The organism is Jeotgalibacillus campisalis (assembly GCF_000829515.1).
In the GTDB taxonomy this organism is placed as follows: Bacteria; Bacillota; Bacilli; order Bacillales; family Jeotgalibacillaceae; genus Jeotgalibacillus; species Jeotgalibacillus campisalis.
Genome location: NZ_JXRR01000008.1, coordinates 288,358 through 343,590 on the forward strand (window position 1 = coordinate 288,358; position 55,233 = coordinate 343,590).

Annotated in this window: 64 protein-coding genes and 1 pseudogene; 47 read left to right on the plus strand and 18 right to left on the minus strand. The window is 41.1% G+C overall.

Annotated elements, in window-relative coordinates; translation table 11 throughout:
- Positions 1-50: 50 nt before the first annotated feature.
- The 5 genes from KR50_RS04865 (at position 51) to KR50_RS04885 (ending at position 3,401) form a co-directional block, all read left to right on the plus strand.
- Positions 51-752 carry a DUF2294 domain-containing protein gene (locus KR50_RS04865; protein ID WP_041055535.1) on the plus strand — a complete coding sequence of 234 codons (702 nt, stop codon included), beginning with the start codon at positions 51-53 and terminating at the stop codon, positions 750-752.
- Between the two features lie 142 nt (positions 753-894).
- On the plus strand, positions 895-1,707 hold the full coding sequence (locus KR50_RS04870; RefSeq protein WP_041055538.1) for an inositol monophosphatase family protein: 813 nt from the start codon (positions 895-897) through the stop codon (positions 1,705-1,707).
- 13 nt (positions 1,708-1,720) lie between these two features.
- Positions 1,721-2,248 (plus strand): GNAT family N-acetyltransferase, encoded by a 528-nt coding sequence (locus tag KR50_RS04875; protein ID WP_041055541.1) that lies wholly within the window; start codon positions 1,721-1,723, stop codon positions 2,246-2,248.
- A 26-nt stretch (positions 2,249-2,274) separates the two neighbouring features.
- Complete coding sequence (locus KR50_RS04880; protein ID WP_041055544.1) at positions 2,275-2,838, plus strand: phosphoglycerate mutase family protein; 564 nt, start codon at positions 2,275-2,277, stop codon at positions 2,836-2,838.
- Between the two features lie 29 nt (positions 2,839-2,867).
- On the plus strand, positions 2,868-3,401 hold the full coding sequence (locus tag KR50_RS04885) for a GrpB family protein (protein ID WP_041055546.1): 534 nt from the start codon (positions 2,868-2,870) through the stop codon (positions 3,399-3,401).
- 78 nt (positions 3,402-3,479) lie between these two features.
- Here KR50_RS04885 and KR50_RS04890 read toward each other — a convergent pair whose 3' ends face one another.
- Entirely contained in the window at positions 3,480-4,451 is a 972-nt protein-coding gene (locus KR50_RS04890) for a cell wall-binding repeat-containing protein (protein ID WP_052476787.1), read from the minus strand.
- A 200-nt stretch (positions 4,452-4,651) separates the two neighbouring features.
- Here KR50_RS04890 and KR50_RS04895 point away from each other — a divergent pair, with 200 nt between their 5' ends.
- From KR50_RS04895 to KR50_RS18430, 3 genes are all read left to right on the plus strand, one after another.
- A complete protein-coding gene (locus KR50_RS04895; protein WP_041055548.1) occupies positions 4,652-4,870 on the plus strand; it encodes a hypothetical protein in 219 nt (72 codons plus the stop codon).
- A 177-nt stretch (positions 4,871-5,047) separates the two neighbouring features.
- Positions 5,048-6,469: a DUF2254 domain-containing protein gene (locus tag KR50_RS04900; RefSeq protein ID WP_052476789.1), complete on the plus strand. Its 1,422-nt coding sequence runs from the start codon at positions 5,048-5,050 to the stop codon at positions 6,467-6,469.
- Between the two features lie 272 nt (positions 6,470-6,741).
- Positions 6,742-6,909 carry a hypothetical protein gene (locus KR50_RS18430; protein WP_156969461.1) on the plus strand — a complete coding sequence of 56 codons (168 nt, stop codon included), beginning with the start codon at positions 6,742-6,744 and terminating at the stop codon, positions 6,907-6,909.
- A gap of 68 nt (positions 6,910-6,977) precedes the next feature.
- Here the strand turns inward: KR50_RS18430 and KR50_RS04905 are convergent, their stop codons facing one another.
- The 4 genes from KR50_RS04905 to KR50_RS04920 are packed head-to-tail and all read right to left on the minus strand — an operon-like array spanning position 6,978 to position 8,027.
- Complete coding sequence (locus KR50_RS04905; RefSeq protein ID WP_041055550.1) at positions 6,978-7,298, minus strand: spore coat protein; 321 nt, start codon at positions 7,296-7,298, stop codon at positions 6,978-6,980.
- A gap of 13 nt (positions 7,299-7,311) precedes the next feature.
- Positions 7,312-7,500 carry a hypothetical protein gene (locus KR50_RS04910; protein ID WP_041055552.1) on the minus strand — a complete coding sequence of 63 codons (189 nt, stop codon included), beginning with the start codon at positions 7,498-7,500 and terminating at the stop codon, positions 7,312-7,314.
- Positions 7,501-7,523: 23 nt separating this feature from the next.
- Positions 7,524-7,799 carry a spore coat protein gene (locus KR50_RS04915; protein ID WP_041055554.1) on the minus strand — a complete coding sequence of 92 codons (276 nt, stop codon included), beginning with the start codon at positions 7,797-7,799 and terminating at the stop codon, positions 7,524-7,526.
- Positions 7,800-7,811: 12 nt separating this feature from the next.
- Positions 7,812-8,027 carry a hypothetical protein gene (locus KR50_RS04920; RefSeq protein ID WP_041055556.1) on the minus strand — a complete coding sequence of 72 codons (216 nt, stop codon included), beginning with the start codon at positions 8,025-8,027 and terminating at the stop codon, positions 7,812-7,814.
- Between the two features lie 142 nt (positions 8,028-8,169).
- Between KR50_RS04920 and KR50_RS04925 the strand changes: the two genes are divergently transcribed.
- Complete coding sequence (locus tag KR50_RS04925; protein ID WP_052476791.1) at positions 8,170-8,862, plus strand: DUF421 domain-containing protein; 693 nt, start codon at positions 8,170-8,172, stop codon at positions 8,860-8,862.
- Between the two features lie 38 nt (positions 8,863-8,900).
- Here KR50_RS04925 and KR50_RS04930 read toward each other — a convergent pair whose 3' ends face one another.
- Positions 8,901-10,739 carry a DNA ligase D gene (locus KR50_RS04930; RefSeq protein WP_041055557.1) on the minus strand — a complete coding sequence of 613 codons (1,839 nt, stop codon included), beginning with the start codon at positions 10,737-10,739 and terminating at the stop codon, positions 8,901-8,903.
- Between the two features lie 111 nt (positions 10,740-10,850).
- On the opposite strand from KR50_RS04930, the gene ku reads away from it, so the two are divergent.
- Positions 10,851-11,690: a non-homologous end joining protein Ku gene (gene ku, locus KR50_RS04935; protein WP_041055558.1), complete on the plus strand. Its 840-nt coding sequence runs from the start codon at positions 10,851-10,853 to the stop codon at positions 11,688-11,690.
- A gap of 66 nt (positions 11,691-11,756) precedes the next feature.
- Here the strand turns inward: ku and hmpA are convergent, their stop codons facing one another.
- Positions 11,757-12,965, minus strand: a complete 1,209-nt coding sequence (hmpA, locus tag KR50_RS04940; RefSeq protein ID WP_041055560.1) for an NO-inducible flavohemoprotein — start codon at positions 12,963-12,965, stop codon at positions 11,757-11,759.
- Positions 12,966-13,165: 200 nt separating this feature from the next.
- Here hmpA and KR50_RS04945 point away from each other — a divergent pair, with 200 nt between their 5' ends.
- The 6 genes from KR50_RS04945 to iadA all read left to right on the plus strand — a co-directional run bounded on the left by KR50_RS04945 (position 13,166) and on the right by iadA (position 19,005).
- Positions 13,166-13,630 (plus strand): RrF2 family transcriptional regulator, encoded by a 465-nt coding sequence (locus KR50_RS04945; RefSeq protein WP_041055562.1) that lies wholly within the window; start codon positions 13,166-13,168, stop codon positions 13,628-13,630.
- 32 nt (positions 13,631-13,662) lie between these two features.
- Entirely contained in the window at positions 13,663-13,944 is a 282-nt protein-coding gene (locus tag KR50_RS04950; protein WP_052476793.1) for a hypothetical protein, read from the plus strand.
- 187 nt (positions 13,945-14,131) lie between these two features.
- Complete coding sequence (locus tag KR50_RS17930; RefSeq protein WP_052476795.1) at positions 14,132-14,920, plus strand: DUF4362 domain-containing protein; 789 nt, start codon at positions 14,132-14,134, stop codon at positions 14,918-14,920.
- A 93-nt stretch (positions 14,921-15,013) separates the two neighbouring features.
- Positions 15,014-16,060, plus strand: a complete 1,047-nt coding sequence (locus KR50_RS04960) for a bifunctional transcriptional activator/DNA repair enzyme AdaA (RefSeq protein ID WP_041055564.1) — start codon at positions 15,014-15,016, stop codon at positions 16,058-16,060.
- 174 nt (positions 16,061-16,234) lie between these two features.
- Positions 16,235-17,758: a putative basic amino acid antiporter YfcC gene (yfcC, locus tag KR50_RS04965; RefSeq protein WP_084215499.1), complete on the plus strand. Its 1,524-nt coding sequence runs from the start codon at positions 16,235-16,237 to the stop codon at positions 17,756-17,758.
- A gap of 74 nt (positions 17,759-17,832) precedes the next feature.
- Positions 17,833-19,005, plus strand: a complete 1,173-nt coding sequence (gene iadA, locus KR50_RS04970; protein ID WP_041055566.1) for a beta-aspartyl-peptidase — start codon at positions 17,833-17,835, stop codon at positions 19,003-19,005.
- Positions 19,006-19,060: 55 nt separating this feature from the next.
- Here iadA and KR50_RS04975 read toward each other — a convergent pair whose 3' ends face one another.
- The 3 genes from KR50_RS04975 to KR50_RS04985 all read right to left on the minus strand — a co-directional run bounded on the left by KR50_RS04975 (position 19,061) and on the right by KR50_RS04985 (position 19,764).
- Positions 19,061-19,195: a YvrJ family protein gene (locus tag KR50_RS04975; RefSeq protein ID WP_041055568.1), complete on the minus strand. Its 135-nt coding sequence runs from the start codon at positions 19,193-19,195 to the stop codon at positions 19,061-19,063.
- A 99-nt stretch (positions 19,196-19,294) separates the two neighbouring features.
- Complete coding sequence (locus KR50_RS04980) at positions 19,295-19,513, minus strand: DUF2922 domain-containing protein (protein ID WP_041055570.1); 219 nt, start codon at positions 19,511-19,513, stop codon at positions 19,295-19,297.
- A gap of 29 nt (positions 19,514-19,542) precedes the next feature.
- Positions 19,543-19,764: a DUF1659 domain-containing protein gene (locus tag KR50_RS04985; RefSeq protein WP_041055573.1), complete on the minus strand. Its 222-nt coding sequence runs from the start codon at positions 19,762-19,764 to the stop codon at positions 19,543-19,545.
- A 257-nt stretch (positions 19,765-20,021) separates the two neighbouring features.
- Between KR50_RS04985 and KR50_RS04990 the strand changes: the two genes are divergently transcribed.
- Positions 20,022-23,099 (plus strand): cell wall-binding repeat-containing protein, encoded by a 3,078-nt coding sequence (locus KR50_RS04990; RefSeq protein WP_052476796.1) that lies wholly within the window; start codon positions 20,022-20,024, stop codon positions 23,097-23,099.
- Between the two features lie 88 nt (positions 23,100-23,187).
- On the opposite strand, the gene KR50_RS04995 is transcribed toward KR50_RS04990, so the two are convergent.
- Positions 23,188-23,685 carry a DUF3231 family protein gene (locus KR50_RS04995; protein ID WP_041055576.1) on the minus strand — a complete coding sequence of 166 codons (498 nt, stop codon included), beginning with the start codon at positions 23,683-23,685 and terminating at the stop codon, positions 23,188-23,190.
- 663 nt (positions 23,686-24,348) lie between these two features.
- Here KR50_RS04995 and KR50_RS18435 point away from each other — a divergent pair.
- A complete protein-coding gene (locus tag KR50_RS18435; RefSeq protein WP_156969462.1) occupies positions 24,349-24,513 on the plus strand; it encodes a hypothetical protein in 165 nt (54 codons plus the stop codon).
- Positions 24,514-24,574: 61 nt separating this feature from the next.
- Here KR50_RS18435 and KR50_RS05000 read toward each other — a convergent pair whose 3' ends face one another.
- Positions 24,575-24,991: a universal stress protein gene (locus tag KR50_RS05000; RefSeq protein ID WP_041055615.1), complete on the minus strand. Its 417-nt coding sequence runs from the start codon at positions 24,989-24,991 to the stop codon at positions 24,575-24,577.
- A 24-nt stretch (positions 24,992-25,015) separates the two neighbouring features.
- Positions 25,016-26,473 (minus strand): SulP family inorganic anion transporter, encoded by a 1,458-nt coding sequence (locus tag KR50_RS05005; protein WP_041055618.1) that lies wholly within the window; start codon positions 26,471-26,473, stop codon positions 25,016-25,018.
- A 598-nt stretch (positions 26,474-27,071) separates the two neighbouring features.
- On the opposite strand from KR50_RS05005, the gene KR50_RS05010 reads away from it, so the two are divergent.
- The 6 genes from KR50_RS05010 to KR50_RS05035 all read left to right on the plus strand — a co-directional run bounded on the left by KR50_RS05010 (position 27,072) and on the right by KR50_RS05035 (position 30,921).
- Positions 27,072-28,613 (plus strand): methyl-accepting chemotaxis protein, encoded by a 1,542-nt coding sequence (locus KR50_RS05010; protein WP_156969463.1) that lies wholly within the window; start codon positions 27,072-27,074, stop codon positions 28,611-28,613.
- Positions 28,614-28,868: 255 nt separating this feature from the next.
- Positions 28,869-29,306 carry a YwqH-like family protein gene (locus KR50_RS05015; protein ID WP_041055623.1) on the plus strand — a complete coding sequence of 146 codons (438 nt, stop codon included), beginning with the start codon at positions 28,869-28,871 and terminating at the stop codon, positions 29,304-29,306.
- Positions 29,297-29,563 carry a YwqI/YxiC family protein gene (locus KR50_RS05020; RefSeq protein WP_041055626.1) on the plus strand — a complete coding sequence of 89 codons (267 nt, stop codon included), beginning with the start codon at positions 29,297-29,299 and terminating at the stop codon, positions 29,561-29,563. Before KR50_RS05015 ends, KR50_RS05020 begins: the two co-directional genes overlap by 10 nt.
- A gap of 270 nt (positions 29,564-29,833) precedes the next feature.
- Positions 29,834-30,055 carry a spore coat associated protein CotJA gene (locus KR50_RS05025; protein ID WP_041055628.1) on the plus strand — a complete coding sequence of 74 codons (222 nt, stop codon included), beginning with the start codon at positions 29,834-29,836 and terminating at the stop codon, positions 30,053-30,055.
- Positions 30,056-30,070: 15 nt separating this feature from the next.
- Positions 30,071-30,334 carry a spore coat protein CotJB gene (locus KR50_RS05030; protein ID WP_041055630.1) on the plus strand — a complete coding sequence of 88 codons (264 nt, stop codon included), beginning with the start codon at positions 30,071-30,073 and terminating at the stop codon, positions 30,332-30,334.
- 17 nt (positions 30,335-30,351) lie between these two features.
- Positions 30,352-30,921, plus strand: coding sequence for a manganese catalase family protein (locus tag KR50_RS05035; protein WP_041055632.1), 570 nt, complete (start codon positions 30,352-30,354; stop codon positions 30,919-30,921).
- A gap of 89 nt (positions 30,922-31,010) precedes the next feature.
- Here KR50_RS05035 and crcB read toward each other — a convergent pair whose 3' ends face one another.
- The 3 genes from crcB to KR50_RS05050 form a co-directional block, all read right to left on the minus strand.
- Positions 31,011-31,397, minus strand: a complete 387-nt coding sequence (gene crcB / locus KR50_RS05040) for a fluoride efflux transporter CrcB (RefSeq protein WP_041055634.1) — start codon at positions 31,395-31,397, stop codon at positions 31,011-31,013.
- A complete protein-coding gene (locus tag KR50_RS05045) occupies positions 31,394-31,792 on the minus strand; it encodes a fluoride efflux transporter FluC (RefSeq protein ID WP_041055636.1) in 399 nt (132 codons plus the stop codon). Before KR50_RS05045 ends, crcB begins: the two co-directional genes overlap by 4 nt.
- A 202-nt stretch (positions 31,793-31,994) precedes the next feature.
- Positions 31,995-33,122, minus strand: a complete 1,128-nt coding sequence (locus KR50_RS05050) for an NADH-dependent flavin oxidoreductase (RefSeq protein WP_041055638.1) — start codon at positions 33,120-33,122, stop codon at positions 31,995-31,997.
- Between the two features lie 239 nt (positions 33,123-33,361).
- On the opposite strand from KR50_RS05050, the gene KR50_RS18885 reads away from it, so the two are divergent.
- From KR50_RS18885 to KR50_RS05090, 9 genes are all read left to right on the plus strand, one after another.
- Positions 33,362-33,445, plus strand: a complete 84-nt coding sequence (locus KR50_RS18885) for a putative holin-like toxin (RefSeq protein WP_408606141.1) — start codon at positions 33,362-33,364, stop codon at positions 33,443-33,445.
- 236 nt (positions 33,446-33,681) lie between these two features.
- Positions 33,682-33,906: a hypothetical protein gene (locus tag KR50_RS05055; protein WP_041055641.1), complete on the plus strand. Its 225-nt coding sequence runs from the start codon at positions 33,682-33,684 to the stop codon at positions 33,904-33,906.
- 125 nt (positions 33,907-34,031) lie between these two features.
- Entirely contained in the window at positions 34,032-34,301 is a 270-nt protein-coding gene (gene rpsN / locus KR50_RS05060; RefSeq protein WP_041055644.1) for a 30S ribosomal protein S14, read from the plus strand.
- A 49-nt stretch (positions 34,302-34,350) separates the two neighbouring features.
- The gene (locus KR50_RS05065; protein ID WP_041055648.1) at positions 34,351-34,707 is read left to right on the plus strand and encodes a hypothetical protein; all 357 of its coding nucleotides are present in this window, start codon (positions 34,351-34,353) and stop codon (positions 34,705-34,707) included.
- Positions 34,708-34,746: 39 nt separating this feature from the next.
- Positions 34,747-35,904, plus strand: coding sequence for an FAD-dependent oxidoreductase (locus KR50_RS05070; protein WP_041055650.1), 1,158 nt, complete (start codon positions 34,747-34,749; stop codon positions 35,902-35,904).
- A 246-nt stretch (positions 35,905-36,150) separates the two neighbouring features.
- On the plus strand, positions 36,151-37,650 hold the full coding sequence (locus KR50_RS05075; protein ID WP_156969464.1) for a spore germination protein: 1,500 nt from the start codon (positions 36,151-36,153) through the stop codon (positions 37,648-37,650).
- Between the two features lie 6 nt (positions 37,651-37,656).
- Positions 37,657-38,742 (plus strand): GerAB/ArcD/ProY family transporter, encoded by a 1,086-nt coding sequence (locus tag KR50_RS05080; protein WP_041055653.1) that lies wholly within the window; start codon positions 37,657-37,659, stop codon positions 38,740-38,742.
- Complete coding sequence (locus tag KR50_RS05085) at positions 38,739-39,845, plus strand: Ger(x)C family spore germination protein (RefSeq protein WP_052476797.1); 1,107 nt, start codon at positions 38,739-38,741, stop codon at positions 39,843-39,845. Before KR50_RS05080 ends, KR50_RS05085 begins: the two co-directional genes overlap by 4 nt.
- 73 nt (positions 39,846-39,918) lie before the next feature.
- On the plus strand, positions 39,919-40,725 hold the full coding sequence (locus KR50_RS05090) for a phosphatidylinositol-specific phospholipase C/glycerophosphodiester phosphodiesterase family protein (RefSeq protein WP_041055659.1): 807 nt from the start codon (positions 39,919-39,921) through the stop codon (positions 40,723-40,725).
- 151 nt (positions 40,726-40,876) lie between these two features.
- Here the strand turns inward: KR50_RS05090 and KR50_RS05095 are convergent, their stop codons facing one another.
- Positions 40,877-41,851, minus strand: a complete 975-nt coding sequence (locus KR50_RS05095; protein ID WP_041055662.1) for a M23 family metallopeptidase — start codon at positions 41,849-41,851, stop codon at positions 40,877-40,879.
- Positions 41,852-42,067: 216 nt separating this feature from the next.
- Between KR50_RS05095 and KR50_RS05100 the strand changes: the two genes are divergently transcribed.
- The 8 genes from KR50_RS05100 (at position 42,068) to KR50_RS05135 (ending at position 52,139) form a co-directional block, all read left to right on the plus strand.
- A complete protein-coding gene (locus tag KR50_RS05100; RefSeq protein WP_041055664.1) occupies positions 42,068-43,114 on the plus strand; it encodes a fatty acid desaturase in 1,047 nt (348 codons plus the stop codon).
- 125 nt (positions 43,115-43,239) lie between these two features.
- Entirely contained in the window at positions 43,240-44,367 is a 1,128-nt protein-coding gene (locus tag KR50_RS05105; RefSeq protein WP_041055667.1) for a sensor histidine kinase, read from the plus strand.
- Position 44,368: 1 nt separating this feature from the next.
- Positions 44,369-44,968 (plus strand): response regulator transcription factor, encoded by a 600-nt coding sequence (locus KR50_RS05110; protein WP_041055670.1) that lies wholly within the window; start codon positions 44,369-44,371, stop codon positions 44,966-44,968.
- 434 nt (positions 44,969-45,402) lie between these two features.
- Positions 45,403-47,133 (plus strand): thiol reductant ABC exporter subunit CydD, encoded by a 1,731-nt coding sequence (cydD, locus tag KR50_RS05115; RefSeq protein ID WP_041055673.1) that lies wholly within the window; start codon positions 45,403-45,405, stop codon positions 47,131-47,133.
- Positions 47,130-48,845, plus strand: coding sequence for a thiol reductant ABC exporter subunit CydC (gene cydC, locus KR50_RS05120; RefSeq protein WP_041055676.1), 1,716 nt, complete (start codon positions 47,130-47,132; stop codon positions 48,843-48,845). The genes cydD and cydC overlap by 4 nt, the downstream gene beginning before the upstream one ends.
- A 163-nt stretch (positions 48,846-49,008) precedes the next feature.
- Positions 49,009-51,180 carry an ATP-dependent helicase gene (locus tag KR50_RS05125; protein WP_041055677.1) on the plus strand — a complete coding sequence of 724 codons (2,172 nt, stop codon included), beginning with the start codon at positions 49,009-49,011 and terminating at the stop codon, positions 51,178-51,180.
- A 16-nt stretch (positions 51,181-51,196) separates the two neighbouring features.
- Entirely contained in the window at positions 51,197-51,628 is a 432-nt protein-coding gene (locus KR50_RS05130) for a hypothetical protein (protein WP_041055680.1), read from the plus strand.
- Positions 51,629-51,683: 55 nt separating this feature from the next.
- A complete protein-coding gene (locus KR50_RS05135; RefSeq protein ID WP_041055683.1) occupies positions 51,684-52,139 on the plus strand; it encodes a GNAT family N-acetyltransferase in 456 nt (151 codons plus the stop codon).
- A gap of 327 nt (positions 52,140-52,466) precedes the next feature.
- On the opposite strand, the gene KR50_RS18210 is transcribed toward KR50_RS05135, so the two are convergent.
- Positions 52,467-52,613 (minus strand): SDR family NAD(P)-dependent oxidoreductase, encoded by a 147-nt coding sequence (locus KR50_RS18210; protein WP_232304241.1) that lies wholly within the window; start codon positions 52,611-52,613, stop codon positions 52,467-52,469.
- Between KR50_RS18210 and KR50_RS18890 the strand changes: the two are divergent.
- The 6 genes and pseudogenes from KR50_RS18890 to KR50_RS05155 all read left to right on the plus strand — a co-directional run.
- Positions 52,595-52,699 (plus strand): annotated as a pseudogene (locus KR50_RS18890) (3-alpha-hydroxysteroid dehydrogenase); the annotation flags it as partial. The gene KR50_RS18210 and the pseudogene KR50_RS18890 overlap by 19 nt on opposite strands.
- Positions 52,700-52,807: 108 nt before the next feature.
- The gene (locus KR50_RS05140; RefSeq protein ID WP_041055685.1) at positions 52,808-53,407 is read left to right on the plus strand and encodes a hypothetical protein; all 600 of its coding nucleotides are present in this window, start codon (positions 52,808-52,810) and stop codon (positions 53,405-53,407) included.
- A 163-nt stretch (positions 53,408-53,570) separates the two neighbouring features.
- Positions 53,571-53,834 carry a hypothetical protein gene (locus KR50_RS05145; RefSeq protein WP_232304242.1) on the plus strand — a complete coding sequence of 88 codons (264 nt, stop codon included), beginning with the start codon at positions 53,571-53,573 and terminating at the stop codon, positions 53,832-53,834.
- Between the two features lie 187 nt (positions 53,835-54,021).
- Entirely contained in the window at positions 54,022-54,198 is a 177-nt protein-coding gene (locus KR50_RS18630; protein WP_198134230.1) for a hypothetical protein, read from the plus strand.
- A 220-nt stretch (positions 54,199-54,418) separates the two neighbouring features.
- Positions 54,419-54,685 (plus strand): hypothetical protein, encoded by a 267-nt coding sequence (locus KR50_RS05150; RefSeq protein ID WP_041055687.1) that lies wholly within the window; start codon positions 54,419-54,421, stop codon positions 54,683-54,685.
- A 227-nt stretch (positions 54,686-54,912) separates the two neighbouring features.
- A complete protein-coding gene (locus tag KR50_RS05155) occupies positions 54,913-55,107 on the plus strand; it encodes a DUF6980 family protein (protein WP_041055690.1) in 195 nt (64 codons plus the stop codon).
- Positions 55,108-55,233 lie beyond the last annotated feature (126 nt).

Sequence of the window (55,233 nt, forward strand, 5' to 3'; positions counted from 1 at the left end):
GTTCTGCTCGAAATGAGAACGGCTAGTGAATCGGAAAGGGGATTAATTGTATGCCTGTCGGAAAAACAATCCAGCAAGAAGTGAGCGGATACATCTCCACCCTCCTGCGAGATCATTTTGGAAAAGGTCCCAAATCCGTTTATGTGACACTAAAACATCCATTCATTACCATTCACTTCCGCGGCTTTATTGCACCAATGGAGAAAGTCCTCCTTCAACGGAATGAATGGAAAAGGGTGTTGGAAATTCGCGATTTGCTTGTTGAAAAGCTTAAGGAAGATGTCGTAGAAGAACTTCAGAAACTAGCTGATTTAAACATTGAAGAGTTTTATGCTGACTGGAATCTGAAGCATGAAAGCGGCTTATTTATCGGAGTGATGAAAGGCAGAGCTGAAGAGAAAGACTTCGAAGGACCTCCTTCTATTGATAAAAAGGCTTTTGAACAAAGAGTTCGAGATGCGACTGAAAAAGCACAGAAGGTTCCAGGCAGAGTGGACACGTATTGGTTAAGTGAACGTATGATTCTAGTGAAGAGAACGGACATTCTTGTTGGCATTGAAAAAGCCCTCATCAAAGAAGGATACTCAGAGGTTTTAAAGCTTGCGAAACGGCCAATGGAACGCTCTCTCCTAGAAGCTGCTGATTTAGGCGAGACACTCCATAGAAACATTGTAGAAATCTTTTTAGACTGGGATTTTATTAATGACTTTGGCTATGTTGGGCTGATTCTGGAGCCGCAAAAAGATTCATGAATGAGACAGACGTACTTAGATCAGCAGGGCGTCTTTTTTATCGTATTGAAAAAAGTGCTATTGGACTTTTTTTGTGGTGCAGATGGACGTCTGACTGAGCAATTACATGAGCTATATTAACGTTTGAAACTGGGGGGTTCACATGAGAACGCTATTAATCGATGCAAAAAAAGTGGCAGAACAAGCCGTAAGGGAAGCAGGTGCGTCAATTAAAAGCCTGTTTGATCAGGCGATACAGATCCATGAAAAAGATGAGTTTGGAGATCTGGTGACAGAAGCCGATTTTCTGGCAGAAAAAATAATAGTAGAAAAAATTGGAAAAGTCTTTCCTGATCACCAAATTCACAGTGAAGAAGCAGGGGATAATGGACTTGAAAGTGATTGGCTGTGGCAAATTGATCCATTGGATGGCACGAATAATTTTGCAATGGGGTTTCCTGTTTTTTCAGCTTCTGTTGCACTGCTGTATAAAAGGGAACCCGTCCTGGGAGTTACTTATGAACCAATGGCAGATCGTTTATATACAGCTGTTTTAGGTGAGGGAACCCTTTGTAACGAAAAGCGGATAGAGATGAATAGAAAGCCTGACATGTCTCGGTTAACTGTGGCGTGGATCCAGGGTCACCAGGTACAAAACGAAGAAAAAGCTGTGAAGTTAAGACATTATATAGATGTGACATGTAAACGAATGATCCGGCTATGGGCCCCAACATTGCAGTGGGCGATGCTTGCCAAAGGGGACATCGATGGAATTGTTTTATATAACTCTGAAGGTGATGATTTATATGGGGGGTTATTGATGGTGAAGGAAGCCGGAGGAATTATTTTTGATTTTAGCGGGAAGGAGTTCCAGGGGATGAACAGCGAGCCTTATTTAATTGCATGCCATCCTGAACAAAAGGAAGCGTTTTTAAAACTGGTACAGGACGGACTTCGCGGGTTTAATGCACAATGATAGAGGTGATCTCATGACTGCAGGGAAAGAAAAAATTATAATCCGAACTGGAACGTTAGAGGATGCGCAGCCTTCTTTTGTATTACAAAGAGCTGTCGTGTCAGAAATGGATTATTTAGTGACGGTGCCTCAAGAGCTTTCAGCTGACCCCGACCGTCACATTCAATGGATTCAAAAAATAATGAACCATGACAGAGAGACATTTATTGTGGCAGAAGTTAATGGCGAACTCGCCGGCTGGATTATCTTTCAATCACCGGATAGAAAGCGACTGGCTCATACGGGCTCACTTGGGATGATGGTGGACCCTGCGCATAGAGGAAAAGGCATTGGCAGGCTGCTGATAAATGACCTGCTGAAGTGGGCAGAAAGCAATGATGAAATTATGAAAGTGAGTCTGAGTGTATTTTCAGACAATCATCGTGCCATCTCCCTTTATAAAAGTGCGGGATTCAAAGAAGAAGGACGTAAGGTTAATGAAATACAGCGCAATGAAAATGAATATATCGATGATGTGCTGCTTTATAAAATGGTCTGGTGACATTCCGTACATACAGGGGAATCTAAATGAACATTCATCTAATAAGGCACGGGAAATCGACACTTGCAGACACAAAACATATGACTCAAACGGAGTTCAAGGCCTGGTTTGAACAATATAATACTGCGGGTGTCAAAGAAGAAAAACGATATCCTTCTTTGACTGTCAAACAAATTTCTCTTGCTAATGCAGTGCTGACAAGCCATTTAAACCGGACAATTGAATCAGCGGAATTTTTGAATGCTGATGTTCTTATATCTGACTCCTTGTTTCGTGAGGTGGACATTCCGTCATTGCCGTCTGCGTTTGACAGGATACAATTAAAAGCACATGTCTGGGCAATGATTCTGCGTTCTTTATGGTTCATGGGGTATTCACGGGAGTGTGAATCGCTGAAAGAAGCAAAAATCAGAGCAAAAGCGGCAGCCCAAAAGCTGATTTCATACGCACAGGAACACGAGGAAGCAGCCCTTGTCGGACATGGATTTTTCAATCGATTGATAGCAAAAGAGCTTCAGGCAGCCGGGTGGCAAGGAAAAACAAGATCAAGTCTCCGTCACTGGAGATGCTCCACGTACTCTAATTATTAGAGCAATGTTTTAAAAGGAGCGGAAGATAAATGAAGTCTGACATAATTACGATTGAAGCATACAATCCAAAGTGGAAAGAATCTTTTCAACAGCTAAAAGAAGTGATTGGAAGCAAGCTCGGAGACCTTATTTTACGGGTGGAGCATGTAGGCAGCACATCTGTAGAGGGGTTAAGCGCAAAACCGCTTATTGATCTTGACGTTGTAATTCCCAATCGAAAAGTGCTTCCGGAAGTGATTGAAAAACTTTCAGAGATTGGCTATTTACACGTAGGGGATCAAGGCATCAAGGGACGCGAAGCCTTTAAGCGGGCAAATTCAGCCGTTCCATTAGATGAAAAACATACCATGTGGATGGCTCACCATTTGTATGTCTGTACAGAGGATAATGAGGAATTAAAACGCCACCTTGCTTTCCGTGACTACCTGCGCGCGAATCCGGATACCTGTCTGGCGTATGAAAAACTTAAACATGAGCTTGCCGGTACGTCCCCGGATCGCGATGCTTATACTGACGGAAAAGAGGCGTTTGTTCTCTCTATTTTGCAAAAAGCTTTAAAATAATAGCAGAGTAAATTAAAGATTCTATAAAAAAAACCCGGCTCCATAAAAAAACAGGAGTGCCGGGTTTTAATTCTTCTATTATTGGATCAGCTTATTAATGGTGCTATCAGGCAGCACACCTTTGCCTCCGACGATGATATACTCATCAACGTAAGGTCTATACTCTTTGATCGTCGATTTCGTCGTTGGTTTAGGAGAAACAGGATCTGTCAAAATCACCCCGTTAAAAGTAGCAGCTGCGAAAGCAGAAGCTGATAAAGCGTCTGGGAAGTTCTTTCCAGTTGCGATAAATGGATAATCCATATCAAGAATTTCTGCATCCGCAAAATACGAAATGATCTCACTGTTTGTCTCATATCGATCTGCACCGCTTAAGCGTTCAGGATCTGGAAGTGACGACATAACCTTCTTAGAGATTACACCTTCTCCACCAATAACAAATGAGAAGTTCTCCGAGCCTAGTGTTTTTACATAGTCTTTTACTGAGTTAGGAAGCTCATTCTTTTTTGTTAATAGAATAGGCGTCTCAAGTATAGCAGCAACAGGCGCAATAGAGAGAGCATCAGCAAAGCTTTGTCCAGCTGCAACTACGATCCCCTCAGATGATCCGATTTTTTTGGCAATCTTCACCGAAGTTTCGTATCGGTCCGCACCGCTTATTCTCGTAATCTTCGAAACACCCAATCCTTTCAGCTGTTTTTCAACTTCTGCAGAAATAATGGATATACCGCCAATGACATAAACTTCTTTTACACCTAAACGCGTGATTTCTTCTTTAATGCTTGCAGGCAGAGATTTTCCTGTAGTTAATAAAAGTGGAGCGTCATATTTATAGGCTAATGGTGTTGCACTAAGAGCATCCGGATAATTACTTCCAGTGGCAAGTACGGCTATATTGGATGTTTCCCAACCTTCATAAGATAGGTTCGCAGATGTTTCGTAGCGATCCATTCCTGAAATCCGGTAAGTAGACGGACCTTCTTCAGCGTAAGCTTGACTTACCGGAAAACTAAGTGCCAATAACAGAGATAGGGCAATTGATTTTTTCACTTAAAATTGTTCCTCCTAGAATATATTTCTAATAACCTCCTGAATTATACTTTTTCGGGGGTATATTTATCTATAAGTCGTTAGGCCTGTTTTTCTTATTTTTAGATCGAATTATAGTAATAAAATTAAAAGACATTTTTTACATTTTAAAAAACTTTTCACTATAGTGCCCCGTCTAACTTAGTAAAAGGGGAGCGAGTGTGGAGAAGCTGAGCGCAGCAATGATGGAAGCAGAAGAAAAAGAAATATTGATTGATGACCTCATGAATCACTACGGACAGGATGCTACACCTTTTTGCATTCTCTTGAACAAAAAAAGATTATCCAGGCTTACATCTGATTCTGTATGGGAACCTTGTAAAGCACGGATAATAAGAATACCGGCGGCAAAAAATTTCGGCACCACTGTTAAATTGTAAGCAGCGGTAAGAAAACGTCCGTCTAGAACGCAAAATTCGGTTAAAAGAGGTTTGGGACACTTTGTCTCAGCCTTTTTTATGGTAATTTCAATAAGTTTGGGATTTTCAGTTATATTGTTTAGGGAAAAGGGTAGTAAAAGGTGACTTGAATATAAATGAGATAAAGGAAGTGAAATTATGGGATCTCAATTAAAAGAAAATATAAAGTGGTACAGGCAGATGCCAAAAGAAGAAAAATGGCTTTATAAATATTCAAACTTATGGATGACGCCTTTAAAATATACAGTCGTTTCACTTTTATTGTTTGGGTTAACGGTGTGGCTTGATCTGTGGCAGAATTATGGGAGCAAGATGCCGCTAGTTCAGCCTGACTATCAGCTGACAACGACCATTTTAAGCTCTTTGACGACTGGCCTGCTCTCTCTTACTACTTTTACTTTTTATGGTGTATTGACTGCACTGACAACATTTTCAAGCATGTTTTCTCCGAGGATATTGCGGAACTTCATGGTGACAAAAAAAACCCAGCGAACCCTCGGGATTTTCATCGGCAGCTTTCTTTATGTACTTCTTTGTCTCCTGTTTCTAACAGAGGAAACAAGTTACTTTTTTATTCCGGTCACAGCGACTTTTCTGGCTGTCTTTGCATTAGGATCTTTTGTCGTTTTCGTCAATCATATTATTAATTGGCTGCAAATTACGAATATGACGATCGATATGAAAAAAGAATCCATGAGGATTATTGGCAAATCGGCTGTAAGCGAACTCGACGTGAATCAGTTAGAAGCAGGTGCCAAGATCGAAGACCAGCTGCCAAAGAAAAAAGGCATGCCTATCTTACTAAAGGAATCCGGCTATTTGCAATCTATTAATTTTAGAGAGTTATTTGAGCAGTCGCAGAAGGATGGAATTTTAGTTCGTCTTGAGCATAAGGTAGATAACTTTGTCTTTGCTTATTCCCCGGTTTTGACGTATTGGAAAACCGAAGACAGTACAGAAGAACTGGATGAAGAAAAATACGTAAATATGTTTCATATAGGAAAAAAACAGCGGGAGCTTCACGATATTGAATACAGTTTAAATAAATTTGTCGAAATTGCCATTCGTGCACTTGGTAATGATGATCCGAGAACGGCATCTGGAACGCTGTATCAGCTTGGTGATCTGCTGATTAATATTTCGCAGAATGAATGTTTTACATCCTACTTAGTGGATGATGAACAAAAGCTTCGCGTCATGATAAAAAGTCTTAATTTTGATGATTATCTGCATATCTCCTTTGCCTCCATCCGGCAGTACGCGGGGCAAAATATCGTGGTCACAATTGAACTGCTTGCCGTCATGCAAGCAATCGCCAAAGGGGTCAAGGAACGGGATCATGATTCAGTTTGGAATTTTGTCGAGTACATTGTAAAGGGATTTGATTATCAATACCTCCACCGCCTGGATCGCAGAAGGTTTTATGAGATCCTCCAGGAAATTGCGAGTGTAACGGGATATACCTCGCAGTACTCCAAACTGGCTGACAAATCGCTTGCCCATTTGACCGATGATGATGAAATAGAAGATGCGAAAAAATATATTGGAACACTGGAATAAGCATAAGTCTGTGGGGAGTTTCCTCACAGGCTTTATTTAATAGCAGGATGGATTGATCACTCTGCCCTATTTTAACATTTAAAAATTTCTGCATTTTGGAATCCACCCGATATAAAATGAGCGCTGGATAACAAAGGCAGAGTTAAAATCCTTATGCGATCTTTAACTAAAGGGTTCGGTAACAAGGTCAATTTAAAATAGGCTGGTTATCATTTATAAACTTATAAATCTCCACTCAGTTGGTTATATTACCGAGGTGGAGGTGAGACCTAATGAACAACAAACAAAACAACCAAAACGAAAACAAACAACAGCCACAGCGCAATAAAAACCAAGATGCTCAACGCAAAAACGCGAACAACGAGCAGTATCAAACGGAATTTGGCACAGAAATGAACGCAGAACAAGCAAAAGCAAAAAGAAATCAAAAAGATTGCTAATGACAAAAATCCTTGTTCCGTTTGGCGGAACAGGGATTTTTTTATTTAGGCAGTCTCCAGAGAATGGGTTAACTTCCGTGTGCAGAGTCCTGCTTGTAGCCAATTTCCAGAGCGGCATCCATCATTTTTTGATCCGTTTTAAATTGTGCTGAGGTGTTGTGGGGGTAGTAATAACCGCTGTCAATCATATAGTTGGTTAATTCATAATGGAATGCGATTTCTTCTTCTAACTGCTTGCTCAATATGGCTCGTATAACAGGTGAGGCCGTTTCTGTAATCGCAAGTGCGTAGGTTTTGACGCCTGTTTTAGCAGCAATCAGCATATCACTAGCGATCACCTGGTCAGTCATGGGTGACATGCCGGATAGTTTTTCAAAAAGTGAATTCATTTTCCTGCCTCCCTTAATGTAAATGCTTTCGGAGCTCTTCAATTTGACGGATCGACATTGTTACGTCCTGCTGCATCAATTCCTTCAATAAAGGGTCAGATACCAGCCCCTGCATAACAGAGTACTTGGTTAAACATAAACTTTTAAAGGTCAGCAGCTCATGAATTTCGAGCGATTCATGTATTCCTAAAGATTCATTCACAATCGAACACCTCTCTTTTTTCCTTACTCAAATGACTTCACTGCACGTTCTGCGTAGTCCACATCTTTTTTCAGCTGCGCTGGTACATTATAGGCATCGTAAATTCCTCTATCCTGAAAAAAAGTATACATTTTCTCATGGTGAGCAATGGCTGCCTTTAGTTCGTTTACTAAAAACTGGTGAATTTCCTCTGTTGCTGATTCTGTAATGGCAGCAGCCAGTTCTTTTATCGAGGCTTTTACTTCAAACAGCATATCCGCAGCAATTGCATGGTCGGCTTTACTCAATTCATTTTCCATATTTGCTCCTCCTTATTGCGTCATTCGGGTGGCAGATGCTGAAATAAATTCATTCATCTTATCTATGGAAACAGTCAACTGCAGGATGGATTCCTCTGCCAGTTTTTTTAAGTCCTCATCTTTAATCACCTGTACGCGTTGTTTTGCTTCACTTAAGCAGGACCAGTTAAAATTCAAGAGCTCTCGCAGATCCACGATTTCATGAACACCGTAGCGGCTGTTTTTCACTTCATCACCCCCTCAAAACACCTTGTTAGGGTTTGTGGAGAAAGAAAAAAATATACTTCTGCAAAGGAGTAAACAGAAGGTGTATTTCTTTCTTTTGCGGTCATACTAAACCCAACGATGTGCTCGATACGAGGTGGGGCGAATGAATTTTCTAACAGAATACCTGGTGATTCCGTTTATTGTATTTATTGTTGCCTATCTTTGCATGAGGGGAATGGGGAAAAAAGCAGCAAGTGAAATGTCCGGCATAGACTTAATGATTGTCATGATTGTTGGTACAACTATTTCAGAACCCATTGTGACGGAGAAAATCGGCACGGCTATCTGGTACTCCGTTCTTATTGTTCTATTTTATATTCTCTACAGCTATCTGGAGCTGGCCAATTTTTTTAAAAGGTGGATTACCCCTACGCCAACCATCTTAATTGATCAAGGAGAAATAATAAAAACAGGGATGAGAAGGGAACGAATTGAAGTAGAAGAGCTTATCGCTCAAATGCGGATCGAAGGGTACACGGAGATTAATGAAATTGCGAGGGCTACGATGGAACAGACAGGGGAAATCAGCTTTATTCCAACCGAAAAGGCAAGACCGCTTCAGGGGAGTGATCTGAAGCTTGATTTAACCCCGACTTATATTCCGATTCCGCTAATCATCGATGGATCCGTTCAAAAAAATAATCTTCATTATATAAATAAAGATTTGTCGTGGCTTGAAGCCCAGTTGAGACCGCACAACTTAGAAGTTCAGGCGTTGGATTCCATCATGCTGGCCACATACAACGTTAATGGATTCCTGGATTTGTACCGCAGACAAGACAAGAAAAACGAATAACAGGTCCGCTGCTTGTGTAAAAGGGCAGCGGATCTGTTTTATTTTTTCATTAATTCAGCGAGCTGAGCAAGGATCGATCGGAACGGCTCTTCATTTTGCTGATCTGTCATGTCCAAAAACGGATCACCTTGTTTTTTTAAGCGTTCACGTACAGCCGTAAGGGGAAATTGGTCCGGACGCAGTTTTTCGTTTACTTCATGCCAATGAAGCGGAGTGGCGATAAGTGCCTGCTGATTGCCTCTTGGCGAATAGGGGGCAATAATGGTTTTGCCTTCATCATGCTGAAGATAATCAAGATAAAGTTTGTTGTGGCGGTTTTTTTTCAGTCGTTCAATTGTAAACCAGCCAGGTTCCTGTTCAAGTAAAAACTGGCAGACAAATGAAGTGAATCTTCTCGTTTCCTCATAGGAAAATACATCAGGAGGCAAGGGAAGGTAGATCTGAAGTCCTTTTCCCCCTGACGTTTTTACGTAGGAAACCAATCCAAATGAATCGAAAATGGACTTCATTCGAACAGCTGCTTCCACCGCCAGTGAAAATTCAAGGACTGAAGGGGGATCCAGGTCAAAAACAATTTCAGCCGGCTTTTTTGAATGAATCGTTTGGAAAGGAATGTGAAATTCAAGAGCAAGCTGATTGCCAAGCCAGAGCAGTGTATCCTGGTCATTGCACACTATATAGTCGATGCCATCATCATTTTTTGTCTTAACAAATGGCGGTGCATAATCAGGACAGTTTTTTTGATAAAACTTCTCATCACCTGCTCCATGGGGATAGCGAATCACTGTTAAAAGCCTGTCCCTTAAAAGCGGCAGCAATACAGGTGATGCGAGCTGCAGGTATAAAAGATAATCATCTTTTGTAAGATTCAACTCAGGCCACACCGGCTTTTTAGGATGGGTGATGGCGACTCTTTTTGGAATAGGTAATAGCTGGCGGTGAATGGTTTGCCATGTACAGTCATCAGGCTCTATTTCAAAATTAAAGGAATGAAAGCGCGGTTCTCTTACATGTTTGCCATCAAAGTCAATGCAGTCAATATTGACACAGACTGATGGCGGAAGCGTCCAGATGGTTCCTGGCTGTTTATCTCCTCTGGACTTGAAGAGCTCCTGGAGGGTTTTTTCCTGGTCACTTTCGAGGCCGTGGCGAAATTGAACAATTTCTACCGTCTCATTATCTTTCATCACTGCACCGGTAAAATAACCGTTGTTTTTGTCCCATTGAGTGAGAAAGACCGTGACCGTTCGCCAGTTTTTTTCCTTGAGCCAATGCGTGCTTCGTTTTCCAGCTTCCCATTTACTGGTCCTTTTCTTGGCTATAATTCCTTCACCAAAGTGTTTCAAAACAACTTCCTTCACCTTGTCATACTGGCTGAACGTCTCCATGCACTGAATTTTTTCTTTTTTTCTTATTTGAATAGTTAGTGGAAAAGACAGCTCAGAAAAAAGGTTGTGCATGCGCTCTTTTCGATCTTCAAGCGGTGAGGAAGTAAGGGAATTGCCGCTGCAGGCAAGTAGGTCAAACGCTGCAAAATGACAAGGAAATGCGTGAGCGTGCTGTTGAATAGTTGAAGCGGTTTTCATCCGTCCCCGTGTTTGAACCACTGAAAATTCACTTTTGAATGAATTAACCAGGTGAACCAGTTCCCCGTCCAGCACGATTGGTAAAAAGGGTGTAACCGTATCATACCGGTCTGCACAAAATTGAATCACTTCAGGAAACGTATTACTCAAGTCTTTTTCATTGCGGCTTAAGAGCCTGGGCGTCTTCTCTTCCCAAATCAGCAGGCAGCGAAAGCCGTCATATTTTATTTCATACAGCCAGTCAGGCCCTTTGGAAACGTCCGAAGCAGACGTAATGAGCATGGGTTTCACAGGTACACCGCCTTGTTCGTTTTAAAGTAGGTTTTGATGAAATTGCAGCCTTCATACATAATATGGACCTAAAACCTCCATAGTAAGAAAAAAACAAGCAGGTGAAAAAACATGCATACTGTCTGGAAAGGAAGCATTTCATTTGGGCTGGTCAATATACCAGTCAAGCTTCATACAGCTACTGAAAACAAAGACATTAAATTAAGACAGCTTCATAAAGAGTGTCACACACCAATCAATTATCAAAAGGTCTGCTCCGGCTGTGATCAAGAAGTGAAAAATGAAGACATTGTTAAAGCCTATGAGTACGCGAAAAATAAATTTGTCGTGCTGGATGAAGAAGATCTTGACCAGCTGAAAAAAGAAAATGAAGATAAAGCAGTGGAAATTATCGATTTTGTGAAACTGGAGGAAATCGACCCTATATATTTTGAGAAAAGCTATTTCATGGCACCAGATTCAGGGGGAGGAAAAGCGTACTCCCTTTTAAAGAAAGCGCTGGAGGAGTCTGGGAAAATTGGCGTTGCCAAAATCATTATCCGCTCAAAAGAACAGCTTGCGGTGGTAAGGGTCTATAACGAAACATTGATCATGGAGACCATCCATTTTCCTGATGAGGTACGCAGCTCACATGACGTACCGAATGTACCGGAAGAAGCAAAGATTGTACAAAAAGAACTGGATACAGCTCTGCTTCTGATCGATCAGCTTACAACAGAATTTGATCCTGAGAAGTACACAGACGATTACCGCACAGCTTTGATGGAGCTGATCGAACAAAAGAAAACAGGCAAAAAAACCGTAACGGCAACCGAACGAAAACAGCCCACAACCTCTGCCAATGTAACGGAACTCATGGCGGCGCTTCAAGCATCCGTCGACAAAACCAAAAAGAAAAAAACCGCACCCAAAAAACGTGCAGCTCCTTCAAAAACGAAGAAAAACGCATAAGCTGTTCAATGTGATGCCGGATAAATGAGGAAAACCCGCCTAACTAGTTCAGGCGGGTTTTTCGTATTACATTCCTTTATCCGCAGCTTCCATCAATAAATCCGGACCGAAAAATTCATAATGAATCCGGTCAGATGGAACCCCTAACTGGTTGAGTGAATGTAGTACTGCTTTCATAAAAGGCGGCGGTCCACATAGATAAACCACACTGCTCGTATCGAGGGTTTTCTTTAACAGATCATACGTGACATAGCCTGTGAAATCGCATGCTTCATGTTTTTCTTTATATACAACATAATTTTTACCGTTTGGAAGAGAAGAAACCAGCTCTTTTACTTCTTCGTTAAATGCATGGACCGACTGGCTGCGCGCTGCATGAATGAATGTGACAGGCCGCGTTGGATTGTGCTTAGCGATTGAGTCAAGCATGCTCAGCATTGGTGTCACGCCCACACCGCCGCTGATAAGGATGACAGGTGTTTTTTCTTGCACATCAAGATAAAAGTCGCCTGCGGGTACACTGACCAAAATGGAATCGCCTTCTTTTACGTTGTCATGAAGAAAGTTAGAAACGATTCCGCTTGGTTCACTGTCATGTTCCTTCTTCACTGAAATACGATACTGCTCAGGATTATAGGTTTGTGACAGACTATATTGGCGGTTCATTGTATAACGCTCACCCGGTATTTGAACCTGTACCGTTACATACTGTCCAGGATTATACGCGGGTAAGGATGATTGATCTTTAGTTTCTAAATAAAAGGACGTAATCAAAGAGCTTTCTTTCACTTTTTTTGCAATGATCAGTTCTTTGAAGCCTTTCCATCCGCCAGCTTTTGTTTCCGCAGCGTTGTACATCTCTTTTTCTACGGAAATAAACACATTTGCAATGACTCCGTATGCTTCCTCCCACGCTGATAAAATTTCTTCCGTTGCATCTTCCTTAAGGACCTCTTTAATTGCTTTCAATAAATACTCTCCCACAATAGGATAATGTTCTGGTTTTACTCCCAGGCTTCTATGCTTATGAGCAATTTTTTCAACAGCAGGAAGGATTTTTTCAAGGTGTTCAATATGCAAGGCTGCTGCGTAAACGGTATTGGCCAGCGCGGTTTGCTGGCGTCCTTTTTTCTGATTAGCCTGATTAAAAATGTTTAAAAGTTCAGGATGAGCCTCAAACAGCATGTCATAAAATCGTTTAGTAATAGCAGTTCCCGTGGTTTCTAGTACCGGAACGGTTGATTTAATAATAGTAATATTTTTTTGAGATAGCATGATCTACACTCCTTTTGATAAAAGATATATTTTAAATACATCTTTACTATACGCTTGATTGGAGCAAAAACAATTGCTTTTATCAATCGTTAAGGAAATCGTCACAATTGAAGACTTAATTTAAAAAAGCGTATACTAAAGGGACAATGCACTGCATAGCAATGCAGGCAAATGGACGGACAACGGTAAAGGAGATAAGAATGAGACTGACATTGTATACAGACTACTCCCTGAGAGTCCTAATCTACTTAGCTTCAAAAAAGAACGAGGACCGCGCCAATATACAGGAAATCGCAGATTCTTATCAAATTTCAAAAAATCATCTAATGAAAGTGACCCATGAGCTTGGAAAAATAGGATTAATCGAAACCCTTCGTGGAAGAAACGGCGGAATTCGATTAGCCCAGGAGCCTGCTTCGATTAACATTGGATCAGTCGTAAGGAAAACGGAGGAGGATTTTCATTTGGTGGAGTGCTTCGATAAAGAACGAAACCAGTGTGTCATTTCACCCGTTTGCGGCCTAAAACACGCACTCGCAAAAGCACTTGACGCTTACCTTACCGTGCTCGACAGTTACACACTGCAAGATCTCGTCAAAAATCCCCTTGATCTTCAGGCCTTGTTAGCAGCAGGAAAAGCGGAGCAGGATCCGCCTTCGCATTAAATCAGTAACGCACAAAAGGGACCTTGGTACATATGGACATGAAAATCTATTTATTTCTTTCTTATGCGACTGGAGACGATCCAATTGTGAAAGAATGTCTCAAGAACCGGCTTGAAAAACTATATGATGTAAAACAAATTCATGGAAATGTTCAGTTAATCAAAACAGATGATGACATCTCATTGTTGAAGACGTACCTTGAAGAATGTTTTGAAGAGGAAGGCAGTTATTTTCTTGTTGAAATAGCCGATCAGCCAAACCGCTACTTAAAGCAAATTGATGGTTATCTGGACCGATGGATGAACGATATCTAGAACGTTTAAAACTTGCTGACTCAATAAAAAATTAGAAAGCCTTCGCGAATTTGAGATGCATTCGTGAAGGCTTTCTTGCTGGTATTCAATTTTGCCCTGGCAAAATCACTAAGTTAACTGCTGTCATTTCCTTTTCCTATTGTAACGATCTTTTGCATTACTCGTCTTATGAGTTAGGAGGTGTTTTATGGAAATTTGTAAGGTTATAACAATTGCTTTTGTTGTGATTTTATCAGGGTGCTCTTCAGCAAATGAGAATGATCGCTATGGCGGAGCTGACGTTGACAGGAAGAGGGATGTAATTGAAAGTCATGGTATGATCGAAAATATCAGTCTGCTTAATGACTTCGTAGAACATGTTCAAGCTGGCGAAAAAGATTCACTAAAGATCGTACAGTTTACGACAGAAGGGGATCCGATCTTCTATCAGTTAGACTATGATGAAAATCTGAACTATGCCATTGACACGACAAAGGATTCCTATGGCAGCGGTGAAATAAATGAGTATCAATGTGATTCAATCAAAAAGACAGAAACTAGTATAGAGACATCTTTTACTCTTGAAGGCTGTTCAGGGGGTTCTCAGGAAATATTAACGATCTCACATAATACAGAACAACAGGATTATTTTGAGGTTTCATTGAAAACTTCACAATATGAATTGAATACAGAGCAGCTGGAATGGATTGAAAAGTCTGAAGAGGGCGAAACAGTAACGAGTGATTTTCAACTTTCAACTAAGGATTTGAATGAAATTTACAAAGAGCTTGTCTTTGCCAACTATTTAGAAGAAAAAGCGCTGTCGTCTTCTTGTGATCCGGATGGAACTGATACCTACAAGCTGAAGGTGTGGATTAATAGCGGTGAAAGGGAATTTGAATGGGCAGCATGTGAAAACACTGTTGACAGTAAAGCAATGACTGCAGCAGCTCAGCGGATCATTGAAATAGGGCAAGCAGCTGCTGCTTTTGAATAATGATAAAAATCAATGCCTGATTTTTGGCGATGTACGTTCTTGGAATCCGTTAAACTAAAAGAAAACCGTTACCCGTGAAAGCGAGGGAGTTCAATGGAGACTCTGGAGAGAAAAAGCGAATTTTATCAGGCATTGATTGAAAAAAATAGTGAGTATGAGGGCATCTTTTATGTGGGCGTTAAGACAACTGGCGTCTTTTGCCGTCCTACCTGCCCGGCAAGAAAACCTAAGTTCGAAAACTGTGAATTTTACCAGACAGCAAAGGAAGCGCTGCTTGCTTCTTTTCGACCGTGTAAACGATGCCGTCCGTTGTCACACCCCAATCAGGTGTCTGAAGTTGTTGCAAGGCTTGTAGAAGCAGTGGAATTGAATCCTGAAAAACGTTGGAAAGATTATCACTTTAGGGAAATGGAGGTTGATGAATCGACTGCAAGACGTCAATTTAAGAAACGCTTTGGAATGACATTTGTTGAATATGCCCGGTCAAGAAGAATGGGGATCGCGATGAAACAACTACGCTGCGGGGAAGCGGTGATTGATGCACAGCTTGCAGCAGGTTACGAATCGAGCAGCGGTTTCCGAGATGCATTTTCCAGGATCATGGGGGCTCCTCCTGCTTTGGCTGATAATAAGAACATGTTTAAAGCAGCCTGGATTGACACGAAACTTGGACCCATGATTGCCATTGCCGATGAAAAAGCACTTTGGCTGCTTGAGTTTGTGGACCGGCGGGGACTTGAACGGGAAGTGGAAAAACTGAGGACAAAAACAAAGTCTGCGGTGATTCCTGGCAGCAATTCGATCCTTCAATCAGTGGAAAAGGAACTGCAGGAATATTTTGATGGGAAACGAACGGAATTCAAAACGCCTATCCGTTTGATTGGATCTGATTTTCAAAAAAGTGTATGGCAGAAACTGCGTGTTATTCCTTATGGAGAAACGAAATCTTATTTTGATATCGCTTCTTCTCTGGGAAAACCAACTGCTTTCCGTGCAGTTGCGCTCGCAAACGGTGCCAACCAACTGGCCATCATCATCCCGTGTCACCGCGTCATAAGACTTAACGGAAACTTAGGCGGATATGGTGGAGGGATTTCCCGTAAACAATGGATGCTGGAATTTGAAAAGAAGAATAAATAAGAAATGTAAGAAGTGGGGCCTGACTCCTTTCGTGCTTTTTAAAGGTAGCGCACAGAAGGGGCCAGGACCCTTCTGTGCGTTATTGCATTACCTTGTCACCTTGAGAAAACGGCGGGGTTATGGGAAGATAGATCAGTGAATGTAGTCAATATTCAAAAAAAGGGAGGAAGGATTGTGGGAATAAAAGAGAAAAAGGAAAAGAAGGAGAATAAGGCCTGGAAGGTGCCGCATACGTTTGTGATTGTGTTTGGCGTGGTGGTTCTTGCGGCAATTCTCACTTATTTAGTGCCGGTCGGGCAGTTTGAGACAGAAGAAGTTACATATAGCCAGGGAGGCGAGGAATCGTCACGAACGGTGCTGATTCCGGATAGCTTTTCAATTGTCACCGATAATGAAGGTAACCAGGTTCGCGAAGGGACGAAGCTGTTCGAAGCTGGAGGAGAGGCCGGGTTTTTAAATTACGTTTTTGAAGGTCTCGTTTCAGGAGATAAATGGGGTTCAGCCGTTGGAGTTGTGGCTTTTATCTTGATTATTGGTGGAGCGTTTGGCATTATCCTGCGCACAAAAGCAATTGAACAGGGAATCTTAAGTGTAATTGATAAAACAAAAGGAAAAGAAATTTTAATTATTCCCATCATGTTTTTCTTGTTTTCGCTTGGCGGAGCAGTGTTTGGCATGGGTGAGGAAGCAATTGCTTTTGCTATTATTCTAGTTCCATTGATGGTTGCACTTGGGTATGATGCAATTACAGGCGTCATGATTACATATGTAGCAACACAGGTTGGGTTTGCCACTTCCTGGATGAATCCATTTAGTGTAGCGATTGCGCAAGGCGTCTCGGATGTACCTGTTCTTTCGGGTGCACCTTTTAGAATTGCGATGTGGGCTGTCTTTACGTTAATTGGTATCGTTTTTACCTGGCGTTATGCTGCACGAATTAAAAAGGATCCGAAAAAATCACTTTCGTATGATACTGACTCTTACTTCAGAAAGCAATCGGATCTGCAGGATCTGGACGCAAAATTCACCCTGGGCCACAGTTTAGTCATCCTGACATTGATTGTCGGACTTGGCTGGATTATTTGGGGCGTAATCGAGAATGCCTATTATATCCCTGAAATTGCATCTCAGTTTTTCACCATCGGTTTAGTGTCCGGTTTGATCGCTGTGGTATTTAAACTAAATAATATGAAGGTGGATGACATTGCAGAGGGCTTTGTCGAAGGAGCGAAGGATTTGCTGCCTGCCGCGTTGATCGTTGGTATGGCGAAAGGGATCGTGATTATTCTTGGAGGCGACAGCCCGGATGCACCGTCCGTATTAAATACGATGCTGTTTGGAGCGGGACAAGTGATAGGGGATTTCCCTGAAACCCTGTCAGCATGGTTTATGTACGCTTTCCAATCCGTTTTTAATTTCTTTGTGGTATCCGGTTCAGGTCAAGCTGCATTAACGATGCCATTGATGGCCCCTCTGGCAGACATTGCCGGGGTTTCGCGCCAGGTAGCCGTCCTTGCCTTTCAACTGGGCGATGGCTTGACGAATATCTTTGTGCCTACTTCTGCTGCTCTTCTTGGGACGCTCGGAGCAGCAAGAGTTGATTGGGGAACGTGGGCACGTTTTATCTGGAAATTTATGCTGCTGATGATCGTGATGGCTTCAGTATTTATAGTGATAGCTACGTTGATAAACTTTTAGTGAAATTAAAGCACTAAAGGGGTCCGGCCCCTCTAGTGTGGTAAAGATACTTTGCATTGAAAGGAGCATGCTTCATGTTGAAATTGATTCGGAATGGGGATGTTTATGCCCCGCACCCGCTTGGCAAGAAGGATTTGCTGCTGGTGGATGGAAGAATCGGGTTTATTGGAGAGAAAATTGAGCGCCCTGAGGGATTCGTGGAAATAGAGGAAATTGATGCTGAAGGGAAGATTGTGGTACCTGGATTTATCGATTCCCATGTTCATATTATGGGCGGTGGGGGTGAAGGCAGTTATAAAACAAGAACGCCTGAACTCAAGCTGACGGATGCGACACTTGGCGGAGTAACAACACTTGTGGGTGTGATTGGAACCGATGGCACGACCCGTACGATGGCGAGTTTGGTCGCAAAAGCAAGAGGACTTGAAGAAGAAGGCATTACCTGCTATGCGCATACAGGGTCCTATCAGGTGCCGGTTAAAACGCTGACGGGTACGATTGAGGATGATTTGATTTTAATTGACCGGATTATTGGTGCGGGTGAAATTGCGATTGCAGATCACCGGTCCTCTCAGCCCACGGTGGAAGAGCTTGCTAAAATTGCATCAGCCGCCCGTATTGGCGGAATGCTTTCCGGGAAAGCGGGTATTGTCAATGTTCATGTGGGAGACAGCTTCGATCATTTAGATGTCATTGAAAAGGTTGTGGAAACGACTGATATCCCGATTAAACAGTTTTATCCGACTCATATAAACCGCAATCCTCATTTGTTTGAAGCAGGTATTGCCTATGCGAAAAAAGGAGGGTATGTGGACTTTACAACGAGTTCCATTCCGAAATTTTTTGAAGAAGGCGAGGTGAAGTGCAGCGCCGCGTTAAAGAGAATGCTCGATCAAGGAGTGGATGGGTCGTTAATTACGTTCACTTCAGACGGACAGGCAAGTCTTCCGGATTTTAATGACCAAGGGGAGTTCCTTGGGCTTCAGCTCGGAAAGGTGACGACACTTTATCCTGAAGTTCGGGATGCCATTTTACAAGAGGATGTAGCAATAGAAGATGCTGTGCGGGTGATCACAGAAAATCCTGCAGCAATCCTTAAACTGACTCAAAAAGGCCAGATCAAAGAAGGAAAAGATGCTGATCTGGTATTGCTAGATAGCGAGACACTTGAGATTGATACTGTCATTTCTCTTGGCCAGGTCATGGTTAAAAACGGAGAAGCGGTTGTGAAAGGAACATTTGAATAACGTTTTTCAATTGAAGTAGGAGCTATCCCATTTACAGGATACGCTCCTCTTTTTTTTATCCTACTCGTTCGGTGAGCCCGTGTATGGATTGAATCACTGCTTCGAGTTTCGCTTCAATCCGGTGCAGTAAATAAAGGGTTACCACAATTGGAAATCCTACTTCACTAATCAGCTTAATCCACTCATCCATTTTGGTTCACTCCTTTCTTTTAAAAAATAGCAGAGAGAGTGCTGACAAAAGGCAGTCAGCTGTTTGCTGACCGCCTTTTGTGATTTAAGGTGATGCCGCTTATACTAATTCAACGTCTTCAACGCCTCGTGCTACTACGCGTGCACCGATAATGCCGATCAGTCCGCCTGATGGGGTAACAAATGCATCTTCAGCAATGATGTTTTCCATTACTGTTTTAATAGCGGCTGGATCTACTGGCTCGATGGGAGAATCAATCGATAGAGTGGAAGTGGCTCCGCCTGCCGTTTGAAATTGAAGTTCCAGTGACTTATTCATATTTTCACCACCTTTCTACTGAACTGTAATTAAAACGGTTGGATTCCGGATGTTTCAACGCGCTCTGTATCTATAAGTGAATAGCTGCACAATGAAGAAAGAGCCTGTGCGGTATTGTGAAGCTGATCAGCCGTTGCTGCAAAGCGGATACGGCTAAGTGTTTTACGCTTTAAAACTGGTGTTCCATCTTGCTTTAATCCATCCTCGAAAACCAAACGAAGCTTAACATCACTAACGTAACTTACTGCCATGGTCAATCACCTCCTTTCACCTCCTATATCGCAACGGGAAGCAAAAAAGGATACCTTAGATCAAATCTTGTTAAACAAACGTTTAATTTACTTCTAATACACAAAAAGATCTTATTGAGACAGAGCCATTTGTCACGATTTCATGCGTGAAAAAAAAAGAGAAAAATAGAGTAAAAGTACACTAGATAAGATTGCCAATTAATAGAAAAATATGGTTTAATTATAATGTAAGAATTATGAATTTATGGGGGATGTAAATGCAAAGGAAAACAGTAAGTGTATTTTTGTCGGTTCTATTAGTTTTTTCACTTTTTTTCAGTCAAGTTGGTTCTATGGAAGTAAAAGCTGAAGTTATGGTACCGAGTGAGGAAGAAACATTATCACTTGGAGAGCCTATGGAAGCGACTTTTGAAGAAGGGGAAATGGTTCATTGGTACAAAATCGACCCTGCTGAAATGGACATTGAAGAGTTTACGCATTATCGCGTAAAGCTTCAGTCTGAACAAGAGTTGAACATTACGGTGTACTCAAGCATTGAAAACGCCATGGACAATTTGGCATTCGATCGTTATATGAATTATTCTTACATGGATGAACCGGCAATTATTGATTTTCCTCTTGCATGGGTAGGTCCCTATTACATAAAAGTGGAATCGTATGGCGGAGAGTATTATGAAGACGAAAAAGGAGAAATTATTGAAATTACAGGCGCTCCCTATTCGATTGGGTATGATGGAATTACACTCGCTCCTTCTGATGAAATGCTTGGTGAGGAGTGTCCAGCAGAGCTCAGCATCAAACAGAGAGAAGAAGGAAAAGGTATTTTAGCAGATTTACGGACAATTCGGGAAGACGTTCTTTCAAAAACAACTAAAGGGAAAGATCTGTCTGCCGTTTATTACAAAGCAGCTCCTTTTATCAGTACGAAAATGGTATTAAGCAAAACAACAAGAGAAGATGTTTTTAATTATTTAGTGAAGTTAAAACCGTTATTTAAAGACACGGCGGAGAATGGAAGTTCAAGCACTTACAAAATTACAAAAGAAGATCAGGAAGCAATCAATGGCCTGTATTCGATTGCGCTTGATTCTGTTCCTGAGTTTCTTAAAGGAGATATACAAAAAGCCGGCACGAGTGTCGGGGTTTCTGATTTGACGAATCAAACCGTTACTTCCATTTTGTCAAAAGGCGGCTACTCAACTGAGAAAGCTGATGACAATCGTCTCATTGTGAAACTGAAAGATGGAAAGAATATCAGCAGCATTCAATCTAAATCAAAATCCTTTGGTGTTCAATCGATTGAACCACTCGCAGCTGACGAGTCTGTTTTTCCAAACATGTTTGTGCTTGAAGTAGAAGCAGGTTCTTCTTATCAGGCTTCTGCCAAATCGATGAAGACTGCTGCTGCAAGCCTTAACAAGCTTTCTGAAGTAGAGTTTGTAGAACCTGTTCAGCAGTATCAGGCATTAACAGCGGATGCTCAGTTTTCTTATCAGTGGTCGCTTGAAAATGACGGCGCCGTTCAAGGAGAAGCTGGTGCTGATATTAAGTATTTAGAGCTTCGTGACTTGCTTGAAGGAAGAGAGCTTACCAATACACTGATTGCTGTCTTAGATACAGGAGTAGATCATACGCTTGCAGATCTAAGCGACAGTGTTCAAACGGAATCAGGCTACAACTTTGTTGGCAGGAATACGGATGCAATGGATGATTACGGGCACGGTACTCATGTAGCGGGGATTATTGCCGCTGCTACTGATAATCATTATTCAATGGCTGGAATTAATCCTTATGCAGATATCATGTCTGTCAAGGTTCTTGACTCTTCAGGCGGCGGGGACACAGAGCAAATTGCATACGGAATTAAGTACGCGGTTGACCAAGGTGCACAAGTATTAAATCTAAGCCTCGGCGGACCTTACAGCCGGGTAATCGAATATGCGTTAAAATATGCAAATGACCGCGATGTAACCATTGTCGCAGCCAGCGGCAATGAGGGCTACGAAGAGGTTTCTTATCCAGGGTCTTCAAAGTATGCAATCGCAGTTGGTTCAACAAATAGAATGGATATCGTGGCGGATTACTCGAATTATGGAGAGGGTCTTGATTTGGTTGCCCCTGGATCCGAGGTTCCAAGTCTGATGCCTGATGGCAATGTGGTCTACCAAAGCGGAACATCCATGGCTGCGCCGCACGTAGCGGCTGTTGCAGGACTTTTGCTGTCACATGATCCAACATTGCTTCCGAGTGATATCGAAAATATTTTAACTCAAACTGCACAAGATGTAGCGTTTGAAGAAAATGATAATCCATATGTACCATATGATCCGGAAGATCCATACTTTACTACGCAATCCAGAGCAGGATATGATCTTATATCAGGCTGGGGCAGATTAGATGCCTATAGTGCGATCAACTATTCTGATGATTATGATGGAACAGATGAACTGTTTGAACGACTCAACGGGAAAGACCGTTATGAAACATCCGTTAAAGTATCTGTTGAAGGATGGAAAAGTTCAGAGCATGTTGTGATTGCTGCTGGAGGCAATTACCCTGATGCACTTAGTGCGACACCTTTAGCTTACAAGCATCAAGCACCACTTTTGTTAACAAAAGCAAACTCTTTGCCTGCCAGTGTGAAGGACGAAATCGTACGTCTTAACGCCAAATCAGCTACAATCGTTGGCGGCGATTATGTGGTTTCACCTAATGTGGAGAAAGAATTGAAGAGTTTAGGTGTAAAAAGCATTAAGCGAATTGGCGGGAAGGATCGCTATGAGACATCTGTCAACGTCGCTAAAGATCTTGGGCTGACTGAATTGGCTGTAGTCGTTAATGGAAACAGCTATGCTGATGCCCTATCAATAGCACCTGTGGCAGCTTGGATTGGAATGCCAATTCTTTTAACAAAATCGAATACCATTCCTCCTGCTTTACAAGAATACAAAAAAACGATTGAAAACCAAGCATTTATTATTGGTGGAGAATCAATGGTCAGCTCGAAAATTGCTAAGACGTTTCCTAATCAAAAGCGTTTAAGTGGAGCAAGCCGCTATGAAACAAATAGCGAAATTATTGATTACTTCCACAATTTAAACAGCGTTAATATGTCAACGGTCTTCTTTGCAACAGGTCAAAATTTCCCGGATGCTTTATCTGGATCGGCATTAGCCGCCATGAACGGCAATCCTTTAATTTTGACGAATCCAACGAACCCTAGACAGACAACTATTGACACCGTTTCTGGTTATGCGCATGAAACGGATAAGTACTACATCATTGGAGGGGAATCTATTCTTCCCACATCAACGATCGAGGCACTATTTGAATAAATAATAGAAGAAAGAGCTTGAGACACACATTTGTCTCAGGCTCTTTTTATGCAATAAAAGGAAATTTTAATAGAATAAAAAAAACCAATTACACTTGGTGAAGGGGTGGAGGAATTAGCCAGCCTTTGTCTTTGCTCAGGTTTAAAATTTTTGCCCCAAGTTGTGCTTTTTCCATATGGAATTGGCCAAATAGCATAGCGATGTCTTCACGCACAGATTGACCAATAATTTGACTGCAGCTGACAAGTGCAGCGGCGATGGCTGCTTGAACACTCGCGCACACTTCCATGTCTTGAAAGCGGGCACCTTCAGGGATTTCATCCAACTTTGCAACCGGACGCGCAGGCGGTGTAGGAGGTAGACCAATCCCATTTTCGCGCAAGATTGTTTCAATTTGATCAATTTCATGCTCGCTGACTTTAATTGCCTCATCCATTAGTTTTTGCAGATCATGGTCCCCAACATGATTCATCATGACCTGGTGTGCAGCTACACCTGCTTTTGCGGTTGTTAAATAAGACCATGTTCCAAATACCTCTCCGTAATGCATAGGCTCTGTTTTAGGGTTTCCACTTAAAATTCCCATCGTCATTCCTCCTTTTCAATTTTCACCAAGCTTGAAAACAGTCTCAGTGAACCCTGTTAGCCTGCCCTCTGGTAAAAAAAATATGATGAGAAACCTGAAAAAATTTGTTTTATTAGGTAGAAAAAAGAGATTTAGGAGAGGTTAATGATAACGAGTCAATTAGTTGAAAACAGGAGCGAACAATCGGCTGCTGAACCTTAGATTAAGAAAGCATCGACTGTGATGAGCTCAAGCTTAATAATGTAAATCACTGAAGACTGCCTTGTAACAATAGACGCATTATTGGTTTTATTGTAGGTTTCGGTGGAATCGGGCTCGTTTTTTGTTGTCAAATTAAAGCAAAGCTGAATAAGCTAATTTCAGAGATGTGCTGTTATAAATTTTGTTTAGTTTGATGGGAGGAACAGCCTGAAAAAATTTCCTCAACTCATATTGTTGAGTACAGGCTGGTATGAGATGATATAATAACTAAAGAGTGTGGTCGTCGAATCTGCTCGAATGATTAGATAAATCGTCATATTTAAGTTTGGGATATGACTGTATTCATAGATTAAAAAGTGTAAAAAAAGTGAAGGCTTGTAAAACATGATGCAGCGCGGCAGTAAACTTGTTTCACAAGTGTCCCTATTCCATGAGAAACAACAATTAAACGGAGGAAGTAATATGAAAAAAGGAGATATTATACTCTATAACGGAGAAGAATATACCATCCTTTCAGTTGATAATAAAAATTTTTGTGCTTTAAAAAGAAAAACCCACCCTTCGACTGTGGAGCTTGTGCATTTAAAAGACATTCGCAACTGCCAGATTATGAGTAAGATAAACTGATTTTAAATGCAAGAAAAGCAGATTCAGGCCACAGGCTGAATCTGCTTTTTTACTGTTTTTATTATTTAACCACCATTACAGGGGCATCAATATATTTTACGAGCTTGTGGCTTACACTGCCTAGCAGCATGGTTTGGAGCTTATTTCGCCCCCTGCTGCCAACTAAAACCAGATCATAGCTTTTACTGTTGGCAAAGGATATGAGGGTTTCTGCAGGGTCTCCGTGCAAAATTTCGATTGAAACCTGAATGCCTTTTTGTCTTGCAATGTCAGCGTTTTTCTCAAGCATTTTTTCTCGTTTATAGCGGGCGGTATCGCTATCGCCATAATGAAGGACGTCTGATTTTGATTTGTCTCCATCTACTACATATACCAAATCAATAGAAGATTCTTCTGGAGAAGCAGTAATTGATATTGCTTTTTGAAGTGCACGCTCTGCATGCTCCGAACCATCTATAGCAACCATTATTTTCTTCATTTCTCATCCCTCCTATGGAATCACTTAGTGACCATTATTCGATAAACCGCCTATTTTATTCATCAGATCCTTACTCTCGATATTCAAGCCTTTAAAGTGGATCTTGGTATTATTTTGTTTAAACTTCATTTCAATTTTGTCAATCGCCCCAGCAGCAGAGTCATCCCACAAATGGGCAGCGGAAAAGTCCAGTTCAACTTCCTCAACATCCTCTGAAAATTTAAATTCCTCGAGAAACTCAGTGACTGATGCGAAGAAAATCTGACCGCGAATATAATAGATTCGTTTATTGCCATCGTTCACAAGCAAAGACATCACTTTTACTTTAGATATTTTTGCAGCAAAGAACAATGCGCTTAAAACAACACCTGCTAAAACGCCTTGAGATAAATCATGGGTATACACAACGACTGCTACTGTAACGACCATAACCGCCACATCTGTTTTGGGTACAATATGCATGGTTTTTAAAGAGGACCAATCAAACGTGCTGATGGAAACCATAATCATGACACCAGCGAGTGCAGCCATAGGAATTTGAACCACGACTCCTCCTAAAATGACAATTAAAAACATTAAGAATATCCCTGCGACGAGGGTAGAAAGTCTTCCTCTTCCTCCTGATTTCACGTTAATGATCGATTGTCCAATCATTGCACAACCAGCCATCCCTCCAAAAAATCCAGTCACCACATTGGCAATTCCCTGTCCGCGTGTTTCCATATTTTTATCACTATCCGTATCTGTAGCATCGTCTACGATGGAAGCAGTTAGAAGTGATTCAAGCAGACCTACAACGGTTAAGGCAACAGCATATGGGAAAATGATCTGCAGTGTTTCAAACGTCAGTGGAATATCAGGGATTAAAAACATTGGCAGGGTTTGCGTCAAAGCACCCATGTCTCCAACGGTACGCACCCCGATGTTCATGAAAATAACAATTGCCGTGACAACGATTATAGCGACTAAAGTAGAAGGGACTGCCTTAGTCAGAAGTGGCAATAAATAAATTATAGCAAGAGTAAGAGCAACTAATGCATACATAATCCAGGATTCACCAACAAAATGGTCAATCTGAGCCATAAAGATTAAAATGGCCAAAGCATTCACAAATCCAATCATGACGGATCTGGGGATGAATTTCATATATTTAGCGAGTTTAAATACCCCTGCGAAAATTTGCAGAATACCTGTCAAAACGGTCGCTGCAAATAAATATTGAAGGCCATGGTCCGCAACGAGTGTAACCATCAAGAGCGCCATAGCCCCAGTTGCAGCTGAGATCATTCCCGGACGACCGCCGACAAATGAAATGACCACGGCAATACAGAAAGACGCATAAAGCCCTACCATCGGGTCAACCCCTGCAATAATGGAGAAGGCAATCGCTTCTGGAATCAAAGCAAGTGCAACGACGATGCCTGCCAGAACATCTCCCCTTATATTTCCAAACCATTCTTCTTTTGTAAAAACGCCTTTCATTTTTCTACCTCTCTCTATTTTTATTTGTTGACTTTTGAGTCTCACAAAAGTCATTCCCAGCTAATGAAGGCAGGGGAACAAGCAGACCTATTCTATATGCATGAAAAATAATCCTTATCCGAAAATGTGAATTTACAGAAATAAGGGTATTGATTATGATCCACTTTTAATCAGCGCATCTGAAAACTCATGTCCCAATAACTCTAATTAAAATAATGATTTCATTTAGAAATGCACTATTTTAACTAAGGATTGTTTGACTTGGTTAGGCTCAGAATATGGATGTTTGTTAAGGACTCTATTGACTCAAGATACTTTCCGTTTTTCTGGGATAGGAGAAGAAAGCTCCTTCCTCTTATAAGAGCACTTGATTTAAAACCACTTTTCTCTCTAAGAAAAGTCAACCGTTATGAACGAAATAAGTATAACATGCTGTTAACGAATTTCAAGAGTTGAACACAATTTAAATAGAGAGCAAGAAGTTTAACGATCCTCCAATAAAAAATAAAGAGAAACAGCATATTTATAATGGAAAAGAAAGGTTATATAATAGATAATAGGTATTTAGGATTATTTAATTGGGAGAGATGGTGGTAAGGTGGTTATTTTTAAAGGGAATAGATTGATGATCCTTTTTGCTTATATGACGGTCGCGTTAGCTGGTATTGTTTGGTTTCTTCATTCACAATTAGGGTTTGGACAGGCGACGGCCCTGCTTTTGCGCAACGATGTCATGAGCGGCGGGGATCAGCGGGTATATATGTTATTGGCAAGTTTAACTATAGGTTTTTTAGCTGCTGCTACTTTCTATTACATAAAAAGACCGGAAAGCGTGTGGTTTAAACTTTTAATTACACTTACGCTCACCCATGGGTCCATGCTGATTATCGCTTCTGGCAATGGGTGGGTAGAGTATCATTTTTCAATCTTTATGGTTATTGCATTGATTGCTTATTTTGGATCTATTCTTATGATTGGAATCAGCACGGTGATTTTTGCCGTTCATCACTTGGGCGGGTATTTTCTGTTTCCGGTTCTATTATGCGGGACAGAGAATTACTCGTTTCCACTGCTTTTAATTCATGCTGTGTTTTTACTTTTAACGGCGGGAGCAAATAGTGCACTTGTTTACAGCAGACAACAAAATGAAAAGGGATACAAAGAAGAAAAACAGCAGAATCAGCTGCGTTTCGATGAGATCGTTTATGAATTAAAGCAGTCTTCTCACTTCCTGCAGCAAGTTGCTTCAAGCATCGTAGCAGGAGCGGAGCAAACAAAAAGTGTCAGTCTTGAAGTAGCGGGTTCTATTACAGACTGGATGAAGGATACGGACCGTCAGTCGATGACCAGTGAGAAAAGCTTGGCGGAGCTGAATCAATTAACAGATGCAGCTATATTAATGAAGGACCATGCAGATCATTTGTCCGCACAAATGGCTGGGGCAGAACAGTTTGCAGTAAATGGGCAGTCAGCAATAGAGCAGACGTCAGAACAACTGAAAAAAGTATCCTCCATTTCTTTGAAAATTAAGGAAGAAATGAATCAGTTCCGTCAGCAAATGAGAGACATTGATGCGTTTGCCAGTTCGATCCGTCAAATTGCCAATCAGACAAATTTATTAGCGCTTAATGCTTCCATTGAAGCCGCTCGAGCAGGAGAAGCGGGAAAAGGTTTCGCTGTGGTGGCAGAAGAAGTGCGGAGGCTTGCCAGTCAATCTGAATCTGCAACGAAACAGATTACGGGAATGATCAAACAAATTGACTTGAAGAATGTGCAGATGGGCGCGTTAATTGATGAGGAATTAACAGAAGTTCAGGAAAGTGAAAACCAGATGAAAGCGACGTCCTGTACCTTCTCACAGATTCACCAGTCGATTGTAGCGGTGGATAAAAAGGTCAGTGAGCTGGCTGTCATTACACAGACACTTCACGCACAGGAAAAAATGATGAGAGAAACACTCCAATTATCAAAGCGTTATACTTCTGGAGGGGCAGCTTATGCTAAAGGGATTTCTGCCACATCAGAGGAACAGCTTGCTGCAGCAGAAGAGTTCACTTCTATGTCAGAACATCTTGAAGAACTGACGAAAAGCCTTGGGGCGCTTACAGAGAAAATTCAATCGTTTGAATATGTGAAGTAAACTGAAGCATTTCTACTGTCGTATAAATTAATACTAATATGATTCAAAAGATGGAATCCTCCAAATCTTATAAGAGGTTCATAAGTTGTGAGAATACCGGAAGAAGACGGTCATTTTGAACTACCTTATGAAATCGGGTCCAATTTCTTATTTTATCCAATTTTACAACATGCCGGTTGCCTGTCTATCATTTCCACCAGTACAATATAGGAAAATAGTAGAAATTGTGCGGCAGTCATTAAGGAGGTTTTTAAAATGGATTTGGCGGGAGAGTTAAATAATTTAACGAGCAGTATAACGTCTCAGCGCTCGAATATTGCAGCAGATATTCAACGGCTCGAAACGGCGTTAAGCGATATTAAACGGGAGCAGGAGACAGGGTTTCAAGAAAAGAAAACCCTTACTGAACCTGAACTTGGAGCTTCATGGAAAGGTACTCGTGCTGATTCATTTGATGAAGATCGTGAAGCGGCTAGTGAAAAAATGGATCAAATCCTTCATTATGATTTTTCCATGTATATAAGCTCGATTGAATCTAAAATCAGTACACTGCAAAATCAAATTGCTGCCTTGACCGCTTTGGATATCGTTTCAAATGAAGCGGAAGATCTCATCAGAAAAGGGGAAGATGCAATTGACAGCGCAATCAGTAAACTGGGTGAGATCAGGAAGGGGCTAGCATCATGGTTGTAATTAAATTGCATCATCATACTGTAATCCAGGCGCTGCTTGATGTGGAGCGGGCATTGGCTGACGTGACATTGACTGCACCACCTGTTTCCTCACTGGGGGACAATCAGCTTGCTTTTACTCACAAATGGGAAGAACGTGAACAGGGGATTCAGGAGCTTTTAGAAGCCTATCAGCAAATTGTGCAAAAAACGATAGAAGATACAAAAGCAAATGTAGATCTTTTAAAACAGCAGGATGAATCGATTGTTCGAAATTAAAGAAATGAAGGCGGGAAATACCGTCAAATCGAAGTTGTGATCCAGCAGAGATTCTATAAGCATAGTAATAGTGAATTAGCCGCCGCTTTGAACTGATTTCTATCAGTGCAAAGTGGTTTTTATATGGAGAAAATATGACAGGGAGGTAAAACAGTAAAGGGGCCAGACCCCTTTACTGCATTACCTCCCTAATCCGCCTGCATTTTTATGACTATTTTATTTTGGTGTGAATATACTCGGAGGGTAAGGTGCTATGTGGGAGGTGAAAAAATGACGCACGGACATGTTCCGTTTAGAAGGTCTTATAAACCGTTTCGAGGTCCTTTTGATCCGTGTCCCCCTATTGGAGTCAAGTATTATGTAACGCCTCCGAACTTATTTATTGGTTTTCAGCCTCCGAATTTTAAGCAATTCTCAGCGATCGAAGCGCTTAGAAAGGGCACACTTTGGGTTCCATTTTATGATTATTATGAGAATCCATATAAAAAATAAAGGAGGTTGACTCTTATGGCGCAGCCTCTAAGCCCGGACTATTACAAGCAGCTGGAGGAAATTCAGGCAGTTGATTTTGTCATTTTTGAGCTGGTTCTATACCTTGATACACATCCGAATGATTCTCAAGCCATCGAGCAATACAATCATTATGCTGCCCACAGTTTGAAATTAAAAATTGAATTTGAAGCAAAACATGGCCCTTTACGATTTGGGATGCCAATGAGGAATGATCAGAGATGGGAATGGAGTGAAGCTCCCTGGCCTTGGCAAGTATAAAAAGATGAGGTGCTCATATGTGGACGTATGAAAAAAAATTAATGTATCCCGTGAGAGTCAGTACATGTAACCCGACACTTGCAAAGTATCTAATGGAACAATACGGCGGGGCGGATGGGGAGCTGGCAGCTGCTTTGCGTTATTTAAATCAGCGGTACACAATTCCTGAAAAAGTAATAGGGCTGTTAACAGACATTGGAACAGAAGAATTTGCTCATTTGGAAATGATTGCCACAATGATCTATAAACTGACTAAAGACGCCACGCCGCAGCAGTTAAAAGAAGCGGGCCTTGCTGAACATTACGTCAGTCACGACAGCGCATTATTTTATAACAATGCTGCTGGAGTTCCATTTACTGCTTCATATATACAGGCCAAAGGGGATCCCATTGCGGATTTGTATGAGGATATCGCAGCGGAAGAGAAGGCAAGGGCGACCTATCAATGGATTATCGATCAATCAGATGATCCAGATTTAAATGATGGATTACGCTTTTTGCGGGAAAGGGAAATTGTCCATTCCCAGCGTTTTAGAGAAGCGGTTGTGATGATTTCAGAAGACAAAAATCAGAAAAAAATCTTTTAATACTACGAAAAGTGCAGGTCCTTGATGAAAACCCAGGACCAGCACTTAATTCAAATGACCCCATAAATGAAATGGTGAAAAATGGTTTTCTAGCGTCCCACACTTCCGATCCATAGCCCGGATATAAACAGCAGGAGGCTTCCCGCAATAGTAATGGTTATGTAAAGCAGCGCTTTTTTGTAAGCAAGCTCCCGGAATAATTGCACGGTTTCAATACTGAACGTAGAGAAGGTTGTAAACGCCCCGAAAAAACCGACGCCGATCACCAGATAAATGGAATCCTGCATGGCATTAACTGGAATGGCACCATAGATTATCCCTAAAAAAAGTCCAAGTCCAAATGAGCCCATTACGTTCACACTAAGCATAGCGACTGGAATGATGGGGGCGGGGAATCTTTTTTGCATCATTAGCCCTATTAAATAGCGGCTGACAGCACCGAGTGCTCCTCCTATACTCACAAGCAATAAATTCATGATGGCTGCCCTCCTTCTTTCCTTCCCCATTTTTCGCCTAAAAGTATGCCGGCAAAGGCGAGAGCAATACCTCCAAATAGTGAAATGGCTACATAAAGAACTGAAGGTGCCATAGAGTGGGCGGGGGAGAGAAACAGGGTATCTGAGGCGAGAGTGGACATTGTGGTAAATCCTCCGCAAAATCCTGTGCCAAGACCAAGCTTCACCCATTCTTTCGTTTGTCTGTGGACCAGGAACCCAGTAACTAAACCAAGCAGGAGACTTCCTGAAAGATTTTCAAGAACTGTGCCAATGGTCGAACTATGCCAAAATGTAAGTGTTTGTGTATTTAGAAAGTAGCGGCAAAGGGTCCCAAGCGCCCCGCCTGCTGCTACAGCCAATATATTTTTGAACATCCTGTCTTCACGTCCTTCAAAAATCCGCTTTGAAAAACAGTTTATCACAAGTGAGGAAAACCCATCGATTCCTTAATTTGAACGACCCCAACGTATTGGCAAAAAACGGGAGAAGTTGGGGGGTTCTCGCCATTTTTAAATAAATATAAATATAAACGGCCTAAAAAAAACCACGCTTTAATTAAAGCGCGGTTTTTGTGGTTTATTCTTCTGTTTTTGCGTGTTCACGAACGGGGAACCAGCCCGGTGTATTGATAATCGCCTGCCATAGGGGCTCAGGAACGACAAGTTCTTCTCTGTCATTAACTGACAAGTCTGTTCTGATTTCATCTGCTTTGTTGTTCGCTGCTTTTTCCACCCATTTTGGTTCCATAATGAGTTCGCGTCCGAGAGAGATTAATGGAATGCCGCCTGCCATGGCTTTTTCCACGTCTTCTGGTGTGTGAAGAGAACCAACACCAATAACAGGGATTTTTTCTCCAACCCGGTCTTGAATTAATTGAACCCGGGAAGCTTTATCTTCAGGGTTTCGCATTGAACCTGCGTTAAAGTCCTGAACTGAAACATGGAGGTAATCCAGATTCTCCTCGACAAGACGGTCGACAAATGTAAGAGTGTCCTCCATTGTAATGCCCGGTTCTTCCATTTCTTCAGGTGAAATACGATAGCCAACAATAAAGGAAGAATCTTCTTTTGCTGTTTTTAGTACTTCATCCACAACAGCCAGCGGGAAGGCCATTCTTTTTTCCAGCGTTCCGCCCCATTGATCGTCTCTGCGATTCGAATGAGGGGAGAAAAACTGCTGCAATAAATAGGTGTTTGCGCCATGAATTTCAACTCCGTCAAAGCCCGCTTCCATTGCCCGGCGTGTTGCTTCGCCGAATGCTTTGATAATCGATTCTATTTCTTTTGGTTCCAGCTCGCGCGGCGTCATTGCTCCTTCACGCAATGGTGCGACTGCACTTGCGCTTACAGTTTGGTTGTCAGGCAGCAGTTCCGGTGGAGCCATACGTCCGCCGTGAAAAATTTGCAGAATCGCTTTTGCGCCTTTATTTTGAATGGCTTTTGCAAGAGTAGACAGACTATCGATTAATTCATCACGGTCCACACCAATTTCACCAGGGAATCCTTTGCCATCTGCTGTAACATTCGCACAGGCAGTGATCACGGTTCCGACACCTTCAGATCTTTCTTCGTAATAAGCGAGTTCTTCTTGAGATACTTCACCATTTTCTTTTGAAGCAAAATTTGTCATAGGTGCGAGCATCACTCTGTTTTTCAGCGTAACGCCATTTGAAAATGTATAAGGTTGTAAATACGGTGCTGTCATGATTTGTAGCCTCCTTAAATAATCAATCAGTTTCTAGTACATGATGTAGTATACGCTGATTTAATTAGTTACAAAAGGAAACTGCTTAAGGAATGTTTTTTGTTAGTCAGAAGGCATACTGGGCACTCTCAGCCAGATCTCCCATTTTCAACCTTCGTTAATATGGTAAACTGTTTTTAACAATAGAATTGTTTCTCAAGGGTGGTCGGCACATCCCGCTGAAAAGGGGGTGATGCTGTTTGACAACGTTCGAAGGAATTATGATGATGATTGCGTTTTCGGGTCTCGTCGTTTCGATTTTGTCATTTAACAAAAAAGAATAATCCACCCTTGAGTTTGGCGGCTCAGGTGGATTATTCGTTGTCTGCTTTATGCTGTCACCCTTAGAGGGCATTCTATTGCCGGCGTTTGGTGTGTTGAGCACCAAGCGTCTTTTCTGTAGTATATCATATTTTGTATACGGGTTAAATATGACAGCCTTCAGGCAGGTTCATATGTTTAGAATGAGCGAAGTAGAGGGAAAATAAGGATATATCCACTTTATGAACAGGAGGCAGCCATGAATAAAACAAAAACTTCATTACTCTTTTTCATTGCAGGTGTACTCTTATGGCTGATAAAAATTACATTCGGACTTGAAACGGCCATTTGGCTGACGTTCGTACTAGGAGCTGCCGGCCTGATTTTTGCCGTTGCAGGACGCAATTTAATCCTTATACTATGCAACGCCGCACTGATGAGCAGTGTTTTTATATTAATGGCAGTTGAAAACTTTACAGGCTGAATATACTTATTCCGACAAGATCTGTTGTCGGGATTTTTATATGAAATAAATAGTTGATAAATCGAAATGAATATGATTTACTTATTAAAGCGTAATGATTACGATTTAAAAGGAGAGAATATAATATGGCTAAAAAATCAAAAGTTGCTAAAGAGAAAAAGCGCCAGGAAATGGTGTTAAAATATGCAGCGTTAAGAAGAGAGTTAAAGGAAAAAGGGGATTATGAAGCACTGAAGAAATTGCCGCGTGATTCATCTGCGACCCGCTTGAAAAATCGCTGTGAGGTGACGGGTCGTCCCAGAGGTTATTTGCGCAAGTTTAAAATGTCCAGAATTGCATTTAGAGAGTATGCACATAAGGGTCAGGTGCCTGGTGTGAAAAAGGCAAGCTGGTAGTAATTCAGCTCTAGCAGCAAAATAGTTTGATTAATCAGAGGTGGTTAAGGTGAATCAGCATTTAATGGAGATACTTGCACGACAGATTATTGGTGAACTGCCGGAAGTTGAGCGGCAGCTGTATGAGTATATTACAGAGATGGAAGATTCTCTTGCTGCGCAATCGAGCACTTCCGATCAGTTTATGACTTTATTAGTGAAGCATTCGCCTCACCAGCAGGCTGCAGATCAATTTGGCCTATCCTTTGAAAAAACGATGGTAAAAATGAAACAAATTGAAATGAAAATTGATAATCAGTTGGAAGAAAAAATGAAATATGTAAAGTGGACAGATGTATCTGAGGAAGTACTCGGAAGCAAGAGACATAGGAATGGCAGTATTATGATTTTTCATTTTGATATGTAAAAAGAGGACAGTTTATTGAAGGGTACGGTGAAATAGGAAATGTATGATTGGATCATTATAGGTGGAGGAATTCATGGATGCACCATTGCGGCGTCTCTTTTGAAGAACCGGAAAACCGATATCACCCGTGTAAAGATTATTGATCCATATCCTGAGCCGCTCTATCAATGGAAGAAACGGACTGAAACCATTTCAATGCCTTATCTTCGGTCTCCCGGTGTGCACCATGTTGATGTTAATCCTTTCAGTTTAAAGGCGTATGGGAAACAAGCGGACGGCAAAGGCACTTTTTATGGACCGTACAGCCGGCCCTCTCTTTCTCTGTTTAACACGCATAGTAAATCAGTTTTTCAGGAAGTGGAATTGCAAAAAGCATGGGTAAAAGGAGACGTAGAAAAAATAAAAAGGGTAAATGCTGCCTGGGAAGTTCAAATAGATACAGGCATGCGATTAAAAAGTAAAAATGTCTTGGTCGCAACCGGAACGAACAATAAGTTATATACGCCTGAATGGGGAAAGGAGCTTAGTGCTGCCTTCCCGAACCAGGCAGGACATATTTTTGAAGATAAGGTACCTTCTTTTATTCCTCCGGTGGTTGTGATCGGCGGGGGAATCACTGCCGCTCATCTTGTGATTAAACTATCGGGGCTTTTTCCAGGGAAGGTCATACAGATTGCACGTCATGAAAACCGCATTCATGATTTTGACAGTGATCCCGGCTGGCTTGGACCTAAAAACATGCGTTCATTTGAGCAAATACAGTCGTATGACAAAAGAAGAAAGTTGATTTCGGAGGTGCGACATAAAGGATCCGTTCCGCGTGAACTTGCTACCCGGTTAAAAAGACTTCAAAAGGAAGGATCCTTTACATTTATTTTAGATGAGGTCGGTTCTTGGGAAAAAAATTCGTCATCGATTCATTTGAATCTTACACACTCAAACGAAACAGCAAAAGTGAAAACGGTGCTGTTTGCAACAGGTTTTTCAAGCCGTTTGATGGAAGCACGCTGGCTGCAGGAGCTTATTCAGGAGAATCAGCTTCAATGTGCGAACTGCGGCTTTCCGATTGTGGACGAATCCCTCGAATGGTGTGAACATTTATTTGTTTCCGGGCCCCTTGCTGAGCTTGAATTGGGTCCTTCCGCAAGAAATATAGCTGGTGCAAGAAAAGCAGCTGAGCGCATTGCAGGAGTTTAAGGAAGTCTGCAGAAGATCGTTTTTTTTTTATGTAATTGATACTAAAACTGAGTAATCAGCAAGAATGCTTTCACGGCTTTTTCGTGGGGGCATTCTTTTTTTTGCATCCATTTTAAAAATAGTAAGGTATTACGTTTTTTCTTTCTTTCTTATTATCTTGCTTAACTTCTAAATCTAACGTATACATCCTCTCGTACTGGGAGATAAATAAAGAATAAATGTTACGGAAAATAAGGATGTGAGGGTATGGGTCTCATAAAAATACTGGGAAAGATTTTGGAAAAAAAGGTACCAGTTCAAAATGTAAAGACACAGCCTGTAAAAAAGATAAATAAAAGTAACCAAATAAGCATAGGCGCCATCAAACAGGCGCTTGATGGTGTAGAAGACGTTCAGTATAAACCTGTTCGAACTTCCGAAGGACTTGTTACGCTGATCTATTATGCTTCATTTGTAGATCCTGTAGTCTTGCATGAAAGGGTGGTAAAACCGATTCTGCAGCGTCAGGAAACAGTGATTCATGCTTCGGAGAAAATGGAAGATCACGAATTGAATCGTGTGATCAATCTAATTACTACAGGTCATACCATTATTTATCTGCATAAACCTGCTCTTTTTTACGCAATTGAAACGTTCAGCGCTAAAAACAGGCCGATTCAGCGGACTGAAACGGAATCATCTGTTATTGGGCCCCAGGATTCTTTCACTGAATCGCTTAACATGAATCTCTCTCTTATTAAACGACGTATTACCAATGCCGAATTGAAAAATAAAGATTATATTATCGGTGCGGAAACGAACACAAAGATCTCTGTTTTATATCTTGAGCACTTAGTGAATAAAGACGATTTAGCCTGTGTTAAGAAGAAAATAGAAGAAATCGACTATGCTGGATTTTTAGATATTGCAGTGTTGAAACAGTTGATGGAGGATCATCCTATATCTCCATTTCCACAATACAATATGACGGTCCGGCCTGATATGGCGATGCATTATTTATTGGATGGAAGAATTGTCGTGTTGATGGATAACAGTCAGTCGGTGGTGATCTGCCCCACCACATTTTTTGAACTATTCGTTCCGACTGAAGATTATTACAATCGCTGGACGACAGTTACGCTTCTCCGCGCTCTGCGTTTCTTTGGGTTTTTTGTCACGATTATTTTGACGCCAACTTATATATCAGCGCTCACGTACCATCCTGAGCTTCTCCCCTTTGAACTGCTCCTGAATCTTCAGGAATCCAGGGATCGTGTGCCATTTCCTCCTGTCATTGAAGTGCTTTTTATTGAATTAATTATTGAGATATTGAGAGAAGCCGGTTCCCGAATGCCCACAAAAATTGGTTCAACCATTGGTATTGTTGGGGGTATTGTGATTGGGACGGCTGCGGTTGAGGCCGGGTTGATCAGTAATATCCTTGTCGTGCTTGTGGCCGTTTCAGCGCTGCTATCGTTTTTGCCATCGAATTTTTTAATGAGCAACACGAGCCGCTTTATCCGCTATGCCTTTATTTTATCAGCGGGAACTTTTGGTATGTATGGTCAAGTGATTGCGTTGGCATGGCTTTTTATTCATTTGCTGAATTTAACTTCTCTTGGAAAACCTTATTTAGCTCCAGTTATCCCAAGAAAATGGACGGATCTACTCGATAGTATTATTCGATTTCCGATGAGGTTCTTGAGGTATAAAAAAGGAATATCTGCTTTAAAAAATAAGCGTGTCAGCCCGCTGGATGAGGAGTGATAGTGGGTGGATAATAATAAACTGAAAAAATTAAAACCCTATCATGTTATTTTCCTAGTTCAAAACAGCATGGTTGCACTCGGTCTGCTTTCTTTACCCAATGAATTAAGTTCGATGGGATATAGCCAGTGGTGGATCCCTTTGATGCTCGGCATAATTGCAAATCTGACGCTTATTCCGATCATCTGGCTTTTTCAGCGCTATCCTCAGGACAATCTATTTACTTTAAACGAAAAATTGATTGGCAAGTTCTTAGGGAAGATACTTAATACTTTTCTAGTGGTGTACTTGATTTTTTTTATTGCTTCGATAGTTGAAGGGTATCTCGATTTAATCAAGATTATTGCGCTGCCTGACAGAACGATTGCCGGTCCTCTAGTGGTCTTTTTTATCGTGCTGTTATACATCGTGCATGGCGGGATAAAATCCATTGCTCGCTTTTGCATTTTAAGCTTTTTTTTGACAATCTGGATGGCCTATTTTCTGCAATGGTCTATTCTGGAGGGAGATATTCGCCATTTGATGCCGGTATCTAATTTCACTTTTCATGAATTTTTAGTAGCCAGCCGTAATGGCTATTTTGCAATTTGCGGGTACGAACTCATTATGACTTACTTTCCCTATATCATTAATCAGAAAAAAGCGTTCAAACATGCAAGTATCGGTATTTGGATCACGATCACACTCTATTTTTCTGTCACTGTAGTAAGTGTAATGTATTTTACGGAATGGCAGTTGGAGGAAGTGATTTACCCTATTTTAAAGCTGTACAAGGCTGTTGAGTTGTCTTACGCAGAACGAATTGACGTCCTGGGCATTTCGCTCTGGGTACTTCTTATTCTTTCAAGTACTGCAGCCTACTTATGGGTTGCAAAAAAAGGAATGGATGCACTCCGGTCAAATAATAAAACCTACCATTTATATGTAATTGCAATCTGTATATTTGTTTTTGTCATGATCCCATTATCAAAGGATTTTCAGGAAGCATTTTACGATAATCTTTTTTATATTAAGTTTTCCATTATCTTATGGCCGAATATTTTAATTTTTCTTCATTTGATTAAATCCAAAAGAAAGCAGGCTTCAGCATGACAATACGCCTTGTATTTGCCTTTATATGCTCTCTGATCTTTCTTTCCGGCTGTTCACTCCAGCTTAAACCAAGTGCTGTAGAGGATGTGGCGCTTGTAAGTTTGATCGGGATTGATTATGAAGATGAAAATAATATGTCGGTGACGCTTGCTGTTCCGCAATATAGTTCTTCTGCAGGTAAGAAAAATCAAGTCTACAACAATCAAGCCAGCATGATCAATGAAGCGATTGTAAACATTTCCTCTCAGGCTGATAAAGAAATAAAGTTCAATGGGTTGAGGGTTGTGTTGTTTAATGAGGAATTTGCTAAAAGCGGGAGGATGTGGGAAGTGGTAGAGCATTTTTACCGGAACCCGGTAGTTAGCGGAAATGTGTATGTGGTGATAGTGAAAGACAGTGCAGAAGAGCTATTGAGAGGGGAATACCCTGACAAACCAAGTATTGTGAGTTATTTGACCGCGTTACTTAAACCCAAGCCTAATATTATGAACAGTCCAATTACGACCATTCATAATTTTATGTATGCGCATTCGAATCCTGTTTTAGATGTAAAGGTTCCATATTTAGAGGATAAAGGGGATTTTATTGAAATTTCAGGGACGGGCCTATTTAATAAAGACAAATTAGAAGAAGTGTATTCCCGTGAAAAGGCGCGAATTATTCAACTGCTTTCAGGTGAAAAAAGATTACCTGCTGTGAAGATTCAGCTCAGTGAAAATGGAGAAGAAAGAGAAGAAGTTGTGATTGATTTAATAACATCAGAAGTTGATTATTCCTCAAATAAAAACGTGGATCATCCGCTTCTCGATATTTCGGTGAAATTAAAAGGAAGTGTATACGAATACCGCGGGGAAAAGGATCTTTTAAACAGCAAAGATTTTTCGCTGCTTGAAGAAGAGATCAGTAAAATAACTGAACAGCAGGTGGAGCAGGTAATCAATGAATTACTTGAAAAAAAAATCGATCCGATTGGATTTAGTGAAAATTTCCGCATGTATTATCACGGAGAGTGGACTGAAGAAAAGAGTCGGGAAGTACTTGGCAATCTTGAGTACACGGTTTCAACAGACATGCAAATTTTAGCAACAGGAACGTTACGGTAAGGTGAAAAAGGAGGAATCTTCAGCTTTAAATGGCTCATACTACAAAGGCAGATTGTAATCGAGGTGTTGAAGAATGAAGTATTTACTTCTTTTCATGGTTTTATGGTCGTGGTCGAGTCCTACTGAAGAAGAAATTGATTCATACGCATGGACAAAGCATAAGCTCATTGCCCATGCGGCGGGAGGAATTAAGGGGAAGGACTACACGAACAGTGAAGAGGCTTTTCGAAACAGCTACAATAACGGCTATAAGCTGATTGAGATTGATCTTTCTCTGACAAGTGACGGGCATCTGGTCGCTCGCCACGGCTGGGATGAAACGTATGGGCAGGAATTTAAACCAAAAAATAAAGCACTTTCTTATAATAAATTCATTAAGCTTCCATACTATCTTCACTATACCCCTCTGGACTTTGAACGCATCATTAAACTGATGAAAAAGCACCCTGAGATCTATGTTCTCCTAGATGGTAAAGGAACATCCTCAAAAGATACAGAAAAGCTATATCGTCAGGTTGGAGAAAAAATCAAGGGTGTTGATGAGGATATTTTGGATCGACTGATCCCGCAAATGTATTATCAAGAGGACCTTAAAATTATTCGCAGTTACGGATTTAAAGATCTTCTGTATATTGTCGGAAGAGAAAATCATTCACCTGAATCAATCGCTGCTTTTTGTGAAAAACACGATTTACGTGCGGTCGGCCTTTCAAAAGCAAGAGTGAATGAATCATTGGTGGAGAATCTTTATAAAAAGGGAATTGTTACCTACGTGTACACGATTAATGATCTAGATGAGATGTATACGTTCTTTGAAATAGATGTTCACGGATTTTACACAGATTATGTCATTCCAGAGGAAATTGAAGAGCTTGAATAGAATGGGAAAAGAGGTGTGGCACAGGTAAATGAAGACCGCTTCAGGCGGTCTTTGTATTTTTAAAACGACCTCTTATGCCAAAAAATAAAGAATGTCCTCATGAAAATAATTCATGAAGTCATTCTTTTCAATGTAGGTTTTGACTGAGCTGTTACTGCTGTCGGTTTTCCCATATCCGCAACGAAGGGTAAGGATCAAACGCCCATTCTGTCCGGCCGTTATCCAGATACATGCCATAATGCAAATGCGGCGGAAACTTCCCGCTGGTTCCTTCCTTCCCGTATCCTGAGCTGCCGACATACCCAATGATCGTTCCGGTTTTAACCACATCGCCTTTTTTTAATTCTTTATTAAAACTGCCTAAATGAGCAAAGTAGTGGTAAATATTATGGATATCGCGCAATCCAACACGCCATCCGCCATATTCATTCCATCCCATCACTTCAATGACACCATGAGTTGTAGCTCTCACTGGAACTCCGTAATTAGCAAAGAGGTCGGTTCCTTCATGAATCCTTTTGCCTCCCCAACCGCGATTATCACCCCAAGTGGTGCGGTAGCTGTAATTATGCTCCTTAGGAAGAGGGAAAACATGATCATACAAATCAAGCGTGTTATTTTGCTGATAGATTTTCGAAATGGTCATAATCTGACGCACTGTTTCTTCACGCCTGTAGTATTCCCACAAGGCTATCTTGAAATTTTCTTCAGCATTTCCAAACTCACTCAAATAGGCGGCCATTGTATAAAGTACGTCCTCAACATCATTTCGATCTGCTTTTTCATCGTTGTTTCCATCGAGCCCTTTGCCTCCAAAAAGATCAATCGTTGCAGGGGAGGTATCATCTTTATTTGGATTCATGGAGCCTGCCCAGTAATCTTCATGAAATTGAATGGCGATCGAGCTGTCCCGTTTTGGAATGTCATCCCGCACAAGCTGAATATTTCGCTCAAACTGATCTACAGCAGCTATATAATACCAGGGAATAAAGTGCTCTGTTCCATATTGAATATAATATCCCATTCGCTCCGACAACAGATCCTCCCGGGAGGTCTTTGTCTCAGCAGACAAGGAAGAGGCAAGGAGAACAAACACTGCAATGCTGCATAGACTAATCCTTTTCATATTAAACCCTCCATCGTCAGGCTATGTTTATTTTCTCCATTCTTTTGTTTTTTCATTACTCCAAATTACGGCATAAGCGGAAGAAAAAAAGTGGGTGTAATACATGGGCATGACAGTTGTCATGTCAAAGTGTTGACAGTCATGACTTCTTTCCTTTGTGATTAAGCTTTAAGATTAGGTCATAAGAAAAATTATGACTTGGCTTGGGAGGCAAATATGAGTAAACAAAAAACAGCAGAACTTAGAAAAAGTGTCTCACCCTTTGAAAAATCAGACTTTAAAGCTAGTGTTCGCCAAATGATTAATACAATTCCACCATTTTTCCTATTATGGTTTTTAGCTTATCAAAGTTTATCGGTATCCATCTTGCTATCACTGGCACTGTCAGTTGTGGCCGCTGGATTCGTTGTTCGAATCTTTATCATTTTTCATGATTGCTGCCACGGCTCTTTCTTTAAAAATAAGAAAATTAACACCATTTTAGGTACGATCACAGGCGTTATTACGATGTTCCCTTTTGAAAAATGGAAACGGGAGCACTCCATTCACCATGCGACCAGCAGTAATTTGGACAAGCGCGGGGTTGGAGATGTATGGATTATGACGGTTGAGGAATATGCAGCTGCATCTCCTAAAGAACGTCTTGCCTATCGTTTGTACCGCAATCCGCTCGTAATGTTCGGTCTTGGTCCATTGTACTTGTTTTTTGTGACAAACCGCATGAATCGTAAAGATGCACGTAAAAAAGAACGAAATAATACGTACTTAACAAATGCAGCAATTATCACTGTTTATGGGCTAATGATCTGGGCAGTCGGCTGGCAGGCATTCCTGCTTGTGCATGGTCCGATTATGTTCGTCTCAGGTTCACTTGGCATCTGGCTGTTTTATGTACAGCATCAGTTTGAAGATTCTTATTTTGAAGACGAATCAGATTGGGATTATGTTAAAGCAGCAGTCGATGGCAGCTCTTTTTACAAACTTCCAAAAGTGCTTCAGTGGGTAACGGGCAACATTGGGTATCACCATGTCCATCACCTAAGCCCGCGTGTTCCGAACTACAATTTGGAAAAAGCGCATGAATCCACTCCGCCGCTTCACCAGGCGACGACGATCACAATGGGATCAAGCCTAAAATCGATCCGTTTCAGATTGTATGATGAGAGCCGCAAAACATTTGTCAGCTTTAAAGAAGTCAAGCAGCGTATTAAATCTGGTGATCTTAACGTGCAGCTTAACCGGAAAATTGTTGAAGGTAAATAAGTTCTTTAACACCCGTCCAATTGGGCGGGTGTTTTTTGCTATACTAAAAAACACAAAGGAATGTTTAAAACCATGAGTTTGAGTCATTGTTTTGATACAATAGAGAAAAGAAAGGAAGGACTTGGGTGCACAATTGGTATGATATCTTTCCGAAGAATACGGGTTTAAATATTTACATATGGATCATTTTTTGTATGCTCCCGTTTTACTTTATTTTCAGGTCGTCTTCCTGGATTGAAATAGCGATTGGTGTAATGATGATTTTGATTTTTTTCATTGCGTACAGACTGACTTTTTTGACCAGCGGGTGGGTCAATTACGTTTGGGTAGGGATTGCCATTGCTATTAGTATTGCCATGACAGTCGTTTTCGGTTTTGTTTATTTTGCCCTTTTCCTCGCTTTTATGGTGGGGAATGTTCAAAACAAAGTCGGATTTTTTATTTTATATGGCGTTCTGGTGCTAACAACGATTGCTACAGTCAACATTGCCTTTTTTACACAAGACGAATTGTTTTTCTCTCAATTTCCTTTCGTATTGATCAGTGTGATCGGTGTTATTTTGCTGCCGTTGAATTCATATAACAGCAAGAAAAGAAATAAGCTTGAAACGCAGCTTGAGGCAGCAAATGAGCGTATTTCCAAATTTATTGTGATGGAGGAACGACAAAGAATTGCTCGGGATCTGCACGATACATTAGGGCAGAAACTTTCTCTGATTGGGCTCAAAAGTGATCTTGCAGGAAAGCTCATCACAGTAAATCCTGAAACAGCAAAAAAGGAAATTCAAGAAATAAATCAAACAGCAAGGACAGCTTTAAAGGAAGTTCGGGAGCTTGTTACGGATATGAGGGGAACGCGGCTGAAAGATGAACTTGTTCATGTGAAGGAAATTTTAAATGCTGCCGGCATTGCTTATGATATTCATGGAGCAAGTACACTGCAGCACACGCCCGTTCTTGTCGAAAATGTATTAAGTATGTGTTTAAAAGAAGCAGTCACAAATGTCGTCAAGCACAGTGAAGCCTTTTTATGTGAGATCAGTATTGAGCAGACGTCGAAAGAAATAATTTTGCATGTACATGATGATGGAATCGGGCTGTCAAGCGAGACTGACCTCGAAGGAGGAAATGGGCTGCAGGGTATGAGAGAGCGCCTGGAATTTGTGAATGGTTCGATGGAAATCAATTTTTCCAATGGATCGTCACTGACCATTCGAGTTCCCGTCGTTATTAAAGAATCAAAGGAGGAATAAAATGATCCGGATTGTGTTAGCGGAGGACCAGGGAATGCTGCTTGGTGCATTAGGGTCACTTCTTGATTTAGAAGAAGACATGAAGATTGTTGGCAAAGCGAAAAACGGGGAAGAAGCAATAGAATTGGTGAACCAGGAAAATCCCGACGTTTGTATTATGGATATAGAGATGCCGTTAAAAAGCGGCCTGGATGCAGCATATGTATTAAAGGATCATCCTTGCAAAATTATTATCCTGACAACATTCGCAAGATCTGGTTATTTTGAACGCGCCCGCAGTGCAGGCGTCAGCGGATATTTATTAAAAGACGGTCCAAGTGATGAATTGGCCATTTCAATTCGTACGATTATGGAGGGGCGCCGCATTTATGCCCCAGAACTGGTCGACATGGCTTTTACAGATGCAAATCCTCTTACAGAGCGTGAGAAGCAGGTCATTGAGCTGATTGCAGAAGGTAAAAATACGAAAGAAATTGCAAGCGAACTTTTTATCACAAATGGCACTGTACGCAATTATATTTCGGTTATATTGGACAAATTAGAAGTCAGTAACCGCATTGAAGCCATCTCCCGCTTTAAGGAAAAAGGATGGTTTAAATAACAGGAAAAAAAGAGGGTCGGATAAATGTCTCAACCTCTTCAAACAACCGGTTCTCTGCACTTCAGGCGCACGCATTCCGCAGGGACGGTTGCTTGAGCCTTTTCAGGGCCCTGTCCTGCAAAGTCTCAAGCAACCGTCATATCCTGCAGGAGTCGCCACCTTCCGCTCCGTTCACCTCAAATATACTATTAAAATGACCTCATTCTAAACACTTTCACAGTTCAGTCCCACCTTTTTTTACTTTTGTACAATTTGTATTGGGACTTTGACTCCGTGTGACACAGGCTATTAAAAGGGCTTTCGTCAATTATGAATCCTTAGAGATGAATTTAATCTTATAATTAGGTATAATAAAAACTAACGATATGTGAATTAATTCACAAATTGGTTTTGCGGATGAATAACGCTTCTTCAACGATAGGAGAATAACTTACATGAATGTCTTAAATCCTTATCTTAAACAATATAAAGGCACGCAGATTTTTTTAATTTTCACAGCTATATTAACCGGCTTGAGCATCATCGCGCAGGCGTATTTGATTGTGCTTGCCGTCGACCGTGTTTTTCTTCAGGGACAGCCGTTTGAGGCGATTGTTCCACTTTTAGGATGGCTTGCAGCTGCCCTTCTGCTGCGTGCCGCACTTACCTATGCCAGCGGGCGAGCAGGGGTCCGGATGGCAGCGAAAGTAAAACAGGAGTTTCGCCGGAGACTGCTTGATAAGTTTTCAAAAAACCCTGTGCAGGCGTCGCTTCAAGGGCAGTCTGGTCAGAAAGTAAGTGTCATGCTGGATGCGGTGGACGAAATCGACAGCTATTTCAGCCGTTATATTCCGCAGGTCATTCAGACGTCCATTATCCCGTTAATGATTTTAATTGTTGCATTCAGCCAGCACCTTTATACCGGCCTGCTGATGATTATCACAGCACCTTTTATTCCGCTGTTTTTTATTATTATCGGGATTAAAACGCAAAAAAAATCAGAAGAGCAAATGGACAAAATGGCTGCTTTTTCCGGCCGTTTTCTGGATACACTTCAGGGATTAACTACACTGAAATTATTCGGACGCTCTGCCATACAAAAAGATGCTATACGCGAGAGCAGCTATGGCTTTCGAGATGCGACAATGGATGTGCTGAAGGTTGCTTTTATTTCTTCCTTAATACTTGAATATATTTCCATGCTGAGCATCGGACTCATTGCACTTGAACTTGGTCTCCGCCTTGTTGTGTTTGAAAGTGTCACTTTTTTCACTGCATTCTTTTTACTCGTTCTGGCTCCGGAGTTTTATTTAGCGATTAAAGAGCTCGGAAGCGCTTTTCATACAGGCAGAGGCAGCATGGGAGCAGCGAAAAAAATAACCGATGAACTTGAAAAACAAGACCAGCCTGTAGTATGGGGTGATAAGCAGCTTGAAGGCCTAAATCCGCCTGTTATCAATCTTAACGAAGCTGGATTTAAGTACGGAGAATCCGGATTTGAACTTACAGGAATATCTGCTGAAATAAAACCTTATATGAAAGTGGCTGTCACAGGACGTTCCGGGTCAGGTAAATCAACACTTCTTCACTTACTGGCTGGACTTGTGGCGCCGACAAAGGGCGGTATTGAAATTAATAGCCATCCGCTTTCTTCTTTTTCAGAGAAGGCTTGGTTTGATGAAGTCAGCTATATTTCACAGAAGCCATATGTATTTTCAGGGACGATTGCTGAAAATATTGCGATAGGCGGCAACAAAAACGCAACGCGCAATGATATTATGAATGCTGCTCAAAAAGCAGGAATCTCGGAAATGGTTTCATCATTGCCAAAAGGGTTTGATACATCAGTCGGAGAGGGCGGAAGAGGCTTATCTGGCGGGGAAAAACAACGGTTGGCGATTGCCCGTGCTTTTTTGAAAAATCCATCTGTGATTTTATTTGATGAACCGACAACTGGTCTTGATTTAAAGACCGAACAAATTCTGCAAGCCTCTATTAAAGAGCTTTCGAAACAATCTACGGTTATTACGGTCGCTCACCGACTTCATACGATTCAGGATGCTGATCTGATTTTATTCCTTGAAAATGGTGAGTTAAAAGGAGCCGGCACCCACAGTGAGCTGATGGAAAAAGCACCGGACTACCGAAACATGGTGTCTGTGCAGCAGGGAGGGGATAGAGAATGAAGGATCTGGCCATTGTTATGAAGGAAGTTGGTCGCGAGAGAAAAGACATCTTCCTATCTATTTTATTTGGCTTTACAGCGGGTATCACAGCAGTCGGTTTGTTTGCTTCAAGCGGGTACCTGATTTCCAAAGCGGCACTTGTTCCTCCCCTCTATGCACTGACCGTCATGATTGCGTTATTGAAATTTTTTGGTTTAGCACGAGCTGTCAGCCGCTATGGAGAACGCCTGTCTTCTCACAGAGCCACTTTTTCAATTCTAAGTAATTTAAGAGTCAATTTCTTTGAAAAGCTTGAACCGTTGGCACCAGGTATTTATCAAAAATACCGGAGCGGAGATTTATTGTCCCGGATCGTCGGAGATGTAGAAAGTCTTCAAAATTTCTTTCTGCGGGTTTATTATCCACCCATTGTATTGCTGATTGTATTTTTAAGTACCATTGTTTTTACGATGTTTTTCTCTGTTTACATCGCGCTTGTTTTGATTGTGGGACTGATTTTAACGGCCCTGGTGGTACCTGCATTCTTTGCATACAGCCAGCGCAAAATTGATTCCCGTGTCCGGCAGCAGCGGGGAGAGCTTTCTACAGAAGTAACAGAGCTTTTGTATGGATTTAGAGAATTGAAACTATATCAGCGTTTAGATGAAAAAGAAGAGATGTTAAAAGCATCTTCTCAAAAATACGTTCATGAGCAAGAGCGTGAAGGTATTCAATTAATGTTTAATCAGTCTGTGAATACAGCGATATCGCTGATGATCTCATGGGTTGTGCTCGCACTTGGCGCATTTTTAGTGGCAGAAGGTCAGCTTGACGGATTATTCCTGGCGATGCTGGTGATGATTTCTCTCACGGTTTTTGAAAATGCAACACCGATGGCGGCTTTGCCAGGCAATCTGGAAGAAAGCCGGACAGCCTCTAAGCGCTTGTATTCTGTAGTGAAAGAAAAACCTGAAACAGCTTTAGAGCCAATCGTCACTTTGCCTGAATCACAAGCCTTATCGATTCGTTTTGATGAGCTTTCGTATCAATTTGAAGGAGAGGACCAGCAGGCACTTAATAAAGTAAGTCTTTATTTGCCGGAGGGTTCAAAGACCGCCATTGTTGGTCCAAGCGGGTCAGGTAAATCAACGGTGCTGATGCTGATGTTAAAAGTACTTCATGCAAATCAAGGCGGCCTGCAGATAAACGGTCAATCCATTAAGCATGTGAATGATGAAGATATTTGGTCAAAATCGAATGTCGTTTTGCAGGATAATCACTTTTTTTATGGAACACTTCGGGAAAATCTGGAGCTTGCAGGAACAGGTTTCACAGATGAAGCATATAAAAATGCCCTTCATCAAGTAGAGCTATCCCATTTTGACCTTGAAAGCGAAGTTCTTGAGCACGGGGAGAATCTTTCAGGCGGTGAAAAACAACGTCTTGCCATAGCAAGAGCCATGCTGAAAGGAAAGCGGTTATGGATTTTAGACGAACCCACATCCTCAATTGATGCCTTGACTGAGCAGGATCTGTATGAACGCCTGTTTGCAAAAGCTGAAAATGACACGCTTGTGCTGGTGAGTCACCGCCTGACAGGTCTTGAAAAAATGGATCAGATTATCGTCATGGAAAAAGGGGAAGTCGTGGAAGCCGGGTCATTTAATGAACTCATGGCAAAGCAAGGCTACTTTTATCAAATGAAGCAAATTGAAAAAAGCGTATTTGGATAGAATCATGAGATGCGTGTCTGGGATAAGAGTTAAAAGAATAAGGCAGGGACAATTGTCTCTGCCTTATTCTTGCTTGGGTCAGTTTTTCTGACCTTTCCACAAAACTTCCTCAAAGTGATACAATCAAACCATCGATAATTTAACGTGTCAGGAGTTTGCAAAAATGAGTGCAGAAGAAGACTTTTTTCTTAAAAAATATAAAGAATTGAATGTTTCACTCAATGATGTTCAAAAAAAAGCTGTGCTTCATACGAAAGGGGCACTGCTGCTTTTAGCTTCACCGGGTTCAGGTAAAACGACAACCATTATTATGCGCATCGGCTACTTAATTGAAGTGAAGGGTGTGTCACCCGATCGCATTAAAGGTGTGACGTTCAGCAAAGCATCAGCTGAAGATATGAAAAGCCGTTTTGCCCGATTTTTCCCAGACCTTGAGCCAGTCGATTTTTCTACGATCCACTCATTGGCCTTTTCTATTGTAAGAGAGCATTGCAGGGAGCAGGGGATGGATTACCAATTGATTGAAGGAAAGTTCGATCCGGCAAATCCTTCTGCTAATAAAAAAATGCTCCTTCGCACCATTTTCCAAAAGCTGAACGGTGAAGCGATCACTGATGATCAGCTTGAGGAACTGGCGAGCTATATCAGTTTCATTAAAAATAAGCTGTTGCCTAAAGAAAAGTGGTCAACGATTCCATGTGAAGTGCCGCAAGCAGAGAGGATCTTCCGTAATTACGAAGAAACAAAGGCACAGAACGAAAAGCACCTGCTTCTGGATTATGATGACATGCTGACTATGGCCAACGAAGCACTTTCCTCAAATCGCCGTTTATTAAAAAAGTATCAGCAAAAATATTCTTATATCCTGACAGATGAAAGTCAGGATACTTCACTTGTGCAGCATGCCATTATTGAGAAGCTTGTAGAAGAACATGGGAATCTATGTGTCGTAGCAGACGACGACCAGTCGATTTACACATGGCGTGCGGCTGAACCGCAATACCTACTGGATTTTAAAAAGGTGTACCCGGACGCAGCAGTTTTGATGATGGAGCAAAATTACCGTTCCACTCCTCAAATTGTTGATCCTGCTAATCGGTTTATTAAACGAAATAAAAACCGGTACGATAAAAATATGTTCACAAAAAATGAGCAAGGGGATAAAATCAGCATCAAAGTGTTTCCGGATTATGAGGATCAGTCCCGCTATATTGGACGGGAGCTTGCTTCATTAACAAATTATAAGGACGCAGCTGTTTTGTACAGGACGAACAGTTCAGCAATTCTGCTGATGAACGAACTTGACCGTGCGGATATTCCTTTTTACATGAAAGATTCAGATCAGCGGTTTTTTTCTCATTGGATTGTAGAGGATATTTTGAATTTTATGCGTCTGACTTTTAATGATAAACGGATTGATATTTTTGAACAATTTCACTCAAAATGCAAGGGCTATATTACAAAACAGCAGGTTGAAATGCTAAAAGGCGTGCCCTCTCAGGATTCAGTCTGGGATAAATTGATCCAACATGTTCCGCTGAAGGACTATCAGATTAAGCAAGTTAAAGCATTAAAGCAGACCTTTGGGTTAATGAAGGATGAAGCACCTTTCCCTGTCATTAAGCTGATCCGGGAGCGCGCAGGCTATGACAAAGCGTTGGAGAAAATGAGTGAACGTCTCGGTTTCTCAATGGATCACCTGAAAGATATACTCATGACGCTCGAAGAAATTGCGCGAAAAGAAGAAACCATGAAAGGCTTCGCTGCCCGATTGAAGCATCTGGAATCCCTGCTGAAAACGTCAAAGTTCAATAAAAATCAAAATGCCGTAACCCTATCCACCCTGCATAGCTCCAAGGGGTTAGAATTTAAAAAGGTATACATGATGGATTTGATTGCAGATGTCATTCCGTCCAAAAGCGATCAAAAAGAAAGTGATGAAGGAAATAAAGAGCCAATGGAAGAAGCGGCACGATTGTTTTACGTGGGAATGACAAGAGCAGAAGAACATCTGGAACTTTTGTCTTATCGCATGCGAAACGGCAAGGCGACGAAACCGTCTCTTTTCTTATTAAATGTGAATCACATCATTAACCCGCCTGAAGAAAAAGAAGAAGCATCAATGGATGTCCGGCCGGTCCCGAAAAATCCGAATGCATTGACAAAAGTTTCGCAGCTTGAAGTTGGCAGAAGCGTGAAGCACCGGGTCTTCGGGCGGGGTGAAATTTTGGGCTTTGTCGATGAGGGACTGGAGATCCGATTTACTAAATCAACCAAAAAGCTTTCAATTGAAATGTGTTTGACTATGGGACTCCTTGAACCAGGCGAACAGTAAACATGGGGGGATGAACGTGACTTACACAGCCAAACCGCAGAATTGGACGGTTGCTTTAATTTTCTTTTTTACTTGTGTCCCTCTTTTCTTTATTATAGAAAATCAGGCGGGTCAGGTATTTTGGCTGTATATTGTTCTTTTAGGAGCGATCCTGCTGCTGGGCCTTCTCCGATTTCGAATATCAGTGGAGCCCCATTCCCTGCATTATTCAATCCTTTTATTATCAGCAAAACTTTATCAAGTCTCAATTCCTCCTGAAAAAATTAAAAGGCTTTCGTTTTGCCGTTTTGGCTGGACGTCAAAAGGGGTGATTATCGGTTTGCAAAAGGGTTTTTCGATTCGGATCGTCCGATTTTCTGATGATGCAATCCAAGCTCTTGACGCTTTCGCCCGTGACCATCAGCTTCCCATTCAAAAGACTGATGAGTATCGTTCTCTCGAAAAATAAAATAGTAAGACTAGAGTTTTAGATGGCGATCAGAGCTAGGGGAGGAGAAGGGTACATGGAAATTCGATTGGACGATCTATCGGGCAAGAAGATACAGAAATTGATCAGAGAGCACTTAAACAATATGCTTGAGCATTCCCCGCCTGAAAGTAAGCATGCACTTGACATTGAAGCGCTGAAAAACCCGGACATTACGTTTTGGAGTGTGTGGGAGGAAGATGAATTACTTGGGTGCGGGGCACTAAAAGAGCTTGACGCGCAGCATGGAGAAATTAAATCCATGAGAACCTCAACGGCTCATTTAAGAAAAGGTGCAGCAAGAAAGCTGCTTACATTTATAATAGAAGAATCCCGCCACAGAGGATACAAGCGTATTAGTCTGGAGACGGGATCGATGCAGGCATTTGAACCCGCTAGAAGGCTTTATTTAAGTTTCGGCTTTACTTTTTGTGCACCGTTCAATGGCTATAAAGAGGATCGAAATAGCTTGTTTATGACAAAGGAGGTATAAGGGACAGCAGCTTAAGGGGATTTCCAACAATGAATACCCCGACTGAGTGTAACGGGTTCTGTTGATGAGTACTTTTTGTTAATTCGTAGTCAAAAATATGGATTAAATTGAATGAAGAAAGCACTTCAATTTGAGGTGCTTTTTGTAACGAATGTGAAGAGTTACACTTTAATTAAAGGAATAAGATTAAGAGGTGTAAAAGGTGTGTTTCTGCACACCCTAAACATTGGCAGATATGCTGTCAAATCAGACACAGGAGGGTTTTATCAAGCAAGGTGCAAAGGTTGTTATTACAGATGTACTGACTGAGGACGGGGAAAAAACTGCCTAGATCACAATTCCTGCATTGTTAACGAGGATATTAATTGGTCCAAAGTGTTCCTCGGCTTTTTCTACAACGTGCTTCCAGTCATCTTCGCTCGTTACTTCGTGTTTGAAGAATAAGCAGTTTTCTCCAAGCGCTTCAAGTATCACATCTATGTCTGTATCTCGCTTCAGATGAGTCCAGCTACTCTTCCGGATCTGAATTCATCGTAGATGGCGGTATGATTGCCGGCTAAGAAAAAAATTCGTTCGCTTTTGCGGACGAATTTTTTATTACCCATCAACCGCCTTTTGTTCGCCTGCTTCCACTTCTTTCAAGTATGATATTGAAAAGAGGTGATGAGATGAAGTTTATGGTAATTTGGTTATTACTCCTTGCATACGCGGTTTTCCTGGCACCGGGCTCTGAGGGTTCAGACCCCGTCATGGAGCAGGTATTTGCAGGGAATTGGAATGAGATCGATCCGCTTGTACTGACTGTTTTTAACTCATTAGGTATTTTCCCTTTGGTTATCCTCACGATTTTATTACGCAATGACCGTCAAAAATGGCCTGCATGGCCGTTTTCGTTAGCTTCATTTGCCGGAGGCGCGTTTGCGCTGCTTCCATGGTTTGCATTTGGTGATCGTCCTGCAAAGCGCGGTTTAAGAACACCAAAATGGATACTGCGCATACTGAGATCAAACATCTGGCTGATCTTATTACTCATTTTCTTCTTCGGAAATTTGCTTACCCTTTTACAGGGAATTTCTTTATCCGGATATCGTGAAGCATTTATGGAATCAAGCCTGGTCTCTGTTATGACGGTTGACTGGTTTATTTTGTGGGGGCTGTCTGTGAATGCGGTACACAGATTTTATCCTGATGCGAATAGAAAAGGTCTGGCGTGGATTCCGATTGCGGGGCCTGTGCTTGTGTTGTTTTTTGTGAAAGAGGATCATTAATCAAAAAGGCGGGTTACCTCACCTTTTGATTCTGCTTCACCATTGACTTCTCTTCTATTTTTTCCAGATAAGGGAGCGTTAGTTGAAGAGGGTTGTTTTACTTGTCCTGAACAAACGGGACAGATTATTGAAAAATTTCTAAGATTGAATGGAGGGTTCAATTTTGGACAAAAGAACAAAAAATATTTTAGGATTCTTATCTATATTGACCGTAATAATAAGTGTAATCTTTTTCTTTATAATAAGAGGACCTAATGCGAATTTGACATTGGGCATTAGCGTGTTTACGGTGCTTTCCGTACTTGGAATTGTTTTTGCCATAATATCTAGAAAACTATGGTTTGTTATATCAGGAATTGTTCTGAATGGTGCAGTGTTGGTTTTCGCATATTTCCTTTTGCTTGCAGTAGGAATTAGTGAACCATAAAAGATTGTTCCTGAATCGGGCGCGATTATTGAATAAGCGTCCTTTTTCTTCTTCAACTAAAGGAGTGTGAATGTTCAATAAGAGCAGTCGCTTCTTGTGCTATTGGGCAGTTTAGTATACTAATGGGAAAAACAAAAGTGGATTAGACTTTAACTGCTAACAAAAATGTTTTGAAGGGAGAAGAAAAATGAAAAAAGTAAGGATTTTATTTTTTGCTGGCTTTCTCTTATTTATGTCAGGAATATATTTTTCCACTCTTTTCTTGACTCAATGGGTTATAATCGGTACGTTACTTGCAATAATTGGTGGATTTTTAATGGGTGGTAGCTCATATTTCTTACCTAAACCTAAACCTAAAAAGTAAACATCCTTCTAATAAATCTAAATGTACCTATTCTTCAAGTTAAGATTGTCTTTTCTTATATCACAAGAAAGATTTTGAAATATCACACTTAAAGTAACGGTGAGCTTTACTTAACAGGGGGAATGGGTCAAATATGTGTTTGCTCCTTCTGCTGATATTAAACTATAGGGGCAGGTTAATTCAAGAAGTAATTAGTTTTTAGAATGGAGATTAAAATGAAATGAGTGCAATCACTATAAGAACAAAAATATATTATTATCTATCCTTAACTCTTTTTATTGTTGGTGTTATTTCATGGGTTCCTTATCTGGTGCTTAACATACAAGAACCCTATGGAATGTTAACATTTATTCTTAACCCAATAGGTTTTTATTTTGGTTACTTAGCAAAAAAAAGACTTGTAGCATTAAGCAATTTAGCTATGCTTTTCAGTTTTGTGCCTGTGGTTATTTATGTTTACTTAACAAAAGGATATATTCCTATGTGAGTTCTTTGAAAAATGCGTTCAAATCATTTTTGTGAATCAGTTCACTTAAAGTAACGGGAGCGATTGTTCAATAAGAGCAGTCGCTTTTTCACTAAAGGGGCCGTTTAGTAAAAAAACGACATTATAAAATAATTGTAATTATAAGCAATAGCATAAAGGAGGAATAACAATTGTCTTGGGTTTTATTAAGCTATCGGGTGCTTGACTTAAACAAGGAGAAGTGAAATATGAAAAAACATTGCTGTGAGGATATGGATTATCATGCAACATTCAAGTGTGATATTCATGAAAATCCCTTTGACTGTCCTGATAAAATAATTATATTCGATGAAAAAGATAATGACTATGGATTGATAATTCATGATGGTGGTTCTTCAAGTATAGGAATTAATTTTTGTCCTTGGTGTGGTTCAAAATTATAATATGGAAATGGTAATTAAACTAAAACATTTTCTTATACAACTAACGGGTGCGCGCGACAAGTTCTGCTATAAGCGCTTTGCAGCGTGAAATGCAGGGAATTCGATTGATAAATTCCAACTTTACAT

Excerpts from the sequence above, each read along its gene's own strand:
- KR50_RS04945 (WP_041055562.1), top strand. The coding sequence starts at position 13,166 with ATGAGACTGACATTGTATACAGACTACTCCCTGAGAGTCCTAATCTAC.
- KR50_RS05135 (WP_041055683.1), top strand. The coding sequence starts at position 51,684 with ATGGAAATTCGATTGGACGATCTATCGGGCAAGAAGATACAGAAATTG.
- KR50_RS04975 (WP_041055568.1), bottom strand. The coding sequence starts at position 19,195 with ATGGATGAGTGGATTAAGCTGATTAGTGAAGTAGGATTTCCAATTGTG.
- KR50_RS18435 (WP_156969462.1), top strand. The coding sequence starts at position 24,349 with ATGAAAAAAGGAGATATTATACTCTATAACGGAGAAGAATATACCATC.
- KR50_RS04995 (WP_041055576.1), bottom strand. The coding sequence starts at position 23,685 with ATGGGAATTTTAAGTGGAAACCCTAAAACAGAGCCTATGCATTACGGA.
- KR50_RS05075 (WP_156969464.1), top strand. The coding sequence starts at position 36,151 with ATGGGTCTCATAAAAATACTGGGAAAGATTTTGGAAAAAAAGGTACCA.
- KR50_RS05030 (WP_041055630.1), top strand. The coding sequence starts at position 30,071 with ATGGCGCAGCCTCTAAGCCCGGACTATTACAAGCAGCTGGAGGAAATT.
- KR50_RS05025 (WP_041055628.1), top strand. The coding sequence starts at position 29,834 with ATGACGCACGGACATGTTCCGTTTAGAAGGTCTTATAAACCGTTTCGA.
- KR50_RS04875 (WP_041055541.1), top strand. The coding sequence starts at position 1,721 with ATGACTGCAGGGAAAGAAAAAATTATAATCCGAACTGGAACGTTAGAG.
- KR50_RS04870 (WP_041055538.1), top strand. The coding sequence starts at position 895 with ATGAGAACGCTATTAATCGATGCAAAAAAAGTGGCAGAACAAGCCGTA.
- KR50_RS05095 (WP_041055662.1), bottom strand. The coding sequence starts at position 41,851 with ATGAAAAGGATTAGTCTATGCAGCATTGCAGTGTTTGTTCTCCTTGCC.
- KR50_RS05050 (WP_041055638.1), bottom strand. The coding sequence starts at position 33,122 with ATGACAGCACCGTATTTACAACCTTATACATTTTCAAATGGCGTTACG.
- KR50_RS05020 (WP_041055626.1), top strand. The coding sequence starts at position 29,297 with ATGGTTGTAATTAAATTGCATCATCATACTGTAATCCAGGCGCTGCTT.
- cydC (WP_041055676.1), top strand. The coding sequence starts at position 47,130 with ATGAAGGATCTGGCCATTGTTATGAAGGAAGTTGGTCGCGAGAGAAAA.
- hmpA (WP_041055560.1), bottom strand. The coding sequence starts at position 12,965 with ATGCTATCTCAAAAAAATATTACTATTATTAAATCAACCGTTCCGGTA.
- KR50_RS04885 (WP_041055546.1), top strand. The coding sequence starts at position 2,868 with ATGAAGTCTGACATAATTACGATTGAAGCATACAATCCAAAGTGGAAA.
- KR50_RS05100 (WP_041055664.1), top strand. The coding sequence starts at position 42,068 with ATGAGTAAACAAAAAACAGCAGAACTTAGAAAAAGTGTCTCACCCTTT.
- KR50_RS05150 (WP_041055687.1), top strand. The coding sequence starts at position 54,419 with ATGAGTGCAATCACTATAAGAACAAAAATATATTATTATCTATCCTTA.
- KR50_RS04960 (WP_041055564.1), top strand. The coding sequence starts at position 15,014 with ATGGAGACTCTGGAGAGAAAAAGCGAATTTTATCAGGCATTGATTGAA.
- KR50_RS04915 (WP_041055554.1), bottom strand. The coding sequence starts at position 7,799 with ATGGAAAATGAATTGAGTAAAGCCGACCATGCAATTGCTGCGGATATG.
- KR50_RS04865 (WP_041055535.1), top strand. The coding sequence starts at position 51 with ATGCCTGTCGGAAAAACAATCCAGCAAGAAGTGAGCGGATACATCTCC.
- KR50_RS04980 (WP_041055570.1), bottom strand. The coding sequence starts at position 19,513 with ATGAATAAGTCACTGGAACTTCAATTTCAAACGGCAGGCGGAGCCACT.
- KR50_RS04925 (WP_052476791.1), top strand. The coding sequence starts at position 8,170 with ATGAATTTTCTAACAGAATACCTGGTGATTCCGTTTATTGTATTTATT.
- KR50_RS05140 (WP_041055685.1), top strand. The coding sequence starts at position 52,808 with ATGAAGTTTATGGTAATTTGGTTATTACTCCTTGCATACGCGGTTTTC.
- KR50_RS05085 (WP_052476797.1), top strand. The coding sequence starts at position 38,739 with ATGACAATACGCCTTGTATTTGCCTTTATATGCTCTCTGATCTTTCTT.
- rpsN (WP_041055644.1), top strand. The coding sequence starts at position 34,032 with ATGGCTAAAAAATCAAAAGTTGCTAAAGAGAAAAAGCGCCAGGAAATG.
- KR50_RS04990 (WP_052476796.1), top strand. The coding sequence starts at position 20,022 with ATGCAAAGGAAAACAGTAAGTGTATTTTTGTCGGTTCTATTAGTTTTT.
- KR50_RS18430 (WP_156969461.1), top strand. The coding sequence starts at position 6,742 with ATGAACAACAAACAAAACAACCAAAACGAAAACAAACAACAGCCACAG.
- iadA (WP_041055566.1), top strand. The coding sequence starts at position 17,833 with ATGTTGAAATTGATTCGGAATGGGGATGTTTATGCCCCGCACCCGCTT.
- KR50_RS04900 (WP_052476789.1), top strand. The coding sequence starts at position 5,048 with ATGGGATCTCAATTAAAAGAAAATATAAAGTGGTACAGGCAGATGCCA.
- KR50_RS05110 (WP_041055670.1), top strand. The coding sequence starts at position 44,369 with ATGATCCGGATTGTGTTAGCGGAGGACCAGGGAATGCTGCTTGGTGCA.
- KR50_RS05000 (WP_041055615.1), bottom strand. The coding sequence starts at position 24,991 with ATGAAGAAAATAATGGTTGCTATAGATGGTTCGGAGCATGCAGAGCGT.
- KR50_RS05045 (WP_041055636.1), bottom strand. The coding sequence starts at position 31,792 with ATGTTCAAAAATATATTGGCTGTAGCAGCAGGCGGGGCGCTTGGGACC.
- KR50_RS18630 (WP_198134230.1), top strand. The coding sequence starts at position 54,022 with ATGAAAAAAGTAAGGATTTTATTTTTTGCTGGCTTTCTCTTATTTATG.
- KR50_RS04950 (WP_052476793.1), top strand. The coding sequence starts at position 13,663 with ATGGACATGAAAATCTATTTATTTCTTTCTTATGCGACTGGAGACGAT.
- KR50_RS05005 (WP_041055618.1), bottom strand. The coding sequence starts at position 26,473 with ATGAAAGGCGTTTTTACAAAAGAAGAATGGTTTGGAAATATAAGGGGA.
- KR50_RS05125 (WP_041055677.1), top strand. The coding sequence starts at position 49,009 with ATGAGTGCAGAAGAAGACTTTTTTCTTAAAAAATATAAAGAATTGAAT.
- KR50_RS05055 (WP_041055641.1), top strand. The coding sequence starts at position 33,682 with ATGAATAAAACAAAAACTTCATTACTCTTTTTCATTGCAGGTGTACTC.
- cydD (WP_041055673.1), top strand. The coding sequence starts at position 45,403 with ATGAATGTCTTAAATCCTTATCTTAAACAATATAAAGGCACGCAGATT.
- KR50_RS04985 (WP_041055573.1), bottom strand. The coding sequence starts at position 19,764 with ATGGCAGTAAGTTACGTTAGTGATGTTAAGCTTCGTTTGGTTTTCGAG.
- KR50_RS17930 (WP_052476795.1), top strand. The coding sequence starts at position 14,132 with ATGGAAATTTGTAAGGTTATAACAATTGCTTTTGTTGTGATTTTATCA.
- KR50_RS04905 (WP_041055550.1), bottom strand. The coding sequence starts at position 7,298 with ATGAATTCACTTTTTGAAAAACTATCCGGCATGTCACCCATGACTGAC.
- KR50_RS05015 (WP_041055623.1), top strand. The coding sequence starts at position 28,869 with ATGGATTTGGCGGGAGAGTTAAATAATTTAACGAGCAGTATAACGTCT.
- KR50_RS05070 (WP_041055650.1), top strand. The coding sequence starts at position 34,747 with ATGTATGATTGGATCATTATAGGTGGAGGAATTCATGGATGCACCATT.
- crcB (WP_041055634.1), bottom strand. The coding sequence starts at position 31,397 with ATGAATTTATTGCTTGTGAGTATAGGAGGAGCACTCGGTGCTGTCAGC.
- KR50_RS04880 (WP_041055544.1), top strand. The coding sequence starts at position 2,275 with ATGAACATTCATCTAATAAGGCACGGGAAATCGACACTTGCAGACACA.
- KR50_RS05090 (WP_041055659.1), top strand. The coding sequence starts at position 39,919 with ATGAAGTATTTACTTCTTTTCATGGTTTTATGGTCGTGGTCGAGTCCT.
- KR50_RS05155 (WP_041055690.1), top strand. The coding sequence starts at position 54,913 with ATGAAAAAACATTGCTGTGAGGATATGGATTATCATGCAACATTCAAG.
- ku (WP_041055558.1), top strand. The coding sequence starts at position 10,851 with ATGCATACTGTCTGGAAAGGAAGCATTTCATTTGGGCTGGTCAATATA.
- KR50_RS05035 (WP_041055632.1), top strand. The coding sequence starts at position 30,352 with ATGTGGACGTATGAAAAAAAATTAATGTATCCCGTGAGAGTCAGTACA.